At 72.3% G+C, this 56,006-nt stretch carries 54 protein-coding genes and 1 pseudogene (1 of these 55 running past the window's edge); 22 read left to right on the plus strand and 33 right to left on the minus strand.

Annotated features, from left to right (window positions below):
• Positions 1-504: 504 nt before the first annotated feature.
• The 3 genes from proC to ABZ154_RS11360 form a co-directional block, all read right to left on the minus strand.
• Complete coding sequence (proC, locus tag ABZ154_RS11350; RefSeq protein WP_356831284.1) at positions 505-1,314, minus strand: pyrroline-5-carboxylate reductase; 810 nt, start codon at positions 1,312-1,314, stop codon at positions 505-507.
• A gap of 103 nt (positions 1,315-1,417) precedes the next feature.
• Positions 1,418-2,197: an ABC transporter permease gene (locus ABZ154_RS11355; protein WP_356831286.1), complete on the minus strand. Its 780-nt coding sequence runs from the start codon at positions 2,195-2,197 to the stop codon at positions 1,418-1,420.
• Positions 2,194-2,991 (minus strand): ABC transporter ATP-binding protein, encoded by a 798-nt coding sequence (locus tag ABZ154_RS11360; protein WP_356831288.1) that lies wholly within the window; start codon positions 2,989-2,991, stop codon positions 2,194-2,196. Before ABZ154_RS11360 ends, ABZ154_RS11355 begins: the two co-directional genes overlap by 4 nt.
• A 51-nt stretch (positions 2,992-3,042) precedes the next feature.
• Between ABZ154_RS11360 and ABZ154_RS11365 the strand changes: the two are divergent.
• Positions 3,043-3,270: pseudogene (locus ABZ154_RS11365) on the plus strand (SulP family inorganic anion transporter); the annotation flags it as partial.
• 228 nt (positions 3,271-3,498) lie between these two features.
• On the opposite strand, the gene ABZ154_RS11370 reads toward ABZ154_RS11365, so the two are convergent.
• Together ABZ154_RS11370 and ABZ154_RS11375 are read right to left on the minus strand one after the other, a co-directional pair.
• Positions 3,499-4,047: a hypothetical protein gene (locus tag ABZ154_RS11370; RefSeq protein ID WP_356831290.1), complete on the minus strand. Its 549-nt coding sequence runs from the start codon at positions 4,045-4,047 to the stop codon at positions 3,499-3,501.
• Between the two features lie 68 nt (positions 4,048-4,115).
• Entirely contained in the window at positions 4,116-4,457 is a 342-nt protein-coding gene (locus ABZ154_RS11375; protein WP_356831292.1) for an SH3 domain-containing protein, read from the minus strand.
• Between the two features lie 134 nt (positions 4,458-4,591).
• Here ABZ154_RS11375 and ABZ154_RS11380 point away from each other — a divergent pair, with 134 nt between their 5' ends.
• Positions 4,592-6,757 (plus strand): protein kinase, encoded by a 2,166-nt coding sequence (locus ABZ154_RS11380; RefSeq protein WP_356831510.1) that lies wholly within the window; start codon positions 4,592-4,594, stop codon positions 6,755-6,757.
• A 125-nt stretch (positions 6,758-6,882) separates the two neighbouring features.
• Here ABZ154_RS11380 and ilvD read toward each other — a convergent pair whose 3' ends face one another.
• The 4 genes from ilvD to ABZ154_RS11400 form a co-directional block, all read right to left on the minus strand.
• Positions 6,883-8,733 (minus strand): dihydroxy-acid dehydratase, encoded by a 1,851-nt coding sequence (ilvD, locus tag ABZ154_RS11385; RefSeq protein WP_356831294.1) that lies wholly within the window; start codon positions 8,731-8,733, stop codon positions 6,883-6,885.
• Between the two features lie 145 nt (positions 8,734-8,878).
• Positions 8,879-9,496 carry a TetR family transcriptional regulator gene (locus ABZ154_RS11390; protein WP_356831296.1) on the minus strand — a complete coding sequence of 206 codons (618 nt, stop codon included), beginning with the start codon at positions 9,494-9,496 and terminating at the stop codon, positions 8,879-8,881.
• A gap of 49 nt (positions 9,497-9,545) precedes the next feature.
• Positions 9,546-10,379: a sugar phosphate isomerase/epimerase gene (locus ABZ154_RS11395; protein ID WP_356831512.1), complete on the minus strand. Its 834-nt coding sequence runs from the start codon at positions 10,377-10,379 to the stop codon at positions 9,546-9,548.
• A gap of 93 nt (positions 10,380-10,472) precedes the next feature.
• Positions 10,473-11,423 (minus strand): Ppx/GppA phosphatase family protein, encoded by a 951-nt coding sequence (locus ABZ154_RS11400; RefSeq protein WP_356831298.1) that lies wholly within the window; start codon positions 11,421-11,423, stop codon positions 10,473-10,475.
• Positions 11,424-11,462: 39 nt separating this feature from the next.
• On the opposite strand from ABZ154_RS11400, the gene ABZ154_RS11405 reads away from it, so the two are divergent.
• Positions 11,463-12,314, plus strand: a complete 852-nt coding sequence (locus ABZ154_RS11405; protein WP_356831300.1) for a hypothetical protein — start codon at positions 11,463-11,465, stop codon at positions 12,312-12,314.
• Positions 12,315-12,436: 122 nt separating this feature from the next.
• On the opposite strand, the gene ABZ154_RS11410 is transcribed toward ABZ154_RS11405, so the two are convergent.
• Positions 12,437-14,293: a hypothetical protein gene (locus ABZ154_RS11410; RefSeq protein WP_356831302.1), complete on the minus strand. Its 1,857-nt coding sequence runs from the start codon at positions 14,291-14,293 to the stop codon at positions 12,437-12,439.
• Positions 14,294-14,489: 196 nt separating this feature from the next.
• Between ABZ154_RS11410 and radA the strand changes: the two genes are divergently transcribed.
• Together radA and disA are read left to right on the plus strand one after the other, a co-directional pair.
• Complete coding sequence (radA, locus tag ABZ154_RS11415) at positions 14,490-15,902, plus strand: DNA repair protein RadA (RefSeq protein ID WP_356831304.1); 1,413 nt, start codon at positions 14,490-14,492, stop codon at positions 15,900-15,902.
• An 81-nt stretch (positions 15,903-15,983) separates the two neighbouring features.
• Positions 15,984-17,108, plus strand: a complete 1,125-nt coding sequence (disA, locus tag ABZ154_RS11420) for a DNA integrity scanning diadenylate cyclase DisA (RefSeq protein ID WP_073874337.1) — start codon at positions 15,984-15,986, stop codon at positions 17,106-17,108.
• Positions 17,109-17,224: 116 nt separating this feature from the next.
• Here the strand turns inward: disA and ABZ154_RS11425 are convergent, their stop codons facing one another.
• On the minus strand, positions 17,225-17,974 hold the full coding sequence (locus ABZ154_RS11425) for a hypothetical protein (RefSeq protein WP_356831514.1): 750 nt from the start codon (positions 17,972-17,974) through the stop codon (positions 17,225-17,227).
• Between the two features lie 325 nt (positions 17,975-18,299).
• Between ABZ154_RS11425 and ABZ154_RS11430 the strand changes: the two genes are divergently transcribed.
• From ABZ154_RS11430 to cseC, 5 genes are all read left to right on the plus strand, one after another.
• Positions 18,300-19,211, plus strand: a complete 912-nt coding sequence (locus ABZ154_RS11430) for an A/G-specific adenine glycosylase (protein ID WP_356831306.1) — start codon at positions 18,300-18,302, stop codon at positions 19,209-19,211.
• A gap of 142 nt (positions 19,212-19,353) precedes the next feature.
• Positions 19,354-20,133, plus strand: coding sequence for a SigE family RNA polymerase sigma factor (locus ABZ154_RS11435; protein WP_356831308.1), 780 nt, complete (start codon positions 19,354-19,356; stop codon positions 20,131-20,133).
• Between the two features lie 107 nt (positions 20,134-20,240).
• Positions 20,241-20,900, plus strand: a complete 660-nt coding sequence (locus tag ABZ154_RS11440; RefSeq protein ID WP_356831516.1) for a hypothetical protein — start codon at positions 20,241-20,243, stop codon at positions 20,898-20,900.
• Between the two features lie 18 nt (positions 20,901-20,918).
• Complete coding sequence (gene cseB / locus ABZ154_RS11445) at positions 20,919-21,632, plus strand: two-component system response regulator CseB (RefSeq protein ID WP_356831310.1); 714 nt, start codon at positions 20,919-20,921, stop codon at positions 21,630-21,632.
• 19 nt (positions 21,633-21,651) lie between these two features.
• Positions 21,652-22,989 (plus strand): two-component system sensor histidine kinase CseC, encoded by a 1,338-nt coding sequence (gene cseC / locus ABZ154_RS11450; protein ID WP_356831312.1) that lies wholly within the window; start codon positions 21,652-21,654, stop codon positions 22,987-22,989.
• A gap of 285 nt (positions 22,990-23,274) precedes the next feature.
• Here the strand turns inward: cseC and ABZ154_RS11455 are convergent, their stop codons facing one another.
• The 3 genes from ABZ154_RS11455 to ABZ154_RS11465 all read right to left on the minus strand — a co-directional run bounded on the left by ABZ154_RS11455 (position 23,275) and on the right by ABZ154_RS11465 (position 27,521).
• A complete protein-coding gene (locus ABZ154_RS11455) occupies positions 23,275-23,985 on the minus strand; it encodes a M23 family metallopeptidase (protein WP_356831314.1) in 711 nt (236 codons plus the stop codon).
• 798 nt (positions 23,986-24,783) lie between these two features.
• Entirely contained in the window at positions 24,784-24,909 is a 126-nt protein-coding gene (locus tag ABZ154_RS11460; protein WP_356831316.1) for a hypothetical protein, read from the minus strand.
• An 83-nt stretch (positions 24,910-24,992) separates the two neighbouring features.
• Positions 24,993-27,521 carry an ATP-dependent Clp protease ATP-binding subunit gene (locus ABZ154_RS11465; RefSeq protein WP_356831318.1) on the minus strand — a complete coding sequence of 843 codons (2,529 nt, stop codon included), beginning with the start codon at positions 27,519-27,521 and terminating at the stop codon, positions 24,993-24,995.
• 450 nt (positions 27,522-27,971) lie between these two features.
• Between ABZ154_RS11465 and ABZ154_RS11470 the strand changes: the two genes are divergently transcribed.
• Positions 27,972-28,565 (plus strand): SCO3374 family protein, encoded by a 594-nt coding sequence (locus ABZ154_RS11470; protein WP_356831320.1) that lies wholly within the window; start codon positions 27,972-27,974, stop codon positions 28,563-28,565.
• Here the strand turns inward: ABZ154_RS11470 and ABZ154_RS11475 are convergent.
• From ABZ154_RS11475 to ABZ154_RS11520, 10 genes are all read right to left on the minus strand, one after another.
• Positions 28,544-28,879: an Lsr2 family protein gene (locus ABZ154_RS11475; RefSeq protein WP_003968298.1), complete on the minus strand. Its 336-nt coding sequence runs from the start codon at positions 28,877-28,879 to the stop codon at positions 28,544-28,546. The two genes, ABZ154_RS11470 and ABZ154_RS11475, sit on opposite strands and share 22 nt — an antisense overlap.
• Positions 28,880-29,033: 154 nt before the next feature.
• Positions 29,034-29,603 (minus strand): amino-acid N-acetyltransferase, encoded by a 570-nt coding sequence (locus ABZ154_RS11480; protein WP_356831322.1) that lies wholly within the window; start codon positions 29,601-29,603, stop codon positions 29,034-29,036.
• Between the two features lie 9 nt (positions 29,604-29,612).
• Positions 29,613-30,131 carry a BlaI/MecI/CopY family transcriptional regulator gene (locus ABZ154_RS11485; RefSeq protein ID WP_356831324.1) on the minus strand — a complete coding sequence of 173 codons (519 nt, stop codon included), beginning with the start codon at positions 30,129-30,131 and terminating at the stop codon, positions 29,613-29,615.
• 112 nt (positions 30,132-30,243) lie between these two features.
• Positions 30,244-30,423 (minus strand): hypothetical protein, encoded by a 180-nt coding sequence (locus tag ABZ154_RS11490; protein ID WP_214959895.1) that lies wholly within the window; start codon positions 30,421-30,423, stop codon positions 30,244-30,246.
• Between the two features lie 117 nt (positions 30,424-30,540).
• On the minus strand, positions 30,541-31,137 hold the full coding sequence (locus ABZ154_RS11495) for a hypothetical protein (protein WP_356831518.1): 597 nt from the start codon (positions 31,135-31,137) through the stop codon (positions 30,541-30,543).
• Between the two features lie 186 nt (positions 31,138-31,323).
• Positions 31,324-32,118 (minus strand): type III pantothenate kinase, encoded by a 795-nt coding sequence (locus ABZ154_RS11500; RefSeq protein ID WP_356831326.1) that lies wholly within the window; start codon positions 32,116-32,118, stop codon positions 31,324-31,326.
• The gene (gene nadC, locus ABZ154_RS11505; RefSeq protein ID WP_356831328.1) at positions 32,118-33,179 is read right to left on the minus strand and encodes a carboxylating nicotinate-nucleotide diphosphorylase; all 1,062 of its coding nucleotides are present in this window, start codon (positions 33,177-33,179) and stop codon (positions 32,118-32,120) included. Before nadC ends, ABZ154_RS11500 begins: the two co-directional genes overlap by 1 nt.
• Before the next feature lie 68 nt (positions 33,180-33,247).
• The gene (locus ABZ154_RS11510) at positions 33,248-34,942 is read right to left on the minus strand and encodes an L-aspartate oxidase (protein WP_356831330.1); all 1,695 of its coding nucleotides are present in this window, start codon (positions 34,940-34,942) and stop codon (positions 33,248-33,250) included.
• The gene (gene panC / locus ABZ154_RS11515; protein WP_356831332.1) at positions 34,939-36,012 is read right to left on the minus strand and encodes a pantoate--beta-alanine ligase; all 1,074 of its coding nucleotides are present in this window, start codon (positions 36,010-36,012) and stop codon (positions 34,939-34,941) included. Before panC ends, ABZ154_RS11510 begins: the two co-directional genes overlap by 4 nt.
• Positions 36,009-36,959 (minus strand): DUF2520 domain-containing protein, encoded by a 951-nt coding sequence (locus ABZ154_RS11520; RefSeq protein ID WP_356831334.1) that lies wholly within the window; start codon positions 36,957-36,959, stop codon positions 36,009-36,011. Before ABZ154_RS11520 ends, panC begins: the two co-directional genes overlap by 4 nt.
• Before the next feature lie 169 nt (positions 36,960-37,128).
• Here ABZ154_RS11520 and ABZ154_RS11525 point away from each other — a divergent pair, with 169 nt between their 5' ends.
• A complete protein-coding gene (locus ABZ154_RS11525; protein ID WP_356831336.1) occupies positions 37,129-38,412 on the plus strand; it encodes a beta-eliminating lyase-related protein in 1,284 nt (427 codons plus the stop codon).
• Between the two features lie 28 nt (positions 38,413-38,440).
• On the opposite strand, the gene ABZ154_RS11530 is transcribed toward ABZ154_RS11525, so the two are convergent.
• Positions 38,441-38,620 carry a hypothetical protein gene (locus tag ABZ154_RS11530; protein ID WP_356831338.1) on the minus strand — a complete coding sequence of 60 codons (180 nt, stop codon included), beginning with the start codon at positions 38,618-38,620 and terminating at the stop codon, positions 38,441-38,443.
• Between the two features lie 105 nt (positions 38,621-38,725).
• Here ABZ154_RS11530 and ABZ154_RS11535 point away from each other — a divergent pair, with 105 nt between their 5' ends.
• Positions 38,726-39,838 (plus strand): DUF5937 family protein, encoded by a 1,113-nt coding sequence (locus ABZ154_RS11535; RefSeq protein ID WP_356831520.1) that lies wholly within the window; start codon positions 38,726-38,728, stop codon positions 39,836-39,838.
• A 12-nt stretch (positions 39,839-39,850) separates the two neighbouring features.
• On the opposite strand, the gene ABZ154_RS11540 is transcribed toward ABZ154_RS11535, so the two are convergent.
• Both ABZ154_RS11540 and ABZ154_RS11545 read right to left on the minus strand, forming a co-directional pair.
• A complete protein-coding gene (locus ABZ154_RS11540; RefSeq protein WP_356831340.1) occupies positions 39,851-40,525 on the minus strand; it encodes a response regulator transcription factor in 675 nt (224 codons plus the stop codon).
• Between the two features lie 57 nt (positions 40,526-40,582).
• Positions 40,583-41,785, minus strand: a complete 1,203-nt coding sequence (locus ABZ154_RS11545) for a sensor histidine kinase (RefSeq protein ID WP_356831342.1) — start codon at positions 41,783-41,785, stop codon at positions 40,583-40,585.
• A 96-nt stretch (positions 41,786-41,881) separates the two neighbouring features.
• Between ABZ154_RS11545 and ABZ154_RS11550 the strand changes: the two genes are divergently transcribed.
• Complete coding sequence (locus tag ABZ154_RS11550) at positions 41,882-42,874, plus strand: SAM-dependent methyltransferase (protein ID WP_356831344.1); 993 nt, start codon at positions 41,882-41,884, stop codon at positions 42,872-42,874.
• Between the two features lie 57 nt (positions 42,875-42,931).
• Positions 42,932-44,074 (plus strand): NADH-quinone oxidoreductase subunit D, encoded by a 1,143-nt coding sequence (locus ABZ154_RS11555; RefSeq protein ID WP_356831346.1) that lies wholly within the window; start codon positions 42,932-42,934, stop codon positions 44,072-44,074.
• A 43-nt stretch (positions 44,075-44,117) separates the two neighbouring features.
• Here ABZ154_RS11555 and ABZ154_RS11560 read toward each other — a convergent pair whose 3' ends face one another.
• The 4 genes from ABZ154_RS11560 to ABZ154_RS11575 form a co-directional block, all read right to left on the minus strand.
• Positions 44,118-45,263 carry a hypothetical protein gene (locus ABZ154_RS11560; RefSeq protein WP_356831522.1) on the minus strand — a complete coding sequence of 382 codons (1,146 nt, stop codon included), beginning with the start codon at positions 45,261-45,263 and terminating at the stop codon, positions 44,118-44,120.
• 207 nt (positions 45,264-45,470) lie between these two features.
• Positions 45,471-46,445: an ABC transporter substrate-binding protein gene (locus ABZ154_RS11565; protein WP_356831348.1), complete on the minus strand. Its 975-nt coding sequence runs from the start codon at positions 46,443-46,445 to the stop codon at positions 45,471-45,473.
• A gap of 64 nt (positions 46,446-46,509) precedes the next feature.
• Complete coding sequence (locus tag ABZ154_RS11570; protein WP_356831350.1) at positions 46,510-47,184, minus strand: ABC transporter permease; 675 nt, start codon at positions 47,182-47,184, stop codon at positions 46,510-46,512.
• A 3-nt stretch (positions 47,185-47,187) separates the two neighbouring features.
• A complete protein-coding gene (locus tag ABZ154_RS11575; RefSeq protein ID WP_356831351.1) occupies positions 47,188-47,988 on the minus strand; it encodes an ABC transporter permease in 801 nt (266 codons plus the stop codon).
• A gap of 141 nt (positions 47,989-48,129) precedes the next feature.
• Between ABZ154_RS11575 and ABZ154_RS11580 the strand changes: the two genes are divergently transcribed.
• Positions 48,130-49,296, plus strand: coding sequence for a betaine/proline/choline family ABC transporter ATP-binding protein (locus ABZ154_RS11580; protein ID WP_356831352.1), 1,167 nt, complete (start codon positions 48,130-48,132; stop codon positions 49,294-49,296).
• Positions 49,297-49,320: 24 nt separating this feature from the next.
• Here the strand turns inward: ABZ154_RS11580 and ABZ154_RS11585 are convergent, their stop codons facing one another.
• Positions 49,321-50,442: an alpha/beta hydrolase-fold protein gene (locus ABZ154_RS11585; RefSeq protein WP_356831354.1), complete on the minus strand. Its 1,122-nt coding sequence runs from the start codon at positions 50,440-50,442 to the stop codon at positions 49,321-49,323.
• Positions 50,443-50,628: 186 nt separating this feature from the next.
• Between ABZ154_RS11585 and ABZ154_RS11590 the strand changes: the two genes are divergently transcribed.
• The 6 genes from ABZ154_RS11590 to ABZ154_RS11615 all read left to right on the plus strand — a co-directional run bounded on the left by ABZ154_RS11590 (position 50,629) and on the right by ABZ154_RS11615 (position 55,543).
• The gene (locus ABZ154_RS11590) at positions 50,629-52,452 is read left to right on the plus strand and encodes a phosphatidylglycerol lysyltransferase domain-containing protein (RefSeq protein WP_356831356.1); all 1,824 of its coding nucleotides are present in this window, start codon (positions 50,629-50,631) and stop codon (positions 52,450-52,452) included.
• A 94-nt stretch (positions 52,453-52,546) separates the two neighbouring features.
• Positions 52,547-53,344: a dihydropteroate synthase gene (gene folP / locus ABZ154_RS11595; RefSeq protein WP_356831524.1), complete on the plus strand. Its 798-nt coding sequence runs from the start codon at positions 52,547-52,549 to the stop codon at positions 53,342-53,344.
• A complete protein-coding gene (locus ABZ154_RS11600) occupies positions 53,341-53,814 on the plus strand; it encodes a nuclear transport factor 2 family protein (protein WP_356831358.1) in 474 nt (157 codons plus the stop codon). The genes folP and ABZ154_RS11600 overlap by 4 nt, the downstream gene beginning before the upstream one ends.
• Before the next feature lie 202 nt (positions 53,815-54,016).
• Entirely contained in the window at positions 54,017-54,376 is a 360-nt protein-coding gene (folB, locus tag ABZ154_RS11605) for a dihydroneopterin aldolase (protein WP_073874397.1), read from the plus strand.
• Complete coding sequence (folK, locus tag ABZ154_RS11610) at positions 54,373-54,984, plus strand: 2-amino-4-hydroxy-6-hydroxymethyldihydropteridine diphosphokinase (protein ID WP_356831360.1); 612 nt, start codon at positions 54,373-54,375, stop codon at positions 54,982-54,984. The genes folB and folK overlap by 4 nt, the downstream gene beginning before the upstream one ends.
• 67 nt (positions 54,985-55,051) lie before the next feature.
• Positions 55,052-55,543: a DUF3180 domain-containing protein gene (locus ABZ154_RS11615; RefSeq protein WP_356831362.1), complete on the plus strand. Its 492-nt coding sequence runs from the start codon at positions 55,052-55,054 to the stop codon at positions 55,541-55,543.
• A gap of 272 nt (positions 55,544-55,815) precedes the next feature.
• Here ABZ154_RS11615 and folE read toward each other — a convergent pair whose 3' ends face one another.
• A protein-coding gene (folE, locus tag ABZ154_RS11620; protein WP_356831364.1) for a GTP cyclohydrolase I FolE crosses the window boundary here: on the minus strand, positions 55,816-56,006 show its 3' portion. It continues 415 nt past the right edge of the window; only the last 191 of its 606 coding nucleotides appear in the window; the start codon falls outside the window, past its right edge — the gene reads right to left on this strand; its stop codon occupies positions 55,816-55,818.

Raw genomic sequence — 56,006 nt, forward strand, 5'->3', positions numbered from 1 at the left:
GTCCCGTTTCACCGGGGCCCTCCGGGCGCTTCCCTTCGTTCTTGCGTTTCCGACTCTATCAGACTCTTTCGTGTCCGATTCCCGGTCGAAGCGGGTCGAGCGATCCTGCTGTTTTCGCTTTCCAGGTCCTTCGCTTTCGCGTTTTCCCTTTCCGGCGAGTCCGACTCTATCAGATCCTTTCGGGCCTGATTCCCAGTCAGCGGGGCTTGTCTTCCCGGCTGTTGGGCCGTTCCGACGAGTGAGACTTTAGCGGATTCCTGGCCCCCGACGCTAATCGGGGTGCGTCCCTTCGAACGCGGATTCCTCATTTCGCGAATGCGCACGAAAAAGCAGGCGACACGAGGTCGCTGCTGGTCGTGGTCACTGCGGGATGGCTGTCCGGGGACCGACCGGGGTCGGCACTCACGTCGGACAACTCGGAGCACATTACGGTTCCGGTCCGGGTGTGTCAACCCCCCGCCGCGGGTGCGGCGGCCGGAGGCGGGCCGGGCGCTCGGGGGCTGGTCAGCCGTTGCCGGAGGCCAGTTCGCGGCTGCGGTCGCGGGCGGCTTCGAGGGCGGCGATGAGGGCGGCCCGTACGCCGTGGTTCTCCAGCTCGCGGATGGCGCTGATCGTGGTGCCGGCGGGGCTGGTGACGGCCTCGCGGAGCTTGACCGGGTGTTCGCCGCTGTCCCGGAGCATCACGGCGGCGCCGATGGCGGCCTGGACGATGAGGTCGTGGGCCTGGGCGCGGGGCAGGCCCAGCAGGATGCCCGCGTCGGTCATGGCCTCGACCAGGAAGTAGAAGTAGGCGGGACCCGAGCCGGAGAGGGCCGTGGCCGCGTCCTGCTGGGACTCCGGGACGCGCAGGGTCTTGCCGACGCCGCCGAAGATCTCCTCGGTGGTGGTGAGGTGCGCCCCGGTGGCGTGACTGCCGGCCGAGATGACGGACATGCCCTCGTCCACGAGGACCGGGGTGTTGGGCATGACCCGGACGACCGGGGTGCCCTCCGTGAGCCGTTCCTCGATGAACGTGGTGGTGATGCCGGCGGCCGCGCTGATGACCAGGCGGTCGGCGCCGACGTGCGGGGCCAGTTCGTCGAGGAGCTTGCCCATGTCCTGCGGCTTGACGGCCAGGATGACGATGTCCGCCGCTTTTGCCGCTTCGGCGTTGCTGACCGACTCGACTCCGTACCGCGTGTGCAGTTCCTGGGCCCGCTCGCTGCGGCGCGTGGTCACCAGGAGGTCGGCCGGTCGCCAGCCGGCCCGGATCATGCCGCTGAGGAGGGCCTCGCCGATCTTGCCGGTGCCGAGGACTGCGACTGTCTGGGTCATGGGTTCGCCCTCCGGGCGGTGCTGGGGTCGGGATGCGTCGGATGCGTAACCGTCGCCTTGTCCGTCATCCTCGCACCGGGGGCTCAGGTCGTGCGGTGGCGTCTCAGGCCGTGCGGCGGCGCAGGGTGATCGCGCCCAGGCAGAGGACCAGGAGCGCGCTTCCCGCTACCACCGCGATGTCCCGGAGGAAGTCGCCGGTGAGGTCGGAGTGGTGGAGGACCTGGTTCATGCCGTCGACGGCGTACGACATGGGCAGGACGTCCGAGATCGCCTCCAGTACGGGGTGCATCTGGTCGCGGGGGATGAACAGGCCGCAGAGCAGGAGCTGGGGGAAGATCACCGCCGGCATGAACTGGACGGCCTGGAACTCGGACGCGGCGAACGCGGAGACGAAGAGGCCGAGCGCCGTGCCGAGCAGGGCGTCGAGGAGGGCGACCAGGAGCAGCAGCCACGGGGAGCCCGTCACGTCCAGGCCGAGCAGCCAGACGGAGACGGCGGTGGCCAGGGCGGACTGGACGACCGCGATCGCCCCGAACGCCAGGGCGTACCCGGCGATCAGGTCGCCCTTGCCGAGGGGGAGGGCGAGGAGGCGTTCGAGGGTGCCCGAGGTGCGTTCGCGCAGGGTGGCGATCGAGGTCACCAGAAACATCGTGATCAGCGGGAAGACGCCCAGGAGCGAGGCTCCGATCGCGTCGAACGTCTCGGGGGCGCCGTCGAAGACGTAGCGGAGCAGCGTGATCATCGCGACCGGGACGATCAGGAGGAGCGCGATCGTGCGGGGGTCGTGGCGGAGCTGGCGCAGGACCCGGGTCGCCGTGGCTGCCGTACGGGAGGGGTTCAGGGCTCGGCCGGTGGGGGCGGTGGGCGCTGTTCGCGTGGTCATGGCGTGGGCTCCTCGGGGTGGGTGCCTCGTGCAGCCGCCTCGTCGACCAGGTGGAGGAAGGCCTCCTCCACCGTCGCCGTGCCGGTGCGGGTGCGCAGTGCCTCGGGCGTGTCCTCGGCGAGGATGCGGCCCTCGCGCATCAGGAGCAGGCGGTGGCAGCGTTCGGCCTCGTCCATGACGTGGGACGAGATGAGGAGGGTGGCGCCCCGGTCGGCGGCCAGGCGGTGGAAGAGGTCCCACAGGTCCCGGCGCAGGACGGGGTCCAGGCCGACCGTCGGTTCGTCCAGGACCAGCAGATCCGGTGTGGAGAGCAGGGCGACCGCCAGGGAGACGCGGCTGCGCTGGCCGCCGGAGAGTGCGGCGGCGAGAGAGTCGGCGTGGCTGGGGAGGTCGACGTCCTCGATGGCGCGGGTGACCGCGGCTCGGCGGGTCTCCCGGTGGGAGCGGCCGGGGAGCAGGACGGCGGCGAAGTAGTCCAGGTTCTGGCGGACGGTGAGGTCCGTGTAGACGGAGGGCGCCTGGGTGACGTAGCCGATGCGGGGGCGCAGGGCCGGGGCTCCGGCGGGGTGGCCGAGGACGTCGAGTGTGCCCGTCACCTTGGCCTGCGTGCCGGCGACCGCGCGCATCAGCGTGGTCTTTCCGCAGCCGGAGGGGCCGAGGAGACCGGTGATGGTGCCGGGTTCGAGGGAGAAGTCGAGGGTGCGCAGGACCGTGCGGTCACCTCGTACGACGGTGAGGTCGCGGGCCTGCACCGCTGGGGGCGGCTGGGCCTTCCCGGGTCTGTAATTCATCATGTGATGAATTACAGACCCGGGTGCGTGCGGTCGTCAAGGGGGCGGGGAGCGCCGGGTACGGACTACGACAAGGAGCTGATCACCCGGCGCGCGGGCAACACCGTGTGCGGGGCGCTCGGTCCGCCGCCCATGACGGCTGTCATCGTGCAGAGCTCGGCCGACGTCCACCCGGGTGCCCGGACCGAGGCGTCCCGCCGGGTGCTCCATGGGCTTCGGCTGCTGCTCTTCGTGGCCGCGCTGCCGGGGGCGCTCGGGAGGATCCCGGTGGCGGCGCTCGCCTGGTGCACGCCCGGGTTGACCGGAAGGTGGAGCGGGGTCTGAGCGGGCTGCCGCACACCGGCCACGCCTGCGCGGCCGAGCTGGAGGCGCGGGCCGCGCGGCGCGGGGCCCGGCAGGCGGTGTGGCGGGGGGGGGTGGGCGCGAGTCGAGGTGAGGTGAGGTGAGGAGGACGGGCAACGGGCGAGGGAGGGTGTTGAGCCCTGCCCGTGACGTCAGGGGTTCTTCAGGTCAGCGGCGCTTCGGGCGCTTGCGGGCCGCCGGGTTGCCCGTGCGGGACGTGCGGCGCTTGTCGAACTGGGTGCGGGCGCTCTCGTACTCCGTGCGGCGCAGCTTCTCGCCCGGGGCCTCGATGAGCGAGCGGAAGAAATAGGCGAGCAGCGAGCCGATGAAGCCGATCGACTTCAGGCCGCGCAGGGTGTCCTCGCGGGCCGGGTCCTTCGGGCGGGCGCCGAAGCCCTCCCAGGTCTTGCGGAACGCGATGGCGCTGCAGATCGCGAACATCACGATCACCAGCATCCCGATGAGGCTGCCGACCTCCGCGATCTCCAGGCCCTGGAAGGCGAAGCGCAGGACGAAGCAGGCGGCCACGGCGGCGGCCAGCGAGCCGACCGCGACACCGGCGCGCCGCAGCCCGTAGCCGCCGTCGTGGTCGACCCAGGTCGTCCCGAAGAAACGGATCGGCTCGGGCTGCGGGCCGGGAGGTGCGCCCGGGGGCGTGGGGGCCCCGGGGGCGCCGGGGGCTTCGCTGGTGCCGCTGTTCTCGCTGTTCTCGCTCACGGGGTCGATTATCCCCGGACGGAGGTCGTCCCGTGAGCGAGCGGCTCGGCGGGCCGGTCGGTTCCGGGTCAGTCGCAGCGCGGAGCGACGTAGCCGTCGCTGCCCGTGTAGACGTAGGTGTCCGAGATGAACTCGCCGTTGGCGATGTTGCACCAGAGGTTCGACGTGCCGTACGGGCCGGTGACCCGCTCCCCCGGCTTCTGGCAGTAGATCGGGACCCTCATCCCGAGCGGGAGCGTCCGCACGATCCGGTAGCTGGTGCCGGGGCCGGTGCGGACGTTGACCCGGTAGCCGGGGGCGATCGGGTATCTGTGCGACGAGGCCGGTGCCACCGCCGCTGTCGTGGTGGATTCGGTGGCCTCGGCCGCCCCCTCCGCCGCCGGGTCCACAGTCTGCTCGTCAACGCCCATGAGGGCCTCCCCCGTTGAGAAACGATGTGTACGAAGCCGTACGACGCGCAGGCTAACAAGCCCCACGCCACTCGCACGCACCATCGACTAGGCTCCGTGCGTCGCGCTTGCGCATCAACACACGGGGGTGGGCGATGCCGCCGCTGCCAGGGGCCGGAGCGCATCCGGAAGCGGAGTTTCCGGACTATGCGGGTACCTACCGCCTTGAGGCATGTCTCGGCTCGGGCGGCATGGGCGTCGTCCATCTCGCGCGCTCCGCCTCCGGGCTCCAGCTCGCGGTGAAGGTGGTGCACCGGCCGTACGCGGCGGACCCCGAGTTCAGGGCCCGGTTCCGGCAGGAGGTGGCGGCCGCGCGGCGGGTCAGCGGGGCGTTCACCGCGCCTGTCGTGGACGCCGACCCGGAGGCCGAGCGGCCGTGGATGGCCACCTTGTACGTGCCCGGGCCGACCCTCGCCGAGCAGGTGAAGCGGAACGGCCCGCTGGCCCCCGCCGAGCTGCGCAGGCTGACCGCCGGGCTGGCCGAGGCGCTGCGGGACATCCACCGGGCGGGCGTCATCCACCGCGATCTGAAGCCGAGCAACGTGCTGCTCTCCGACGCGGGCCCGAAGGTCATCGACTTCGGGATCTCGCGCCCGTACGACAGCGATCTGCGCACCGAGACCGGCAAGCTGATCGGCTCGCCGCCCTATATGGCACCCGAACAGTTCCAGCGGCCGCGTGAGGTCGGGCCGGCCGCCGATGTGTTCGCGCTGGGGGCGGTGCTCGTCCACGCGGCGACGGGGCGGGGTCCGTTCGACTCGGACAGCCCGTACATCGTGGCGTACCAGGTGGTGCACGACGAGGCGGACCTCAGCGGGGTGCCGGAGGATCTCGCGGAGCTGGTCGGCCGGTGTCTGGCGAAGGACCCGGCGCAGCGGCCGACGCCGGACGAGGTGATGGCGGCGCTGCGGCCGCCGTCGTACGAGGCCGCCGCGTTCATACCGGCTCAGCGGCGGCCCGCGGCGGTCGCCGTGGAGGCCGGCGAGCGGGAGGGGGCCGAGGACGCCACGCATGTGCGCGGGGCGGCGGTCCCGGCCCGGCGGTGGCGGCCGACGCCCGGGCGGCCGGTCCTCGCGGCCGTGCTGCTCCTGCTGATGGCGGGGGCGGGCGCCGGGGGGTTCGCGCTGTGGGGTGGCGGTGGGAGCGGTCCTGCGCAGGCGCCGGAGCGGGCGGCGGAGGCCAAGGGGGCGGACGATGTCGCCTTCTCACCGTGGAGCACCGCGCTGCGGACCAGCGGCCGCGCCACCCCCGTCTGCTCCTCCGCCGGGGCGGGCGCAGCCCTGTACTGCGCGGTGGCCGGGACCGGGACCGCGCGGCTCGACCCGGCGAACGGGCGCGTGGTCTGGTCGGACCGGAACACCGCGCTCCGCGACGCCTCGGCGCCCATCGTCTCGGGCGGGGTGGTGCTCTCGGCGGGGCCGGACGGGAAGCTGCGTGCGTACGACCCGGTGAAGGGCGTCCCTGTCCGGGAGACCGGCCTCTCCGCGAGCCCCGGCTCCGCGTTTCCCGCAGGCTCGGCCCTCCTGGCCGTCGCGGACGGCGGCACGGTCACGGCGGTCGACGGCGCGAGCGGGGTGGAGCGGTGGGAGCGCCCGCTGACGGGGCACACGCGGCCCGACTTCGGGCTGTACGACGAGGCGTCCGGCCTCGCGTACGCCTTCGAGCACGCGCCGACCGGCGCCTCCACCCTGGTGACCGCCGTGGACGCGGCGAGCGGCCGGACCGCGTGGCAGCTGCGGCTGGACGGGATGCTCACGCCGGTCGCCACCGCCGGGGCGGGGGAGCTGGTCCTGACGGAGATGAACGCGGACATGCAGACGGTCGGGCTGGTGCGGTACGCGCCGGGGAAGCGGGAGGCCGCCCGGATCGCGCTGCCGTTCCGGCTGGACGAGCCGCAGGTGGTGATGGGCGGGGACGCCGCGTACCTGCTGGGGCGGGGCGGATCGCTGCTGGCGGTGGACACCGGGGCGGGCGGCGGGAAGGCCGAGCTGTGGCGGCTGGAGACCGCGGTGGGAAGGGGGTCCGCGCCGGTGCTCGGGCATGGCGGGCACCTGTACTTCTCGGCTGCGGACGGGCGGCTGCTGGCCGTCGACACGGGGCGGGGGGCGCTGGTGGGGCAGACGCGGGCGCGGCTGAGCGGCGGGAAGCTGACGTACGCGTCCGACCTGCCCGCCCCGGTGGCGGCGGGGCGGGTGGTCGTGGGGACGGCCCCCGACGGGTCGGTGTTCGCGGTGGACGGGCTGGAGCCGGGGGGCTGGTGACAGGGGCGCCGCCCTGGTCGGACCCCGAGGCGCACCCCGGTTGCCCCCGGAGTTCCGTCCCGGACCCCGCTCCTCACACGCCGGAAGGGCTGGAGGGGGAGCCGGAAGCGGCTCCCCCCGACAGGTCAGCCCAGCTTTGAGACGTCCCTGACCGCGCCCCGGTCCGCGCTCGTTGCCATCGCCGCGTAGGCGCGCAGGGCGGCCGAGACCTTGCGCTCGCGGTTCTTGGGGGCGTACACGCCGTTCAGCGCCTCGCGGCGGACGGCCAGTTCGGCGTCGTCGACCAGCAGCTCGATCGACCGGTTCGGGATGTCGATCCGGATCCGGTCGCCGTCCTCGACGAGCGCGATCGTGCCACCGGAGGCCGCCTCGGGCGAGGCGTGGCCGATGGAGAGGCCCGACGTACCGCCGGAGAAGCGGCCGTCGGTGACCAGGGCGCAGACCTTGCCCAGGCCCCGGCCCTTGAGGAAGGACGTGGGGTAGAGCATCTCCTGCATCCCGGGGCCGCCGCGCGGGCCTTCGTAGCGGATGACGACGACATCCCCCGCCTTGATCTCCTTGCGGAGGATCTTGTCGACGGCCTCCTCCTGCGACTCGCAGACGACGGCCGGGCCCTCGAAGGTCCAGATCGACTCGTCGACGCCGGCCGTCTTCACGACGCAGCCGTCCACGGCGAGGTTGCCCTTGAGGACGGCGAGGCCGCCGTCCTTGGAGTAGGCGTGCTCGACGTCGCGGATGCAGCCGCCCGCCGCGTCCAGGTCGAGGGTGTCCCACCGCTCGGACTGGGAGAAGGCGGTCGCGGAACGGACGCAGCCGGGGGCGGCGTGCCACAGCTCGACGGCGTCGGGGGACGGGGAGCCTCCGCGCACGTCCCAGTTCTTCAGCCACTCGGCGAGGGTGTCGGAGTGCACGGAGTGCACGTCCTCGTTGAGCAGCCCGCCGCGGTGCAGTTCGCCGAGGAGGGCGGGGATGCCGCCGGCGCGGTGGACGTCCTCCATGTAGTACGTGCCGCCGGGGGCGACGTTCGGGGCGACCTTGGACAGGCACGGGACGCGGCGCGAGACCTCGTTGATGTCGTCCAGGTCGTACGCCAGCTCAGCTTCCTCGGCGGCGGCCAGCAGGTGGAGGATCGTGTTGGTGGAGCCGCCCATCGCGATGTCCAGCGCCATGGCGTTGTCGAACGCGGCGCGGGTGCCGATGGCGCGGGGCAGGACCGTCTCGTCGTCCTGCTCGTAGTACCGCTTGGTGATCTCGACGACCGTGCGGCCGGCGTCCTCGTACAGCGCCTTGCGGGCGGTGTGGGTGGCGAGGACCGAGCCGTTGCCGGGGAGGGAGAGGCCGAGGACCTCGGTCAGGCAGTTCATCGAGTTGGCGGTGAACATGCCGGAACAACTGCCGCAGGTGGGGCAGGCGTTCTCCTCGATACGGAGGATGTCCTCGTCGGAGATGCTTTCGTCGACCGCGTCGCTGATCGCGTTGACCAGGTCGAGTTTGCGCACGGTGCCGTCGACGAGGGTGGCCTTGCCGGCCTCCATCGGGCCGCCGGAGACGAAGACGGTCGGGATGTTGAGGCGCATGGCGGCCATCAGCATGCCCGGGGTGATCTTGTCGCAGTTGGAGATGCAGATCAGCGCGTCCGCGCAGTGCGCCTCGACCATGTACTCGACGGAGTCGGCGATCAGGTCGCGCGAGGGCAGGCTGTAGAGCATGCCGCCGTGGCCCATCGCGATGCCGTCGTCCACGGCGATGGTGTTGAACTCGCGCGGGACCGCGCCCGCCGCCAGGATCGCCTCGGAGACGATCCGGCCGACCGGGGCGAGGTGGGTGTGGCCGGGGACGAACTCGGTGAACGAGTTGGCGACCGCGATGATCGGCTTGCCGATGTCCGCGCTCGCTACGCCCGACGCGCGCATAAGGGCGCGCGCGCCCGCCATGTTGCGTCCGTGGGTGACCGTGCGGGACCTCAGCTGGGGCATCGTCGCTCGCTCCTTCGGCAGGGGACCTGCCTCCGACAGATTAGGAAAGACTGTCTTCGAGCGTACGCCCCGAATCCAAGATCTGGACAGGCTGTCCGGAATGCGGGACACGATGGTCGCTGTGTGGGCCTTGCGCTGCGGGTCGTCAGCTCTCCGTCAAGTATCGCTGGAGCGTCGGCGCCACCATCGCGACGATGTCCTCCGGGTCGGCCGACGCGAGCGGCTCGGCGCGGATCACGTAGCGCAGCATCGCGATGCCGATCAGGTGCGAGGCGGCGAGCTCCGCGCGGAAGGTGGCGTCGGGGACGTCGAGGTCCGCCGCGATCCGTTCCAGCAGCCGCCGCAGGACGAAGCCGCGCAGCACCTTCGCCGCCGCCTCATGGGTGAGCGCCGAGCGCAGGACCGCGAGGAGGGGGGCGCGGGTGGCCGGGTTCTCCCATACGGAGAGGAAGTAGCGGGCCAGCCGCTCCCCCAGGCCCTCCGGAAGGCCGCCGAGGACCTCGGGGATGACGAGGGCCGGTTCGAAGGAGAGCTCGACGGCGGCCGCGAAGACATCGTCCTTCGTACCGAAGTAGTGGTGGACGAGGGCCGCGTCGACCCCGGCGGCCTTGGCGACCTGGCGGATCGAGGTCTTGTCGTAGCCGTGCTCGGCGAACTCGGTACGGGCCGCCCGGAGGATGCGTGTACGGGCGTCGGGGCCTTCGGCGGCGGTCCGGCGGGAGGGGCGGCCCCGGCGCCGGGGGGCGGGTGCGTCCTCGGTCACGGGCGGGCCGGGGCCGGGGAGGCGGGGAGCGGGAGCATGCGGTCCTCGGTCACGGGCGGTGGGTCCGGGGGGCCGGGTCCGTGGTGGCGGTGGCCGAGGCGAGGTGGAGGCGGGTGAAGGCCAGGGCCTCGGCGAGGTCGGCCTCGCGTTCGGCGGAGGACATCGCGCGGCGGGTGTTGACCTCGATGACGACATGACCGTCGAACGACGTACGGGCCAGGCGCTCCAGCAGCTCCGCGCACGGCTGGTCGCCCCGGCCGGGCACCAGGTGCTCGTCCTTGGCCGAGCCCTTGCCGTCGGCGAGGTGGACGTGGGCGAGCCGGTCGCCCATCCGGTCCACCATGGCGAGGCTGTCGGTGCGGGCGGTCGCGGTGTGCGAGAGGTCGACCGTGAAGTGCCGGTAGTCGTCGTTGGTGACGTCCCAGTCGGGGGCGTACGCGAGCATCTCGCGGTCCCGGTAGCGCCACGGGTACATGTTCTCGACGGCGAACCGGACGTCGCTCTCGTCGGCCATCCGCCAGATTCCGGTCACGAAGTCCTTGGCGTAGTTGCGCTGCCACCGGAACGGCGGGTGCACCACGACCGTGGAAGCGCCGAGCTTCTCCGCCGCCGCCCTGGCCCGCTGGAGTTTCACCCAGGGGTCGGTGGACCAGACGCGCTGGGTGATCAGGAGGCAGGGCGCGTGGACTGCCAGGATCGGGACCTGGTGGTAGTCGGAGAGCCGGCGCAGGGCCTCGATGTCCTGACTGACAGGATCGGTCCAGACCATGACCTCGACGCCGTCGTACCCCAGGCGCGCGGCGATCTCGAAGGCCGTCGCGGTGGACTCGGGGTAGACCGAGGCCGTTGACAGGGCGACCTTCGCATCGGGGACGCGCACCACTGGTTCTGCCACCTGGACAGCGTACGGGCACCTGTGCGCCGCGCCGAGGGGCCCTGGCGGAAAGTGATCAGGGCCATGGGCTCGCGTCGTACGTCACCCGGGCAGCGCGGCCCGCTCCACCGGGAGGTGGTCCAGGCGGCGCAGGATGACGCCCTCGCGCAGCGCCCAGGGGCAGATCTCCAGCTCCTCCACGCCGAACAGGTCCATCGCGCCCTCCGCCACCAGAGCTCCGGCCAGCAGCTGGGCGGCCCGGCCCTCGGAGACGCCGGGGAGGCGGCCGCGCTCCTCGACGGTCATCGCCGCCAGCTTGGGGACCCACTCCTCCAGGGCGCTGCGGCTGAGGCAGCGCTGCACGTAGAGGCCCTCGGTGGAGCGGGCGGCGCCGGCGATCCTGGCGAGCTGCTTGAAGGTCTTGGAGGTGGCGACCACGTGGTCCGGGCGTCCGGCGCGGCTGAACTCGCCCACCGTCCGCGCGATGCTGGCCCGCACATGCCGGCGCAACGCCCTGACCTGCTCCGGGTCGGCCGGGTCGTCCGGCAGCCAGGCGCCGGTGAGGCGGCCCGCGCCGAGCGGCAGGGAGACGGCGGTGTCCGGCTCCTCGTCGATGCCGAAGGCGATCTCCAGCGAGCCGCCCCCGATGTCGAGGACCAGCAGCTTCCCCGCCGACCAGCCGAACCAGCGGCGGGCGGCCAGGAAGGTGAGCCGGGCCTCCTCCGCGCCGCTGAGGACGGCGAGGTCGACGCCGGTCTCGACCCGTACGCGCTCCAGCACCAGGTCCGCGTTGGTCGCCTCGCGCACCGCGGAGGTGGCGAAGGCGAGCACGTCCTCGCACCCCTTGTCCTCGGCGGCCTGGACCGCCCCGGCGATCGTCGCCACCAGCCGGTCCACGCCGAGCGGACCGATCGCGCCGCCCTCGTCGAGCAGTTCGGCGAGGCGAAGCTCCGCCTTGTGCGAGTGCGCGGGCAGCGGGCGGGCGCCGGGGTGGGCGTCGACCACCAGCAGGTGCACCGTGTTCGATCCCACGTCGAGGACTCCGAGTCTCATAGGGGAACGCTACTGCGCCGCGCGACTTACTCTGGGCGCGTGCCAAAGACGAAAAAGGCTAAGCAGGACAAAGCCACGAAGAAGCCGAAGTCGAACAAGCAGACGTCACAGCCGGAGGCCAGCGGACCGGACCCGTCCGACGAGAAGGGCATCGACTTCGCGCGGGCCTGGGTGGAGTTTCCCGATCCCGGCGACGACGAGCAGGTCTTCCGCTGCGATCTGACCTGGCTGACCTCCCGCTGGACCTGCATTTTCGGCAGCGGCTGCCAGGGCATCCAGGCGGGCCGCGCCGATGACGGCTGCTGCACGCTGGGCGCGCACTTCTCCGACGAGGACGACGAGAAGCGGGTCGCCGAGAACGTGGCGCGGCTCACCCCCGACCTGTGGCAGTTCCACGACGTCGGCACGGAGACGGGCTGGGTCGGCGTCGACGAGGACGGCGAACGCCAGACGCGCCGCTGGGAGGGGTCCTGCATCTTCCAGAACCGGCCGGGATTCGCCGCCGGGGCGGGCTGCTCGCTGCACATCCTGGCGCTGCGCGAGGGCAAGGAGCCCCTGGAGACCAAGCCGGACGTGTGCTGGCAGCTGCCGGTGCGGCGTACGTACGACTGGATCGACCGGCCCGACGACACCCGGGTACTCCAGGTGACGATCGGTGAGTACGACCGCCGGGGCTGGGGCCCGGGCGGTCATGACCTGCACTGGTGGTGCACCTCGGCGACGTCCGCGCACGGGGCCGGGGACCCGGTGTACGTGACCTATCGGCCGGAGCTGATCGAGCTGATGGGCAAGGAGGCCTACGACCGGCTGGTCGAGCTGTGCGAGGAGCGGCTGGCATCGCTGCTGCCGATGGCGCCGCATCCGGCGGACCCGAAGGTGGCCGGTACGTAGTTCCTGTCACCGGTGCGTAGTTCCTGTCACCGGTGCGTAGTTCCTGTCACCGGTGCGTAGTTCCTGTCACCGGTGCGTAGTTCCTGTCAGACGTCGTTCCTGTCAGTTCCTGGAGCCCGTCGTCACTCCGTCGGCGCCGGATCCGTAGGGCCCGGGTCGGGCGGGTCCGTGGGGTCGGGGTCCGGCGGGTCCGCGGGGTCGGTCGGGGTGGGGTCGGTGGGCGCGGGGTCCGTGGGTGCGGGGTCCGTGGGACCCGGATCGGTGGGGCCGGGGCCCGGATCGGTGGGGCCGGGGCCCGGATCGGTCGGGCCTGGGTCCGTCGGGCCGGGGTCGGTGGGGCCCGGGCCCGGACCGGTCGGCCCGGGGTCCGTCGGGGCGGGGGAACCGGGGGCGGGGCGCGTCGGGCCGGGGCTGGTGCCGGTGGGCGGGGCGGTGGCACCGTGGCCGCCGATGATCACGGCGGAGCCCGACGGGTCCAGCGCGATCCGGGCGCGCCACGGGCCGCGCGGCGCCGCCGCGTGGTTCACCGCGACCGTGACGGTGGCGGACTTCCCGGCCGCGAGGGTGCCCGCCGTACGGCTGAGGTGCAGCCACCGCGCGTCCGTGGTGGCCGTCCAGTCGACCGGGCCCTGGGCGGAGGCGGTCAGCGTGATCGTGGTGAGCGTGCCGGAGGTCCGGACGGTGACCTTCAGGCGGCCCGTGCTCTCCCGGTCGCCGCCGGTGCTGACGACCTCGGCCGTGACATCCGGGATGGGGACGCCGCGCCGGTCGCCGGGGCGGGCGTTGCCCGTCTTCTCGTACGGGGTCCCGGGGTCGTCGCTCCGCTCCCCCGCGCCCTCGATCTCCGTGGCGGTGACCCTGGAGCCGTCGTGGCCCTCGCCGGTGAGCGGGGCTCCCCGGTACGCGGCCCACAGGGCGATCACCGGGGCGGCGACCACGGTGGCGACCACCGTCGTCGTCACGACCCGGGCGCGCAGCCGGTCCCGGCGGGCGGCGTGGTCCTTGGGGTCCATCGGGTAGCCGGTGCGGCCGAAGCGCGGGCCGCCCGAGCGGGAGCGCCGGGCCTGGGCCAGGGCGACGTGCACGGAGGGGCGGGGGGCCTCGACGAGCGGCAGGGGGGCGGTCGGGGCGACGGCGGCACCGGGCCAGGGGCCCGCGGCGTCGACCCGTTCGGCGGCGCGGCGGCACCGTGGGCAGTCGTCGACGTGCCCGACCAGCTCGCGGCGCAGTGCGGCGGAGAGCAGCACCTGGTGGTCACCGGTGAGCCGGGCGACGGTGGGGCAGCCTGCGGTCTCCACGACGGCGAGCGCGGCGCGGGTGCGCTCGACCTCGCAGGCAGCGGCCGCCAGCAGCTCCCGGGCGGTGACCGGTTCCAGGCCGAGCACGGAGGCGACGGCGCGAGGGGTGAGCCGGTGGCGTACGGCCAGTTCGAGCGCTTCGCGCTGCTCCGGCGTGGTGCCCGCGGCCTCGGGCCAGGCGAGCGTGGCGAGCTCCCGGCGGCGGGCCTCTGCGGCCGGGGACTCGGCGGGGGCGGGGGTGGTGGCGTCCTCCGGGGTGAGGTGCGCGCCCTCGTGGCCTTCCGCGGTGGCTGCCGGGCCCTTCACGACCGCCGAGGTGCGCTCTGCGGGGCCCGCGCCCCTCGTCGGCGCCGGGGGCCTGCGGTGGGCCTGGCGGCCGCGCCTGCGCTCGGTGAGGGTGCGCAGGCACGTCCACCGGGCCAGTGCGTAGAGCCAGGATTGACGTTCCTCCTCGGCCTCGGGGCACCGGGTGTCGTGCCGGTCCGCGATGGCCAGGACCGTACCGAGCGCCTCGGTCGCCGCGTCGTGGTCGCAGAGCACGGAGAGGCAGTAGGTGAAGAGTCCGTCGAGGTGCGGCTCGTAACGTGCGGCCGGTCGCTGGGCCGAGGCGTGAGGTGCTCGTCGGTGCGCCCGGGGTGCGCCGGTGGTGTGCGTGGGGGTCTGCAGCCTGCTGCTCGTCACCCGGCGACCGTAGGCAGGGAGTACGCGCCCTTGGCGGCCCTTGAGCACATTTAATCCTTTCGGGTGAACGTATCCCCCGAAAGGGGACGGGGATCACGGATTCCGCCCGTAGTGCTTCCGTGCGCCCTCTGTGCGCAGGGGCTCCCCGAGCCCCTGCGCGGGCGGCGCTGTCAGACCCCACCTATACGGTGACGCCATGGCTGCCCGTACGAAATCCGCGAAGGACCGGCCGTCCTACCGCTGTACCGAATGCGGCTGGACCACCGCCAAATGGCTCGGCCGTTGCCCCGAGTGCCAGGCGTGGGGGACGGTCGAGGAGTTCGGCGGCGCGCCCGCCGTGCGCACCACCGCGGCCGGCCGGGTCTCGACGCCCGCCGTGCCGATCGGCGAGGTCGACAGCCGTCAGGCCACCGCGCGCTCGACCGGCGTCGGTGAGCTGGACCGGGTGCTGGGCGGCGGGCTCGTGCCGGGGGCCGTCGTGCTGCTGGCGGGCGAGCCGGGCGTCGGCAAGTCGACGCTGCTGCTGGACGTGGCGGCCAAGGCGGCGAGCGCGGACCACCGCACGCTCTACGTGACCGCCGAGGAGTCCGCGAGCCAGGTCCGGATGCGGGCCGACCGGATCCGGGCGATCAACGACCACCTCTATCTCGCGGCGGAGACCGACCTCTCGGCGGTGCTCGGGCATCTGGACGCGGTGAAGCCCTCGCTGCTCGTCCTGGACTCGGTGCAGACGGTCGCCTCGCCCGAGATCGACGGCGCGCCCGGCGGGATGGCCCAGGTCCGGGAGGTGGCCGGGGCCCTGATCCGGGCCTCCAAGGAGCGCGGGATGGCCACGCTGCTCGTCGGCCACGTCACGAAGGACGGCGCGATCGCCGGGCCGCGGCTGCTGGAGCACCTGGTCGACGTGGTGCTCTCCTTCGAGGGCGACCGCCACGCCCGGCTGCGCCTGGTGCGCGGCGTCAAGAACCGTTACGGGGCGACCGACGAGGTCGGCTGCTTCGAGCTGCACGACGAGGGCATCACCGGCCTCGCCGACCCTTCGGGCCTCTTCCTGACCCGGCGCGACGTGGCGGTGCCGGGCACCTGCCTGACGGTGACTCTGGAGGGCAAGCGGCCCCTGGTCGCCGAGGTGCAGGCGCTCACCGTCGACTCCCAGATCCCCTCACCCCGGCGCACCACCTCCGGTCTGGAGACCTCCCGGGTCTCGATGATGCTCGCCGTGCTGGAGCAGCGCGGCCGGATCAGCGCGCTCGGCAAGCGGGACATCTACAGCGCGACGGTCGGCGGCGTGAAGCTCACCGAGCCCGCGGCGGACCTGGCGATCGCGCTCGCGCTGGCCAGTGCCGCCAGCGACACCCCGCTCCCGAAGAACCTGGTCGCGATCGGTGAGGTGGGGCTCGCGGGCGAGGTCAGAAGGGTCACCGGGGTGCAGCGGAGACTGGCCGAGGCACACCGTCTCGGCTTCACCCACGCCTTGGTACCGACCGACCCGGGGAGGGTTCCTTCGGGTATGAAGGTCACAGAAGTCGCCGACATGGGGGATGCTCTGCGGGTCCTCCCGCGCCGGTCTCGTCAGGAGGCACCGCAGGAGGACAACACGCGCCGGTAGACTTTGCCCTGGTCTCGCCCGCCCGTGGACACGGCATGGGGGACGCAAGGGCACCGCAAACCTGTCGACCGGAGGAGTGCAGTGGCAGCCAACGACCGGGCGACAGCGCCCGGAAAGTCCGGCCAAGGCACCGGTAACGAGGCGCTGATGCGCGCCTCGTTGAGCGCGGTCGCGCCCGGAATGGCCCTGCGGGACGGCCTGGAGCGCATTCTCCGGGGCAACACCGGCGGGCTGATCGTCCTGGGCATGGACAAGACCGTCGAATCGATGTGTACCGGCGGGTTCGTGCTGGACGTGGAGTTCACCGCGACCCGCCTGCGCGAGCTGTGCAAGCTCGACGGCGCTCTGATCCTCGACAAGGACATGACCAAGATCCTGCGGGCCGGGGTGCAGCTGGTCCCGGACGCCTCGATCCACACGGAGGAGACGGGGACCCGTCACCGTACGGCGGACCGGGTCTCCAAGGCGTGCGGCTTCCCCGTCGTCTCGGTCTCCCAGTCCATGCGGCTGATCGCGCTGTACGTGGACGGGGAGCGGCGGGTCCTGGAGGAGTCCTCCGCGATCCTGTCCCGGGCCAACCAGGCGCTCGCCACCCTGGAGCGGTACAAGCTCCGCCTCGACGAGGTGGCCGGCACGCTCTCCGCGCTGGAGATCGAGGACCTGGTCACCGTCCGGGACGTGACGGCGGTGGCGCAGCGGCTGGAGATGGTGCGGCGGATCGCGACCGAGATCGCGGAGTACGTGGTCGAGCTCGGCACCGACGGACGCCTCCTCTCGCTGCAGTTGGACGAGCTGATCGCGGGCGTGGAGCCGGAGCGGGAGCTGGTGGTCCGGGACTACGTTCCCGAGCCGACGGCGAAACGGTCACGCACGGTGGCCGAGGCGCTGACCGAGCTGGACGCGCTGAGCCACACGGAGCTGCTGGAACTGCCGGTGGTGGCGCGGGCGCTGGGATACAGCGGCTCGCCCGAGACGCTGGACTCGGCGGTGTCCCCGCGGGGTTTCCGTCTGCTGGCGAAGGTGCCCAGACTGCCGGGGGCGATCATCGAGCGGCTGGTGGAGCACTTCGGAGGCCTGCAGAAGCTGCTGGCGGCGAGCGTGGACGACCTCCAGACCGTGGACGGGGTCGGGGAGGCGCGGGCGCGGAGCGTGCGGGAGGGGCTCTCGCGGTTGGCGGAGTCGTCGATCCTGGAGCGGTACGTCTGAGTCTGGCCGGGGGGTCGTCCTTGTGGGCGGCCCCTTTTGCGTGCCGTCCACCGGGGCTGGGGGTTCCGCTGTCAGACGCCGGACGGGCTGGTAGTGGCTGGACGGGTTGGAACCGGCTAGTCCTTCTTCAGGACGAAGGAGGCCCGGCGGACCGGGGCGTCCGGGGCCTTGGCCTCCAGGAGGTACGTGCCCGGGCCTGCCTTCGTCGCCGGCGGGGTGGCGCAGTCGGGGGCCGAGCGGGCGCGGTTCCAGTCCACCGTGTGCACGATCGTCGCGCCGGCCGGGACCTGGAGGAAGAGCGGGCCCGGGGTCGCGGGGCAGTCCTTCGAGGACCAGATCACGTCGTCGTCGTCCGCGCTCGCCTCGGTGATCGTCAGCACCACGTTCTTCGGTCCGAGGTCGGCCTTGCACGTCGCCGACGAGGTGTTGCGGGCGATGATCTCGAACTCGGGCCGGTCGTCGGGGCCGTAACTGACCTTCGTACGCAGGGTCAACTCCAGCGCGCCGGGCTTGCATGCGGGGAGCGGGGAGTTCGCCGGGACCTGCCGGCCCGCCGTGGCGCCGCCGGAGTCCGTGCCTCCGTCGCCCGCACCGGCCTTGCCGGCGCCGCCTGTTGACGTACCGTCGGATCCCGTACCGTCACTCGCTCCGCCGGAGCCCGCGCCCGTGTCACCGCCGGAGCCGCTCCCCCCGTCCGGGCCGTCGGGGTCGTCCGACTCGTCGCGGCCGCCCGGCTGTTGGCTGATCGCCGGGCCGGAGCTGCCCGGCCCCGGGGTGATCGACTTCACCGGGTCGGAGCCGCCGGGCTTGCCGTCGTCCGTCGTTCCGTCGCCGCCGACGGTGGTGGCCGCCCAGGCGATCAGCACCGCGAGGAGCGCAACCAGAAGCCCCGCTACCGCCCTTCGGCGCCAGTAGATGCTGGAGGGAAGCGGACCGACCGGATTGCGCATAGATCCCACGGGCCAAACTGTACGAGAGATCCGGGCCGACTCAGGCCCCACCCGCCGCTCCGGACACAAGTTTTGCCGATCATCATCAAGTTTTGCCGATCATCATCACGGAGACCGGTCGCTGGACCCGGCCACAGGGGACAGAACGGGTGGCGTTCTCACCCCTCGGGGCCGCCGCGTGGGCCGACACCCCCGCACCCGTGACGCCGCTCCCGCCTTCCGTGCCAGGATCGTCAGTGCGATGACTGCCATGACTTCGACTTCCCCCCAGACGCCCTCCGCCGCCTCCCTCCACACACCCGTCATCGGGTGGTTCGAGCAGCACGCCCGCGATCTCCCCTGGCGCCGTCCCGAAGCGGGCGCCTGGGGGGTGATGGTCAGCGAGTTCATGCTGCAGCAGACCCCTGTGAGCCGGGTCCTCCCGGTGTACCAGCAGTGGCTCGCCCGCTGGCCCCGCCCCGCCGACCTGGCCGCCGAGGCGCCCGGGGAGGCGGTCCGCGCCTGGGGCCGGCTCGGCTACCCCCGCCGTGCGCTGCGGCTGCACGGGGCCGCGCAGGCGATAACGGAACGGCACGGTGGCGACGTACCGAGCGAGCACGGCCAGCTGCTTGCGCTGCCCGGGATCGGCGAGTACACGGCGGCGGCCGTGGCGTCGTTCGCGTACGGGCAGCGGCACGCGGTGCTGGATACGAACGTCCGCCGGGTGTTCGCCCGCGCCGCGAACGGCATCCAGTACCCGCCGAACGCGACCACCGCCGCCGAGCGCAGGCTCGCCCGGGCCCTGCTGCCGGACGAGGACGAGCGCGCGGCGCGGTGGGCGGCGGCCACGATGGAGCTGGGCGCGCTCGTGTGCACCGCGCGCAACGAGGACTGCGACCGCTGCCCGATCGCCTCGCAGTGCGCGTGGCGGCTGGCCGGGAAGCCCGCGCACGAGGGCCCGCCACGCAAGGGCCAGACGTACGCGGGGACCGACCGGCAGGTGCGCGGCCGGCTGCTCGCGGTGTTGCGCGATGCGCTCAACCCCGTACCGCAGGCGGCCCTGGACGCGGTGTGGGAGGAGCCGGTGCAGCGGGCCCGGGCGCTGGACGGGCTGGTGGCCGACGGGCTCGTCGAACCGCTGGCGGACGGCCGGTACCGGCTCCCGCTGACCTGATGCGGTCCTGAACCGGCGCTGTTACACAACCGATGGGCAGCCGTGCGTCGGCGTACGGCTGCTCCGCACAACCTCGTGACAACGCCTCCGTAGCGTCTCCGACAGCAGTACACGGGGATTCACGGGGACGGAGGCGGTTGTCATGGCGCAGGGCGAGGTGCTCGCATTCGAGGACTACGTACGCACACGGCAGGAGGCGCTGCTGCGCAGCGCACGACGTCTGGTCCCCGACCCCGTCGACGCACAGGACCTGCTGCAGACCGCGCTGGTGCGGACGTACGGCCGCTGGGACGGCATCGCCGACAAGTCCCTCGCCGACGCCTACCTGCGCCGCGTCATGATCAACACCCGTACGGAGTGGTGGCGGGCGCGCAAGCTCGACGAGGTGCCCACCGAGCAGCTGCCCGACGCGAGCGTCGACGACGGCAGTGAGCAGCGCGCGGACCGTGCCCTGCTGATGGACATCCTCGGGATCCTGGCTCCGAAGCAGCGCAGCGTCGTCGTGCTGCGACACTGGGAGCAGATGAGCACGGAGGAGACGGCCGCGGCGCTCGGTATGTCGGCCGGTACGGTCAAGAGCACCCTGCACCGGGCGCTGGCGCGGCTGCGGCAGGAGCTGGAGAGCCGGGAGCTGACGAGCCGCGAGGCGGTCGCCCGGGAGACCGGGGGACGGCGGGGGGCCGGGAGCGCCCGCGAGACCGGGAACCACCGGCAGGCCGGGGGCGTCCCGGAGACCGGGAGCCCGCAGTCGGCCGGAAGCGTCCGGAGTGCGGCGCCCACCGCCACCGGCCGGGTCCCGGCCCAGCGGACGAGGGCCGCCGCCACGGCGAAGGTCACCTCCGTCACGGCGGCGCGGGGACACACGCCGGTGCGGCACGACGGGCGTCACGACGAGCGGGGGCGGGAGCGGTGCGCGGCCTGACAGCCAGCAGCGACGGCAGCGAGAACGGCGGCGGGAGCGGCGGGAGCGGCACCGACGACGGGGCCCCCTCCGGGAGACCCCGCCGGACCCGCGGATTCCGGGCAGGTATGGCGGCGAGTGGTACGGCCCTGGCCGGACTCGCCGCCTTCGGGCTGTTCTGCGTCGGCTGCGCCACCGGCGGCACCGGTACCCGCGACGAGGGCCCCGCGGGCACGCAGCCGGTCGTCCAGGTCTCCCCCCGCCCCACCCCCTCCGGCACGGCCCCGCCCACCAAGCGGGTCGACGCCGTGGCCCTCCTCAAGGGCGACCCCACCGTGAGCGAGCGGGTCCGGGAGGGACTCCGGCCCTGCGCCGGCAAGGCCTACCCGGTCGACACCTCCTACGGCTCGATGACCGGCGGACCGGCCGCCGATGTCGTGGTCAACGTGATGAGCTGCGCCGATTCGGTGGGGATGGGGACGTACGTCTACCGCGCCCGCGAGGACGGCTCGTACGAGAACGTCTTCATGGCCGAGGTCCCGGCCGTCTACGGAACCATCGACCGGGGCGACCTCGTGGTGACGACCCAGGTCTACGGATCGAAGGACCCGCTGGCCTACCCGTCCGGCTCCGAGGTGGTCACCTACCGTTGGGCCGACGAGCGCTTCACCGAGCACGACCGGGTGCACAACGACTTCAGCCGTGCCGTCGACGGCGGCGACATCGAGACGCCCACCCAGGCGGAACCGGTGGAACCGGTGGAACCGGCCGACCCGAGCGGGAACTGAAAGCGAGATACGACCTCCATGGCCGAGACCCACGTCCTCTTCGTCGAGGACGACGACGTCATCCGTGAGGCCACCCAGCTCGCCCTGGAGCGGGTCGGCTTCACCGTCACCGCGATGCCCGACGGGCTCTTGGGCCTGGAGGCCTTCCGGGCCGACCGGCCGGACATCGCGCTGCTCGACGTGATGGTGCCGGGGCTCGACGGGGTGAGCCTGTGCCGCCGCATCCGGGACGAGTCGACCGTGCCCGTGATCATGCTCTCCGCACGGGCCGACTCGATCGACGTGGTGCTCGGCCTGGAGGCCGGCGCGGACGACTACGTCACCAAGCCCTTCGACGGCGCGGTCCTGGTCGCCCGCATCCGGGCCGTGCTGCGCCGCTTCGGTCACGCGGCCGGGCCGGAGGGAGCGGGCCAGGGCGGTGCGGAAGGGGAGGCCGAGGGGCTCGGCGGGGTGCTGGCCTTCGGCGACCTGGAGGTCGACACGGACGGCATGGAGGTGCGGCGCGGCGGTGAGCAGGTGGCGCTGACGCCCACCGAGATGCGGCTGCTGCTGGAGTTCTCCTCCGCGCCCGGCACCGTGCTCTCCCGCGACAAGCTCCTGGAGCGGGTCTGGGACTACGGCTGGGGCGGCGACACCCGGGTCGTGGACGTGCACGTCCAGCGGCTGCGCACCAAGATCGGCCAGGACCGGATCGAGACGGTCCGCGGCTTCGGCTACAAGCTGCGCGGATGAGGCGGCCGGGGACAGGCGGATGAAACGACTGGCGCTGCGGACCGGTGTCCGCTGGAAGATCAGCATCGCCATCGCCGCGGTCGGCGCGCTCATCGCCGTGGCGCTGAGCCTCGTCGTGCACAACGCGGCCCGGGTCTCGATGATCGAGAACGCCCGCGAGGTGCAGCTGGAGCGGCTGCTGGGAGCGCAGCGGTTCTACGAGGCGACGAGCATGCAGAAGGGCGGACCGAAGTTCGGGGCGAAGCTCAACGACCCGGCGATCCCGCCGAGCCTGCGCGACGAGGTCCGCAAGAACCGGCGGGCCACGCATGTGACGCAGACCTCCGACGGGGTGCCCGATGTCTGGGCGGCCGTACCGCTGGCCAACGGGGACGTGCTCTCGCTGCACACCCGGTTCGCGGACCGCTCCGCCACGATCATGGACGACCTGGACCGGGCGCTGATCATCGGCTCGGTCTCCGTCGTCTTCGGCGGCTGCGCCCTCGGCGTCCTCATCGGCGGCCAGCTCTCGAGGCGACTGCGCAAGGCGGCGGCCGCGGCCGGCCGGGTCGCCGAGGGCCACACCGACGTACGGGTGCGGGAGGCCGTCGGCGGGGTCGTCCGTGACGAGACGGACGAGCTGGCGCGGGCGGTCGACGCGCTGACCGACGCGCTGCACGAGCGGATCGAGGCGGAGCGCCGGGTCACCGCCGACATCGCGCACGAGCTGCGTACGCCGGTGACCGGGCTGCTCACGGCGGCCGAGCTGCTGCCGCCGGGCCGCCCGACCGAGCTGGTACGGGACCGGGCCCAGGCGATGCGGACGCTGGTCGAGGACGTGCTGGAGGTGGCCCGCCTGGACAGCGCCTCGGAGCGGGCGGAACTCCAGGAGCTGCCGCTCGGGGAGTTCGTCAGCCGGCGGATCGGGCTGCTGGACCCGGACGTGACCGTGCAGGTGGTGCACGAGTCCTGGGTCTCCACCGACCCGCGCCGCCTGGAGCGCATCCTCGGCAACCTCCTCGGCAACGCCGCCAGGCACGGCTCCACCCCGGTGGAGGTCACGGTGGAGGGCCGGGTGGTACGGGTCCGGGACCACGGGCCGGGGTTCCCGGAGGAGCTGCTGCGGGACGGGCCGAGCCGGTTCCGTACGGGCTCCGTGGACCGGGCCGGACACGGGCACGGGCTGGGGCTGACGATCGCGGCGGGCCAGGCCAGGGTGCTGGGGGCCCGGCTGACCTTCCGGAACGCGGCGCCCTCGGGCGCGGCGGAGGGCACGGGCGGGGCGATCGCGGTGCTGTGGCTGCCGGAACACGCGCCGACGGCGACGGGGAGCTTCCCGATGCTGCGGACGGCGGGCGAGCGGCAGCCGCAGGGGTGAGGCAGCTTGTCGGCCTTCCGGGGGTTGTCGGCCTTCGGCAGGGGGACCCGGTCATGCCGGGCCCGGAGGCCAGCGACCCCATTGCGGGACCGCGAAAGACAGGACGGGGAACGCCGACGGCGACCCCGAGGAGCGAGCCATGAGGCTGTCCTCGACGTCGCCGTCGATCGGGTGACCGGGCGCACGCCCCGGGTACCGGGGTGTAACGGGTCCACTGACTCTGTTCGGTTGTGCTGCGCGGCCGCCGGGTCTCCCTGGCAGGTCCGCGCGGTTACGCCGGCCGGATCAGATGGAGACGTGCACCGAGCGGAGGAACGCGGCGGGGTTCAGCGCCGAGCCGTAGTTCGGGCTGGTGCGGATCTCGAAGTGCAGGTGCGGGCCGCTGGAGTTTCCGGTGTTGCCGGACAGGGCGATCTTCTGACCCGTCTTGACCTGCTGGCCGATCTTCACGTTGATCTTCGACAGGTGCGCGTACTGCGAGAACTTGCCGTTGGAGTGCTTGATCACGACGGCGTTGCCGTACGCGGGGCCGTCGCCGCCGCCGTTCGGGCCGGCCTTCACGATGGTGCCGGTGTGGACGGCGCTGACCGGGGTGCCGATCGGCACGGCGAAGTCCTGGCCGGAGTGCTTGGCGGCCCAGCGGGCACCACCGGTGCCGTAGCTGGCGCTCAGCGTGTACTTCTTGACCGGGGTCTTCCAGGAGGCGGCGTTCTTCTTGGTCGCCTTCTTCTTGTCCTCGGCCTTCTTCCTCGCGTCGGAGGCCTTCTGCGCCGCCGTCTTCTTGGCCGTCTCGGCGGCCTTGCTCTGCGCGGTCGCCTGCTGGGCGACCGACTGGGCGGTGCCCGCGGCGAGGGGAGCGGCGGCGTCGGCGTTGCCGGCCGCGAACGCCGAGCCTGCACCCAGCACCACGGACGCTCCCAGGCCGGCGGCCAGAACGGCGCCACGGATGCGGGAGGCGGACGGGCGGATGGTGTGCTGGTTCGTTGCGCGCTTCATACGGTGAAGTCCTCCGAAGGTGAGTGGACCCGGCGTGCTGTCCGGGCTTGCTCCACCTTGGTAACCCGCACCCCCGCCGGTACTCAAACACCCCATCTACGAAGAAAAGCCGTAGAAGGGGGGCCGGGAATTCATCGCGGTTGCCCCGCTTCGGAGGCCCGGGCCGAGCGACGAGACCCCTCACCCACAAGGCGTTTAAACGCAGCTCCAGGGGCACTTTTCCGGACATGGCACCGCGAACGGGCCGTATTGCCCGCCGCATGGGTGGGACCTCCCCCTGCCGGGTCGAAGGTCCCTCCACCGCCCCTGGCACCCTCTCCTAGCGCGGGTAGTAGGCCTGTTTCGGCCTGTGCGCCTTGTCACCGCCGGTGGGACCCAAGTCCTTCCGATTCGGGACCTTGAGCCTGCTGCATCACCGCGGTGACGGGAAACCCGGCAGGCGACCCCGGGGGCGAGATCAGCGGCTTCCCTCGCGAGCAGCGCTACGGCCCCGACCAGCGGCTGGCGGCGGACCAGTACACGGCGACGGGCCTGCCCATGGCGGGCCGGGTGCGTGACCCGCTGGTCTGCGAGTCGGACAGCGCGCCACCCGCCCGCCCTGACGGCAGGCCCACGGCACCGTTCGGGCTCTCGGTGGGCCGGTCTTCGCCGGGGGCGTACTCCTGGGCATCGCCCGGCAGGTTCAGCAGCGGCGTGAGGGCCGCCGGATCGAGTGCGTCCCGCTCTCCCAGGTCCTCGCGTCGGAGCTCTGCGCACCGGCCCTGGGCAGGGCCTGCGTCGAGCTGCGCCCGAACGTATTCACGGCAGCGTCCCCGACGATCCGTCCTGGCCGACCTCGGCGCGAGCGTCTCCGCGCCCGCCACCCCGCCCCTCGTCGGCGCCGGAGAAGTAGGCGACCGGCTGGAGACCGGCATCTCCTGACATGGCAGAGGGGCTGCCCCGGAACCGGTACGGATACCGGTCCGGGACAGCCCCTTCACCACAAGCTCACGCCATAGGCGCGGGCGTCACGCTTCCTTCGACAGGTTCGGGCCGGCGCCGCCTGCCGCCTGCTCGATCGGGGGGACGTCGGGCAGAGCCGACTTCTCCTCGCCGCGGAACGAGAACTTCTTCTCGTCACCCTCACCCTCGACGCCGACGACCACGATGTGACCGGGGCGCAGCTCACCGAAGAGGATCTTCTCGGAGAGGATGTCCTCGATCTCACGCTGGATCGTCCGGCGCAGCGGCCGGGCGCCCATCACGGGGTCGTAGCCCTTCTTCGCCAGGAGCGACTTGGCCTCGGAACTGAGCTCGATGCCCATGTCCCGGTCCTTGAGCCGCTCGTCCACCTTGGCGAGCATGAGGTCGACGATCTGGATGATGTCTTCCTCGGTCAGCTGGTGGAAGACGACCGTGTCGTCGACACGGTTGAGGAATTCCGGCCGGAAGTGCTGCTTGAGCTCTTCGTTGACCTTGGTCTTCATCCGCTCGTAGTTCGTCTTGACGTCGCCCTGGGCGGCGAAGCCCAGGTTGAAGCCCTTGGAGATGTCCCGGGTCCCGAGGTTGGTCGTCATGATGATGACCGTGTTCTTGAAGTCCACGACCCGGCCCTGGGAGTCGGTCAGACGACCGTCCTCCAGGATCTGGAGCAGGGAATTGAAGATATCGGGGTGGGCCTTCTCGACCTCGTCGAAGAGGACGACGGAGAACGGCTTGCGGCGCACCTTCTCGGTGAGCTGGCCGCCCTCTTCGTAGCCCACGTAACCGGGGGGCGAACCGAAGAGACGGGAAACCGTGTGCTTCTCGCTGAACTCCGACATGTCGAGGGAGATCAGCGCGTCCTCGTCGCCGAAGAGGAATTCGGCGAGCGTCTTGGAGAGCTCCGTCTTACCGACACCGGACGGACCGGCGAAGATGAACGAGCCACCAGGGCGCTTGGGGTCCTTCAGGCCGGCTCGCGTACGGCGGATCGCCTGCGAGAGGGCCTTGATGGCGTCCTTCTGCCCGATGACGCGCTTGTGGAGCTCGTCCTCCATGCGCAGCAGACGCGAGGACTCCTCCTCCGTCAGCTTGAAGACCGGGATACCGGTCGCCGTGGCCAGGACTTCGGCGATGAGCTCGCCGTCGACCTCGGCGACGACGTCCATGTCGCCGGCCTTCCACTCCTTCTCCCGCTTGGCCTTCGCCGCCAGCAGCTGCTTCTCCTTGTCGCGGAGGGAAGCCGCCTTCTCGAAGTCCTGGGAGTCGATGGCCGACTCCTTGTCACGGCGGACGCCCGCGATCTTCTCGTCGAACTCGCGGAGGTCCGGCGGCGCGGTCATCCGGCGGATGCGCATCCGGGAGCCGGCCTCGTCGATCAGGTCGATCGCCTTGTCCGGCAGGAAGCGGTCCGAGATGTACCGGTCCGCCAGGGTCGCGGCCTGGACGAGGGCCTCGTCCGTGATGGAGACCCGGTGGTGGGCCTCGTAACGGTCGCGCAGACCCTTCAGGATCTCGATGGTGTGCGGCAGCGACGGCTCCGCGACCTGGATGGGCTGGAAGCGGCGCTCGAGCGCGGCGTCCTTCTCCAGGTGCTTGCGGTACTCGTCGAGCGTGGTGGCACCGATGGTCTGGAGCTCGCCCCGCGCCAGCATGGGCTTCAGGATCGAAGCCGCGTCGATGGCGCCCTCGGCGGCACCCGCACCCACGAGCGTGTGGAGCTCGTCGATGAACAGGATGATGTCGCCGCGGGTGCGGATCTCCTTGAGGACCTTCTTGAGGCGCTCCTCGAAGTCACCCCGGTACCGCGAACCGGCGACCAGGGCACCGAGGTCCAGGGTGTAGAGGTGCTTGTCCTTGAGGGTCTCGGGCACCTCGCCCTTGACGATCGCCTGGGCCAGGCCCTCGACGACCGCCGTCTTGCCGACGCCGGGCTCGCCGATGAGGACAGGGTTGTTCTTGGTCCGGCGGGACAGCACCTGCATGACCCGCTCGATCTCCTTCTCGCGCCCGATGACCGGGTCGAGCTTGGATTCACGAGCGGCCTGGGTGAGGTTCCGGCCGAACTGGTCGAGCACCAGGGAGGTGGAGGGCGTGCCCTCCGCGGGGCCGCCCGCGGCCGCCGTCTCCTTGCCGCCCGAGTATCCGGAAAGCAGCTGGATGACCTGCTGCCGGACCCGGTTCAGGTCGGCGCCCAGCTTCACGAGGACCTGGGCGGCGACGCCCTCGCCCTCGCGGATCAGGCCGAGCAGGATGTGCTCGGTGCCGATGTAGTTGTGGCCCAGCTGAAGGGCCTCGCGGAGCGAGAGCTCCAGGACCTTCTTGGCTCGCGGGGTGAAGGGGATGTGCCCGGAAGGAGCCTGCTGCCCCTGCCCGATGATCTCCTCCACCTGCTGGCGGACCGCCTCGAGCGAAATCCCGAGGCTCTCCAGGGCCTTAGCGGCGACACCCTCACCCTCATGGATCAGGCCCAGGAGGATGTGCTCGGTGCCGATGTAGTTGTGGTTGAGCATCCGGGCTTCTTCCTGAGCCAGGACGACAACCCGCCGCGCGCGGTCGGTGAACCTCTCGAACATCGTTAATCGCTCCTCAGAGCGGTCGGTCAGTGAGGGGTCGGTCCCCTCCCAGTCCTTCCGCATGCTAGTCCCGCAGGACGGGACAGCTCATTCCAACTGCCGACATCCGTCCGGATCACCCCGCACCGGGCGGGGATTCTTACTGCCGAACAGCTGACAACTGCTCCAACCCGATGGTGCGAGACGATGTTCCCGCAGGCCAGGCAGATACCCCTTTCGCCAGTACGCCGATGGCGAACGCGAGACGTCTCGGCCAGCGTGTCGCCCCTTCCCACTAGGAAAGTCTTACCCGCAATCACTGACAGTCCATGCGGCGCACCCCGGTTCCCTCCGCTACGGGCGAACAACCTTGCGCTGCTGCACGCTCCCGCGCGCCCTCAAGAACCGGACACCACGTGATCGCATGGAAACTCTGCGTAACTTCACCGTCGGTTCAGCGGTTCATCGGACATGGCCTTCATCGTTCCGCCGCGCCGATCGTCGCCCGACACCTTTCCGGGTCCCGCCGACGTCGCGCGGTGGTACGAGCGGAAGCTCGGCTGGGCGACCGAGGGGCGCGCTCCGGTGCGGCTGCTCACCGGGGTCCGCTTCGACGTGCTGGAGCTTCCCGCCGAGGCCGGTCACTCCCTGCTGCGCCGCCCCGTGCGGACCGGTCCGGTGCTGCTGAGCGGCGGACGGATGGGGCTGCTGGTCGCCGCGGGCGGCGCCGATGAGCTGCCGGGGCTGCTCGACTGGCTGGAGTGGGGCCCGATCGCACTCGATCTGACCGCCGTGGGGGCGGGGGGCCGGATCCCTGCTCCGTCACCCCGGGGTGGTGCGGGCTCGCCGGGGGCCGCCGTGTGGCTGCGGCCCCCCGAGCCGAGGCGTGTGCCCGGACCGGCGCTTCCCGCTCTCGCGGGCTTCGGGAGCAGCGGTGGGGATGCCCCCGATCTCGTACGCCTGGTGGACGCCGCGGCGACCGAATGCCATCGGGTCCGGTTGTCGCGTGCCCGGGCCGGGCTGCGTAAGGGCAGTCCGGCAGATCAGCCGTTGGCCTTCTCGTAAGCCTCGCGGATCTCGGCGGGAACGCGGCCACGGTCATTCACGTTGTGGCCGTTCTCCCGGGCCCACCGGCGGATTTCCGCGGTGTCCTTGTTGCCACCGGCCACGGCGCGGCCCTTGCCACGGCCCGTCGCGGCACGGCCACCGGTGCGGCGGCCACCCTTGGTGTAGGGCTCGAGAAGACCGCGAAGCTTGTCCGCATTGGCCGTGGTGAGGTCGATCTCGTACGTCTTGCCGTCAAGCGCGAACGTCACGGTCTCGTCCGCCTCGACACCGTCGAGGTCATCGACAAGAAGGACCTGAACCTTCTGTGCCACGGGATTTCCTTTCATCGAAAATGGAGTACGCGGAAAGGAAACCGCTTTTCTCGGGAAAACACAAACCCCCGGGAGAGGTTCAGGAGCGCGAGAACACGGGAAACATGCGCGATTCGGACATAGGGATGCAGGGCTTCCGCACATCATCCGCGCATCACAGGTGCAGAAGCATCCGGCTGTTGCCCAAGGTGTTCGGCTTCACTCGTTCGAGACCGAGGAACTCGGCGACGCCCTCGTCGTAGGAACGCAGCAGCTCACTGTAGACATCGGTGTCGACCGGAGTCTCGCCGATCTCGACGAACCCGTGCTTCGCGAAGAAGTCCACTTCGAAGGTGAGGCAGAAAACCCTGCGCACCCCGAGCCGGCGGGCGGTCTGCAGAAGCTTCTCCAACACGTGATGCCCCACCCCTGCCCCCTTGATGCGGGGGTCGACGGCGAGGGTCCGGACTTCCGCGAGGTCTTCCCACATCACGTGGAGAGCGCCGCAGCCGATGACCCGGGCATCCTCGTCGCGTTCCGCGATCCAGAACTCCTGGATGTCCTCATAAAGGGTGACGGTGGCTTTGTCGAGCAGGATGCCGCCGGACACGTACCCGTCGAGGAGCCGGCGTACGGATGGCACATCACTTGTCCTGGCCCGGCGGACGGTGATGGCAGGCTTATTTACCGACGGGTCGGTATGAAAGTCGGTATCCGGTTCGGTTTGCGGCTGCTCTGGGGACATGCCCCGACGCTATCGCCCGCTCCCGGGCTCCGCGCCATCGGCCGGGGCGGAGCCTTCGGGGGCTCCGGCGGTCGGTTCCGGTGGGCCGCCTGCCGGATTGCCCGCCGGACCGCCTGCCGCATTGCCCGCCGAGCCGCCCGCCGGATTGCCCGCGGAGTTGTCCGCCGGGTTCGGGGAAACCATGCGCACAGCGTCCTGGAGTGCTTCGCGCTGCTCCGGCGACATCATGCCGAAGAACGCGACGAGGGCGGCGGCCGGGTTGTCGCTCTGCGACCAGGCTTCGTTCATCAGTGCGGCCGAGTAGGCGGCCCTGGTGGAGACGGCCGTATATCGATATGCCCGGCCGTCCACTTCCCTGCGGACCCAGCCCTTCTGATGGAGATTGTCCATTACCGTCATCACCGTCGTGTAGGCGATGGACCGTTCCTGCTGGAGGTCCTCAAGGACTTCCCGCACAGTGACCGGACGGTTCCATTGCCAGACGCGTGTCATCACGGCGTCTTCCAGCTCTCCCAATTGGCGGGGCACAGGATCACTTTAGTGCCAGATGTCCTGAATGACTGGTTATTTGCAGAGCCAAAAGAGCGCACGGCTCTCATGAGCCGTGCGCTCCAGGGGTGGGAGGGGGCGGACCGTGCGGTCAGGCATTCTCCGGACGAGCGGTCTGCTTTACGGATTCCGCACGGGCGATCGCCGCGTCCACGGCGCCGTCCTCCTTGGCCTTGTTCGGGCCGCCCTGGCTCTTGACGATCGTCACGACCAGGCCGATGAAGAAGATGGCCATCACCACGGGGGGCACGAGCGCGGATACGTAGTCCATGCCGTCCAGAGTAGCGAGCCCCGCACGAAGGGACGCGGCGACCTCCCGGTAGAGGCCGCGGCGTTCCGTCGTGCGGGGCGTACGTGCGGGCGTGCGGGCGGGCGTGCGGGCGGCGGGTCAGCCCGCGGCGCGCTCCTCCTCCGCCGGGGGCGGCGGCGTGGGGCGGCGCCGGGGCGGGAAGACCTCGGAGGGCTTGGGCGCCGGGCGGGGACCGGGGGCCGGTGTGCGGCCCGGGACGGGGGCGGCCGGGGCCTTGGGGCGGTCCGGCTCCCGCCCTGCCGCCCTGCCGCCCGGCAGGGCGAGCAGTCGGCTGCGGGGGCCGGGGGCCGCCAGGGCGGCGGAGCGGCCGGCGAGCCGGGCGCGCACGGAGCGCTCGGCAAGGATCTGGCAGCGCTCCAGGAGGGCCGCGGCCAGGGGTTGCCCGCGTAGCGCGCGCAGCGCCGCCAGATCGTCCGGGCGGGGGTCGTAACCGGCCGCCAGGGCGTCCTGGAGGAGCTCCAGGTAGCTGGTGACGGAGCCGGGGAGGGCGGCGCGGTAGCGGGCGAGGTCGGCGAGGAGGAACGCTCGCAGCCGGCCCGCCTCCCCGACCGCCTCGTCCACGGAGCCCGCGAGCCGCAGGCAGTCCTGGACATCCTCGTCGGACAGGGGCATGGGGTGGAGGGCGATGGCAAGGGCACGTCGGAGCACCCGCAGCTCGTCCGCGCTGAACGCCATGCCGCCTCGTGAACCGTAGGGCGTGGGCATAGCGCGACAATACGTGCTAAAGGGATAAAATCCGTTTAACTGGTCGTCGGTGGCGCGGCGCCCGCGAACGGTGGCCGGAGCCCCTCCGGCACTCCGCCGACAGCCGTTCCCGCTGGTACGCCGCGCCCGTGCGGCCGGATCGTGCCGGATCGTCTCCTACCGGGACACGTTCCGCTCGTAGACCAGACGCAGCCCGATGAGCGTCAGCCACGGCTCGTGCTCGTCGATCACGGAGGACTCCCCCAACACCATCGGAGCAAGGCCGCCGGTCGCGATGACCGTGACCTCGTCCGGGTCGGCGGTCAGCTCCTTCTTCATCCGGGCCACCACGCCGTCGACCTGGCCCGCGAAGCCGTAGATGATGCCGGACTGCATGGCCTCGACGGTGTTCTTCCCGATCACGCTGCGCGGCCGGGCCAGCTCGATCTTGCGGAGCTGGGCGCCCTTGACGCCGAGCGCCTCGACGGAGATCTCGATGCCGGGGGCGATGACCCCGCCCGTGTACTCCCCGCGTGCGGAGACCGCGTCGAAGGTGGTGGCGGTGCCGAAGTCGACGACGATCGCCGGGCCCCCGTACAGCTCGACGGCGGCGACCGCGTTGATGATGCGGTCGGCGCCGACCTCCTTGGGGTTGTCCATCAGGACCGGGACGCCGGTCTTGACCCCGGGCTCCACCAGGACGGCGGGGACGTCACCGTAATAGCGGCGGGTGACCTCGCGCAGCTCGTGCAGGACGGAGGGCACGGTCGCGCAGATCGCGATGCCCTCGATGCCGTCGCCCAGCTCCATGCCGAGCAGCGGGTGCATACCCATCAGGCCCTGCAGCAGGACCGCCAGCTCGTCGGCGGTGCGGCGGGCGTCGGTGGAGATCCGCCAGTGCTCGACGATCTCCTCGCCGTCGAAGAGGCCGAGGACCGTGTGCGTGTTGCCGACGTCGATGGTGAGCAGCATCAGGCGTCGGCCCCGTCGCTGGTGGCGGACGCGTCGCGGAAGTCCAGGCCGATGTCGAGGATCGGCGAGGAGTGGGTGAGCGCCCCGACGGCCAGGTAGTCCACGCCCGCGTCCGCGTAGGCGCGGGCCGAGTCGAGGGTGAGGCGGCCGGAGGATTCGAGGATCGCGCGGCCGTCGACCAGGGCCACCGCCTCGGCCGTCTCCGCCGGGGTGAAGTTGTCCAGCAGGATCAGGTCGACGCCCGCGTCCAGCACCTCGCGGACCTGCTCCAGCGTGTCGACCTCGACCTCGATGGGCAGGTCGGGGAACTCGGCGCGGACGCGCAGAAACGCCTCCGCGACCCCGCCCGCCGCGATGACGTGGTTGTCCTTGACCAGGGCCGCGTCGGAGAGCGACATCCGGTGGTTGACGCCGCCGCCGCAGCGCACGGCGTACTTCTCCAGCGCGCGCAGGCCCGCCGTCGTCTTGCGGGTGTCGCGTACCTGGGCCTTGGAGCCCTCCAGCACGTCCGTCCAGGCGCGGGTGGCGGTCGCGATGCCGGAGAGGCGGCAGAGCAGGTTGAGCGCGCTGCGCTCGCCGGTCAGCAGGTCGCGGGTGCGGGTGGTGACGGTGAGCAGCTTCTGGCCGGGGGCGACGCGCTCGCCGTCCTCGACGTGCCGCTCGACCTCGAACTCCTCGGTGCAGACGATCGACAGGACCGCCTCGGCGACCCGGAGACCTGCCACGACCCCCGCCTCGCGGGCGGTGAAGTCACCGGTGATCACGGCGTCCTCGGGGACGGTCGCCACGGTCGTGACGTCCACCCCGCCGTCGAGGTCCTCCTCGATCGCCACATGGGCGACGTCCTCGACCTGGACGGGGTCGAGACCCGCCTCCGCCAGGAGCAGGGCGAGCGCGGGGTCCAGGCCGCACTCCAGGGCTTCGGGGTCGAATCCCTCGTCACCGCCACAGCCGCAGTCGTCGCCGCAGCCCCCGGAGGGCGCGGAAGGTGCGGGCGCGCCGACCCGGATCAGCGGTACGTCCACAGGTGTGGGGCGCGGATTCTCTTCGGGCGTGGACACGGTTGCGGCTCCTCGGGGCGTGGCGGGTGGTGCGGGTGCGGCTCGCGCCGCTGCTCTCAGCAGTCTGGTCAATCCGCCACGCGTACGGGCGGGAATGCGGCGGTCTCCGTACGGTGGACGACCGGGGTGCGGTCCGCGGCGATGCGCACGACCAGGTGGGCGCACCAGTGCGCGTCGTCGCGGTCGGGCCGGTCCTCGCGCCAGTGGCAGCCGCGGGTCTCCTCGCGCTCCCGGGCGGCGGCGACCAGGACCCGGGAGACCAGCAGCAGGTTGGTGACCTCCCAGGCGTCGACCCCGGGGACCGCGTCCTTCGGGTCGGCGGCGTCCACGTCGGCGGCGGCGCCGCGGTGCAGGGCCTCCAGCTCCTCGGCGGCGGCGGCCAGGGACCCGGCGGAGCGGAGGACTCCGGCGCCCCGGGTCATGATGCGCTGGATCGACGCGCGGGTCTCGGGGGCGAGCAGCGGGACGGGGGCGTCGGTGTCGTCCGGAACGCCCTCCGCCGGCTCCGTGCGGGGCGGGCGGGTCTCCGCGATGTCGGCGGCGATGCGCTCGGCGAAGACCAGGCCCTCCAGGAGGGAGTTCGACGCCAGCCTGTTCGCGCCGTGCACCCCGGTACAGGCGACCTCGCCGCAGGCGTACAGGCCGGGGACGGTCGTCCGGCCGCGCAGGTCGGTGCGGATGCCGCCGGAGGCGTAGTGCGCGGCCGGGGCGACCGGGATCGGCTCGGTGACCGGGTCGATGCCGTGGGCACGGCAGGCGGCCAGGATGGTGGGGAAGCGCTGCTCCCACATCTGCGCGCCGAAGTGCCGGGCGTCCAGATACATGTGTTCGGTGCCGTGCTCGTGCATCTGCCGGGTGATGGCCTTGGCGACGATGTCGCGGGGGGCCAGCTCGGCCAGCTCGTGCTGCCCGAGCATGAAGCGGGTGCCGGTGGCGTCGACGAGGTGGGCGCCCTCGCCCCGTACCGCCTCGGAGACCAGTGGCTGCTGGCCCTCGGAGTCGGCGCCGAGGAAGAGGACGGTGGGGTGGAACTGGACGAACTCCAGGTCGGAGACCTCCGCCCCGGCCCGCAGCGCCAGCGCCACGCCGTCCCCGGTGGAGACCGAGGGGTTGGTGGTGGCGGAGAAGACCTGGCCCATGCCGCCGGTGGCGAGGACGACCGAGGGGGCCCGGACCGCGCCGACGCCGTCGTGCTGGCCCTCGCCCATGACGTGCAGCGAGACCCCAGCCGTACGGCCTCCGGCGTCGGTGAGCAGGTCCAGGACGAGCGCGTTCTCGATGGTGTGCAGGGCGGCCGAGCGGACCGCCTCGACCAGGGCCCGGGAGATCTCCGCGCCCGTCGCGTCACCGCCCGCGTGGGCGATGCGGCGGCGGTGGTGGCCGCCCTCGCGGGTGAGCGCTATGGCGCCGCTGTCGGTGGTGTCGAACGTGGCGCCGGTGGTGATCAGGCGGCGTACGGCGTCGGGGCCCTCGGTGACCAGGGTCCGTACGGCCTCCTCGTCGCAGAGGCCCGCGCCCGCGACCAGGGTGTCGTCCAGGTGCTGCTCGGGGGTGTCGCCCTCGCCGAGGGCCGCGGCGATGCCGCCCTGGGCCCAGCGGGTCGAGCCGTCGTCGAGCCGGGCCTTGGTGACGACCACGGTGTCCAGGCCGGCGGCCGCGCAGCGCAGGGCCGTGGTGAGCCCGGCGACCCCGGAGCCCACCACCACGACGTCCGCGTCGATGGCCCAGCCGGGGGCGGGGGCGGTCAGCCGTATTCCGGTCACGTCAGGGCTCCGAAGATGAGGGGGATGTTGTCGATGAGGCGGGTGTCCCCGACCCGGGCGGCGACGGCGAGGATCGCCTCCCCGCTCTCGCGGTCGTCGGGGATCTCGGTGAAGTCCGCCGGGTCGACCAGGGCCAGGTAGTCCAGGACGAGCGGGTGCCTGCCCCGGGTGGCCGCCTCCTCCAGGATCGCGCGCGCGGTGGCCCGTACGGCGGCGGGCGCCCCGTTCGGCCGGGCCAGCGCCACGGCCTGGGCGTCGGCGGCGGCCCGGGCCTCGCCGAGCCGGTTGAGCCCGGCGGCCCGGTCGCTGCCGGGGGCGGTGGCCCTGGCGCGCTCGTGCAGGGCCTGCTGCGCGGCGAGCCGGTCCTGGGCCGCGAACAGGGCGCGGGGCAGGGCCAGGGCGGTGTGCCGCTCCTGCGGGGACAGGAACCGGTTGCGGCTGGAGAGTGCGAGGCCGTCGGGGTCGCGGACGGTGGGGACGCCGGTGATCCGGACGGGGAAGTTCAGGTCGCGGACCATGCGGGTGATCAGGGCGAGCTGCTGGGCGTCCTTCTGCCCGTAGAACGCCTCGTCGGGGCGGGTGAGGTGGAGGAGCTTGGCGACGACGGTGAGCATGCCGTCGAAGTGGCCGGGGCGGGAGGCTCCTTCCAGGCGCTCGCCCATGGGGCCCGCGGTGATCCGGACCTGGGGTTCGCCGCCGGGGTAGACCTCGTCCACGCCGGGGGCGAAGACCGCGTCGGCACCGGCCGCGGCGGCGGTCGCCAGGTCGGCGTCCAGGGTGCGCGGGTAGCGGTCGAGGTCGGCGGCCTCGCCGAACTGGAGCGGGTTCACGAAGACGGTGACCACGACCTGGCCGTCCGGTCCTGCGGCCGCGCGGGCGGTGCGGATCAGGGTCGCGTGGCCCTCGTGGAGGGCGCCCATCGTCATGACGACGGCCCGTTCGGCCCCGGCGGGGCGGGGGAGCGCGTCGAGCTCGGCGGCTGTGCGGAGGAGGGCGGGGGCGGCTCCTCGAGGGCCTGTGCCCTGGGGGTCGCTGGTGCCCGCGTTTCCCGTACGGCTGCTGGTCGTCATCGGGTCTCCCCCGGTCCGGTGCCGCCCGGGCGGCTTTCCTGGTCGGCCAGGGCGACGAGCAGGTCCTCCGCCAGCTCCGGCTTGAGGAGGCCGTGGGCCAGCGCCCGGTCAGCGGTGGCACGGGCCATCGCGAGGTAGCCCCCGACCATCTGGGGGGCGTGCGCGCGCAACTCGCCCACGTGGGCGGCGACCGTGCCCGCGTCGCCCCGGGCCACCGGTCCGGTCAGCGCGGCGTCGCCGGCGCGCAGGGCGTTGTCCAGGGCGGCGCCGAGGAGCGGGCCGAGCATCCGGTCCGGGGCGGTGACCCCGGCCTTGGCCAGCAGCTCCATCGACTCGGCGACCAGCGTGACCAGGTGGTTCGCGCCGAGGGCGAGGGCCGCGTGGTAGAGCGGGCGGGACTCCTCGGCGATCCACTCCGGCTCGCCGCCCATCTCGATGACCAACGCCTCGGCGGCCAGCCGCAGCTCCTCGGGGGCGGTGACCCCGAACGAGCAGCCCGCGAGCCGCTGGACGTCGACGGATGAGCCGGTGAACGTCATGGCGGGGTGCAGCGCGAGCGGCAGGGCCCCGGCCCGCAGCGCGGGGTCCAGGACCCGGGCCCCGTACCTCCCGGAGGTGTGGACGAGCAGCTGTCCCGGCCGTACGGCACCGGTCTCGGCGAGTCCCTCGACCAGGCCGGGCAGCGCGTCGTCGGGGACGGTCAGCAGCACCAGCTCTGCGCGGGCGAGCACCTCGGCGGGCGTCACCACGGGGACGTCGGGGAGCAGGGTGGCCGCGCGGCGCCGGGAGGCGTCGGAGACGCCCGAGACGGCCACCGGGCGGTGGCCGGCTAGCTGGAGCGCGGCGGCGAGTGCGGGGCCGACGCGGCCCGCTCCCACGACGCCGACGGTGAGGCGGGCGGGGCGGTCCCTCGCGTCGAGGGGTTCCTTCGGAACTGTCGTATTCACGCGGCGATGGCCTTCCGTTCCAGTCCGCGGGGGGTACCGGACGATTTCTCTGCATGCTACGCCAGCGTTTCGGCGAAGCCCGCCCGCCGCCCACAGCCTGTGGATAACTCCGCGGGGCGGGTGGGAATCGTGGGGGCGTGCCGGCAGTGGTCCGGGGGATGATCGTCCCATGACAGCCATGGATGAGCAGGAGCAGCGGCGGCGCCGACTGGCCGCCTGGCGGGGATCCCACCGGGTGCTGGCGCGCCGGTCCACGGACGGCACGGTGGGCGAGGGGCTCGCGGCGCTGGTGGCCGGGATCGGGGCCGGTTCCGGGGCCGGTTCCGGAACCGGTTCCGGTTCTGGGGCCGGTTCCGGTTCTGGGGCCGGTTCCGGTTCTGGGGCCGGTTCCGGTTCTGGGGCCGGTTCCGGTTCTGGGGCCGGTTCCGGTTTCGTACATGATCCGGACGACGCGGTGGATGTGTACGGGGGCGGGGTCGTCGCGGATCTGGAGCGGCGGGTGGCCGGGCTGCTGGGGACGGAGGAGGCGGCGTTCTTCCCGACCGGGACCATGGCCCAGCAGGTCGCGCTGCGGTGCTGGGCGGGGCGTACGGGCAACGCGACGGTGGCGCTGCACCCGCTGGCCCACCCGGAGCTGCACGAGGAGGGGTCGCTGGGGGCGGTGAGCGGGCTGCGTACGGTGCACCTCACATCGGCGCCCCGGATGCCGAGCGCGGACGAGGTACGGGACCACCCCGAGCCGTTCGGGACGCTGATGCTGGAGCTGCCCCTGCGGGACGCCGGGTTCGTGCTGCCCACGTGGGACGAGCTGGAGGCCGTCGTGGCGGCGGCCCGGGAACGGGACGCGGTGGTCCACCTGGACGGGGCGCGGCTCTGGGAGTGCGGTCCGCACTTCGGGCGGGGCCTTCAGGAGATCGCGGCGCTCGCGGACAGCGTGTACGTGTCCTTCTACAAGTCGCTGGACGGGCTGTCGGGGGCGGTGCTGGCGGGGCCTTCGGTGCTGGTGGAGGAGGCGCGGGTGTGGCGCCACCGGTACGGGGGCCAGCTCTTCCAGCAGTACCCGGCGGCGCTCTCCGCCCTGATCGGGCTGGACCGGGAGTTGCCTCGGCTGCCGTCGTACGTGGCGCACGCGAAGGTGGTGGCGTCGGCGATGGCGGAGGGGTTCGCGGCGGCCGGGGTGCCGTGGTTCCGGGTGCATCCGGAGCCGCCGCACACGCACCAGTTCCAGGTCTGGCTGCCGTACGGGGCCGAGGCGCTGGACGAGGCGTCGCTGCGGCAGGCGGAGGAGACGGGCGTGACGTTGTTCCGGCGGTGGGGGCCCGGGGCGGCGGGGGTGGCCGGGTTGCCGCCGGGGGTGTCGGTCACCGAGGTGACGGTGGCGGGGGCCGGGCTCGAGTGGTCGGCGGAGGATGTCCGGGAGGCGGTGGCCGGGTTCGTGGGGCTCCTGGAGTAGGGCGCTGTCGGGGGCCGGCCCGCCGGCGTCAGGGTTCCGTCCGCAACCGCCGGACGAGCTGGTCCGGCGGCGTCGGCGGGTGCGTCAGCCAGTGGTGGTAGAGGTCGCGCAGGGTTCTGCGGTCGTGCCGGCCCGGCGGGGGTGGCGGCGGTTCGCCCAGGCGGGCCGCGCGGTAGGTGTCGAGCATGTGCTGCTGGATGGCGTCCATGTATCCAGCGTCCGCCCGTCACCGCAGGTCCGCGCGTTGATTGACGGCCGCCGTCAAATGGGGCGACGCCCCGTACCCGTACCCCGCACCATGGGACGCGTGAGCGTGAACATAGACATCGACGGCCTGCCATCCGACCGCATCGTTTTCGCGGTCTCCCCGCTCACCGAGCTGGGGGACGCGCTGCACGCGCTCTCCGAGCCCGGCCACCACCCCGGCGTGCACGGCTGGGCCACCGCGACCTCGGCGGCGCTGGAGCCCGATCTCGCCGACCGGCTGCTGGAGGCGGAGTTCCTCTGGCGGAACACCTTCTCCGACATCTTCATGCCGTTCGCCGGAGTCCGCGGCGGCGACGGCAGGCCCGGGGCGACCCTCGCCGAGGACCTGGACATCCTCGACCGGCTGGACGACGAACGGTTCGTCTCCTCGGCGCTGGAGTTCACCTGCGCCAACCTGTACGCGGCGAACTCCGCCTCACCGCTCACGGACGCCGCGATGCGGGCCCGCGCCCTGGACATGGCGGCGGCGCGCGGCCCGCGACAGGTGAAGTTCACCGAGCGGCTCCTGGCCGACCCCGTCCGTGTACGGGGCTGGATCCGACGGCTCTTCGAGGACTGCGACCAGGCATTCTTCGCGGACACATGGCGCCGGGTCTCCGTCCAGCTGGTCGCCGACGCACGGCACAAGACGGAGGTGCTGCGGCGCAAGGGCGTCAAGGAGGCGATGGGCGCGGTCTCCGCCGCACTGACCCTGGACGAGGAGGCGGGCCGGCTCTCCGTCGACAAGCTGGCCGAGGCCCGGACCACCGCTGTCGACCCGGACATCGGCACCGGCCTCACCCTGATGCCCAGCAGCTTCGGCTGGCCGCACCTGATGGTGCTGTACGCCCCGGGCTGGCGGCCGGTGATCCAGTACCCGGTCCGCCTCCCCGACCTGCCGGCCCCCGCGTCCGTGGAGCTGCTCCAGCTCCGGATGGAGGCCCTGGCCCATCCGATGCGGATGCGCCTGTGCCGCAACCTGGCCCGCTCGGCGTACACCACCGGCGAACTGGCCGACTCCCACCGGATCACCGCACCCGAGGTCTCCCGGCATCTGTCGGTGCTCAAGAAGGCGGGCCTGATCACGACGCGGCGGCGCGGACGCTACGTACTGCACCAGCTGGACCTGACGGTCGTCGCCCGCATCGGCAGCGACTTCCTGGAGGGTGTGCTGCGGTAGGCGCCGCCCCGCTCAGCCCGCTCCCCCGCCCGCGCGCACCAGCCCCGTCTCGTAGGCGAGGACGACGACCTGGACCCGGTCGCGCAGGCTCAGCTTGGTGAGGATGCGGCCGACGTGGGTCTTCACCGTCGCCTCGGAGAGGACGAGCCGGGCGGCGATCTCGCCGTTCGAGAGGCCCTGGGCGACCAGGAGCATCACCTCGCGTTCGCGTTCGGTGAGCTTCTGGATGTGCTTGTTCTTCGGCTCCTTCTCGCTGCTGGGCAGCATCGGGGAGAAGCGGTCGAGCAGGCGGCGGGTGGTCGACGGGGCGACGACGGCGTCGCCGCTGTGCACCGAGCGGATCGCGGAGAGCAGTTCGGCCGGCGGCACGTCCTTGAGCATGAAGCCGCTGGCTCCCGCCTTCAGCCCGGAGAAGGCGTACTCGTCCAGGTCGAACGTGGTCAGGATCAGCACCTTCGGCGGATCCGGCTGGGCGCAGATGCGGCGGGTCGCCTCCACGCCGTCAAGGCGGGGCATACGGACGTCCATCAGGACCACGTCGACCGCCGTGGCGCGCAGGATGTCGATCGCCTCGGCGCCGTCCCCGGCCTCCGCCACCACCTCCATGTCCGGCTGGGCGGCCAGGACCATCCGGAAGCCCGTACGCAGCAGCACCTGGTCGTCGACGAGCATCACGCGGATGGCCATGGGGTCTGTCCTGTCCTGTATGGATGGTGGTGAGGGCTTGCTCTGTGGACGGGGGTTTCAGTCGGCCGGTTTGAGCGGCAGCAGCGCGCTGATCCGGAAGCCGCCGCCGGGCCGTGGCCCGGCGTCCAGGGTGCCGCCGACCATGCCGACCCGCTCCCGCATCCCGATCATCCCGTGCCCGGCGCCGTCCGCGCCGCCGTCCTCGTACAGCTCGTGCGCCGCGCCCCGGCCGTCGTCCTCGACCAGCAGCCCGAGGCCGTCGTCGAAGTAGACCAGCCGGACACTGGCCCCGGCGTCGGGGCCGCCGTGCTTGCGGGTGTTGGTGAGGGCCTCCTGCACGATGCGGTACGCGGTCAGCTCCACGCCGCTCGGCAGCGGGCGGGCGGTGCCCTCCACCTTGAAGTCCACCGCCAGACCGGTCCGGCGGACCTGCTCGACCAGGTCCTCGATCTGCTCCACGTCGGGCTGCGGGACGTACTCCCCGCTCTCCGGGGTGTCGCCGGTCCTCAGCACGCCAAGCAGCCGCCGCATCTCGGCCAGCGCCTGCCGGCCGGTGGAGGAGATCGTCTCCAGCGCCTGGCGGGCCTGGTCGGGCGCCGCGTCCATCACGTACGCGGCGCCGTCGGCCTGAACCACCATCACGGACACGTTGTGCGCGACGACGTCGTGCAGTTCCCGGGCGATCCGGGCCCGCTCGGCGGCGACCGCGACCTTGGACTGGGCCTCGCGCTCCCGCTCCAGCCGGGCGGCGCGCTCCTCCAGCTGGCTGAAGTAGGCCCGCCGGGTCCGCAGCGAGTCGCCCATCACCCAGGCCAGCACGAACGGCACCGTCATGATGACCGTCACGAAGATCAGCTGGGGCCAGGAGGCGCCCGGCTCGGGGTCCCAGCGCAGCTGCGAGAGACCGGCCGCGCTCAGGCTGCAGATCAGGGCGAGGCGGGAGGCCCAGCGCTCCCCGATCGTGGCCACCGTGAAGGTGATCACCAGCATCGCGAAGTCGGCGATGCCCGGCCGGACGTCGCCGACCAGCTGGAGCACACCCACCGCGATGGCGAGCAGCAGCATCTTCTCGGGGACGCGTCGGCGCAGCGCCACGACCGTGGAGAGGCCGAGCGCAACCGGAATCGCGAGGAGCTCCTCCCGCCCGGCGTCGTACATGCCCGACGCCATCGACATGCCGGAGAGCCCGAGGAGGACGACCGCCCAGAAGACGTCGACGCCCGTCGGGTGTCTGCGGAGAAAATCGTAGAGGCGCTGCACGTAGCCCAGCGTAAGGACAGCGGATAGGTGCCCGGGTCAACCGGAGGGTCGATCCAGATCCTGGGACCGTACTCCCCAAGGTGGAGACTGGCCCACATGACGGAGGAGTGGCAGGGATGGCGGGAGGCGGCTGAGACCGCTTTGTACGGGGACGGGGGCTTCTACCGGAGTCCGGTCCGGAGCCCGGCGGGGCCGGCGGGCCACTTCCGTACGTCGGTCCACGCGTCGCCCCTGTTCGCGCGGGCCGTGGCCGGGCTGCTGGCCCGGACCGCGGGGGAGCTGGGCGTCGGCGCGGTCGCCCTGGTGGATGTCGGGGCGGGGCGCGGTGAGCTGCTGACCGGGGTGCTCGCCGCGATCCCGGAGGGGCTGGAGGTGGTCCCGTACGGTGTGGAGGTCGCCGCCCGCCCGCCGGGACTGGATCCCCGGATCGTCTGGTGCGCCGAGCCGCCCCGGGGCGTCAGCGGGCTGCTGTTCGCCAACGAGTGGCTGGACAACGTGCCGGTGGATGTGGCGGAGGTGGACGGGGACGGCGTCGCCCGGTACGTACAGGTGCGGGTCCCGGACGGCGGCGAGCGCCTCGGGCCGCCGGTGACCGGGGCGGACGCCGCGTGGCTGGAGCACTGGTGGCCACTGTCCGCGCCGGGGGAGCGGGCCGAGATCGGGCTGCCCCGGGATCTCGCCTGGGCGCGGGCGGTGGGTTCGCTGGACGCCGGGCTCGCGGTGGCGGTGGACTACGCGCACGTACGGGGTGCCCGGCCGCCCTTCGGGACGCTGACCGGGTTCCGGGGCGGGCGGGAGGTGCTCCCGGTGCCGGACGGGTCCTGCGACCTGACCGCGCATGTGGCGCTGGACGCGTGTGCGGAGGCGGGGGGCCGGGGGGCCGCGGAGCTCACCGATCAGCGGACGGCGCTCGGGCGGCTGGGGGTTTCCGGGGAGCGGCCGCCGCTGAGCCTGGCCGCCACCGATCCGGCCGCGTACGTCACCGCGCTGGCGGCGGCGGGCGAGGCGGCGGAGCTGACCGCGCGCGGTGGGCTCGGCGACTTCGGGTGGCTGCTGCACCGGGTGGGCCCGTCGCCGGAGCACGGGTAACCGCCGGAGCGCGGGTAAGCCCGGTGCAGCGGGGCGGGTCAGGGAATACTGGCCCACATGACCCAGACGACCATCGGCATCGGCGGCGCGGCGGAGAGCACCGACATGGTGCTGAACATCGGCCCGCAGCATCCCTCCACCCACGGGGTGCTCCGGTTGCGGATCGTCCTGGACGGTGAACGCGTCCAACACGCCGAACCGGTCATCGGCTATATGCACCGGGGCGCGGAGAAACTGTTCGAGGCGCGCGACTACCGGCAGATCATCATGCTCGCCAACCGCCACGACTGGCTCTCCGCCTTCTCGAACGAGCTGGGCGTCGTGATGGCCGTCGAGCGCATGCTCGGCATGGAGGTCCCCGAGCGCGCGGTCTGGACGCGGACGCTGCTCGCCGAGCTGAACCGGATCCTCAACCATCTGATGTTCCTCGGCTCCTACCCGCTCGAACTGGGCGGCATCACCCCGGTCTTCCACGCCTTCCGGGAACGCGAGGAGCTCCAGGCGGTGATGGAGGAGGTCTCCGGCGGCCGGATGCACTACATGTTCAACCGGGTGGGCGGGCTCAAGGAAGACGTCCCGGCGGGCTGGTCGGGCCGGGTCCGGGATGCCGTCGCCTCGGTCCGGTCCCGCATGGACGTGTACGAGAACCTGGTCCTCGGCAACGAGATCTTCCGGGCCCGTACGCGCGATGTGGGCGTGCTCTCGGCCGCGGCGGTGCACGCGTACGGGGTGTCGGGGCCGATCGCGCGCGCCTCGGGCGTCGACTTCGATCTGCGGCGTGACGAGCCGTACCTCGCGTACGGGGAGCTGCAGGACACCCTGGAGGTCGTCACCCGGACCGAGGGAGACTGCCTGGCCCGCTTCGAGTGCCTGCTGGAGCAGAGCCTCAACTCCCTGGACCTGGCCGACGCGTGCCTGGACCGGATGGCCGGCCTGGAGCCCGGGCCGGTCAACCAGCGGCTGCCCAAGGTGCTGAAGGCGCCCGAGGGACACACGTACGCCTGGACGGAGAACCCGCTCGGCCTCAACGGCTACTACCTGGTCTCCAAGGGTGAGAAGACCCCGTACCGGCTGAAGCTGCGCTCCGCCTCCTTCAACAACATCCAGGCGCTCACCGAGCTGCTGCCGGGGACGCTGGTCTCCGACATGGTGGCGATCCTGGGGTCGCTCTTCTTCGTCGTCGGGGACATCGACAAGTAGCGGACCCGGCGCCTCCACCGGCTCGCCCCGGGCCTCTCCCGGCTCAGGAGACCGCGCCGCGCAGTTCCGCCACGTCGATCTGCTCGGTCTCGTCGTGCGCGGTGAGGTCGATGACCTTGCCCACGGCCCGGTTCTGCACCGCTCCCGTGCGGTGGGCGGCGAGCGCCTCCTCGCCGACGACGTCCGCGAGGTCCTCGTTCTGCACGGACTCGATCGCGGCGTTCGCCTGCTGGGCGTTCTGGGTTCCGAAGAAGTCGAAGCCGCCCTGGGGGGCCAGGTGGCGGCGGGCCGCGGCGTACGGCACGACGGCCGAGGCGGCCGGGACCGTACGCGGTGCGTGCACGGGCGCGGCGGAGGCCGGGGGCCGGGCGGCGAGAGCCTGGGGCCGGGGCCGGGCGCCGAGGGCCTGGGGCTTGGCCTGGAAGGGCTGCGTGGCCGGGGCCGGGGCGGCGGGGGCCGTGGGCTTCAGGGCCGGTACGCCGGTGGCCTCGGGACCGGCCGCGGGGGCGTCCGGGGCCGGGGCGTCCGGGGACTTCGCGGCCGGGGACTTCGCGGCCGGGGCGGGCGGGATGGTCGACGCGCGGCGGTGCTGATCGTGCTCGCCCGCCCCGGTGGCCGCCGCGTCCTTCCCCTGCGGGCCTTCCCCGTCCGCGCCCTGCTCCGCACTCCGCTCCGCGGCAGCGGTGCGGCGGGCTTCCTGGAGTGCGGCGTTGCGGGCGAGGCTCCGCAGGGCCTCGTCCGCGCGGCGGTAGGCGTCCGGGGTCGGCGTCGACCGTCCGGCGGGCAGCTCGGGGGACGGGGCGGCCGCCTCGATGGCGAGCTGCCGACGGCCCTCCAGCGCACTGGCCCGCTCGGTCTCGGCGTTGGCGTACCGGCGCAGCAGGCCCGCGTGCTCGCCGCGCAGCCCGGCGAGCTCCACACGCTTGCGGCGGAGCTTGGTCTCCAGGCGGGTGCGCAGCTCGCGCGACTCCTCCAGATCCTGCTCCAGCTCGGCTATCCGCTCCTCGGCCCGCCACTCGTCACGGAGGCGTGCCCGCGTCAGCTCGGCGACCTGCAACCCCGCGGCCCGGTCCCAGCTGCGCATCAGATACGCGCCGGTCAGGGCCGCCGCGGCCACGGCGGCGACCAGGCCGCGCAGGGCCAGGGGTTCGGCGAGGAGCCAGGCGCCGGCAGCACCGACGACCGACACTCCCGCCACCACGGAGGGCGGCAGGATTCTGTGAAGGGGTGGCGAATGGCGGTGGCGTCCACGTGGCATGGCCTGAAATTTACCGTGTGTACGCGTCACTTGGGGGGCCGCCCGGCAATCTTTCCCCGCCGGTTACCTGACGGCCCCCCGAACTCCTGCTTTTTGATCAAGAACAGTCCTCGATCAGGCGCTGATTCCTGATCAGGCCTACTTCTTGAGGAGGCCCTTGGACTCCAGATACTCCTTGGCCACGTCGGTGGGCTTCGCCCGCTCGGCGTCGACCTTGCGGTTCAGCTCGGCGAGATCTTCCGTGGTGAGGGTGTCGGTGAGCTTTCCGAGCGCGGCGGCGATCTCCGGGGCGCCCGCGTCCTTGGCATTGAGGACCGGCAGGACGTTGTCGGCGTTCTGGAGCTTCTTGTCGTCCTCCAGGAACACCAGGCCGTCCAGCACCGCGTCCGTGGTCGTCGTCAGGACCAGCTCGACCTTGCCGTCGCGGACGGCCTGCTTGGACTGCGGAGTGCCGACACCCTTGGGGTCGATCCCCGTGACGTCGATGCCGTACGTCTTCTTCAGGCCCGGTGCGCAGAACGGCCGCACCTCGCACTCGTCACCCGCCGCGATCTTGACCTTGAGCTTCGACTTTCCGAGATCGGAAAGGGTCTTGAGGTCGTTCTTCCCGGCGAATTCCTTGGAGACCGCGAAGGCGTTCTGGTCGACGGCCTTCCCGGCCGGAAGCACCTTGAGGCCCAGCGGTCCCGCGAGCTTCTCCAGGGCGGCGACCGTGGCGGTGACGTCTCCGGAGGCGAGGGGGGCGTTCTGGGCCTTCTCCGCCCCGTTCACCTTGGCGTTGAGGAATTCGGTGATCGTGGCGGCGTATTCGGGTACGACGTCGATCTCACCCTTCTCCAGCGAGGGCTCGTACAGCTCACGGTTCTTCACCGTGGTGATCGAGGTGCTGTACCCGGCGTCGCCCAGGATCTGCGCGTACAGCTCGGCGAGCACCTTGGACTCGGTGAAGGCGGCCGAGCCGACGACGAGCGAGCCCTTCTTGCTGTCGCCGCCCGAGGAGCCGGAGCCGCCCCCCTTCTCCTTCTCCAGGCTGTCGCCGCCGCAGGCCGCGAGCGACCCTGTCAGCGCCACGATGCCGATGACCGCTCCGGCTATCCGTGAGGTCCTGCTCATGTCTGTTCTCCGTCCGAGCTGAAAAGGTGACCGAAAAAGGAAGGTGAGGGGGCCGCCGGGTACCTCACGCGGTGCGGCGGCGGCGCAGCGGTGACAACACCCGGTCCAGCGCCACCAGCACCCCCTCCACCAGCAGCGCCAGGGCGGCGACCAGGATGGCGCCCGCGAAGACCTGTGCGGTGTCGTAGGTGTTGAACCCGGCGGTGATGATCCGGCCGAGGCCGCCGAGACCGACCATGGCGGCGATCGAGGCGGTGGCCACGACCTGGACGGCGGCGGAGCGCAGCCCGGTCATGATCATCGGGTAGGCGAGCGGCAGCTCGACCCGGACGAAGAGCTGCCCGCCGGACATCCCCATACCCCGGGCGGCCTCCACCACGGACCGGTCCACCTCCCGCATGCCGACATAGGCGTTGGTCAGCAGCGGCGGTACGGCGAACAGCACCAGCGCGATGATCGTGGGCCAGTAGCCGGAGTTGCGCAGGGGCGTGACCATGAACAGGGCCAGCACCGCGAAGACCGGAATCGCCCGCCCCACGTTGGAGATGTTGACCGCGAGCGCGCCGCCCCTGCCGATGTGGCCCAGCCACAGGGCGAGCGGCAGGGCGATGGCGCAGGCCACCGCGAGGGCGACCCCGCTCACGTACAGGTGCTCGCCGAGCCGGTGCGCGGCTCCGCCGTCGCCCGACCAGTTGGCCCCGGTGGTCAGCCAGGTCCAGGCTTCGCCGATGACTCCCACGGGTCAGCCCGCCTCCACCTTCGCCGGGGCGGGTATGCCCGCCGGACCGCCGGAGCCGCCGGAACCGTCCGCCTCACGGCCCGGGCCACCGGAACCCTCTCCGCCGCCCGCACCCGTACGCGTATCCCCCGCCGCCGCCGGTATACGCGTCCACGGCGTCAACAGCCGCTGGAGGCCGAGGAGCAGCAGGTCGGCGGTGACCGCGAGCAGCACGCACAGGACGGAGGCGGCGAGCACCTGGGCCTTGAAGAAGCTCGGCAGCGCGTCCTCGATGAGATTGCCGAGGCCGCCCTTGCCGACGAGCGAGCCGACCGTGGTCAGCGCGACCGTCGACACGGTGGCTATCCGCAGCCCCGCCATCAGCGCGGGCAGCGCGAGCGGGAGCTCCACCTCCCACAGCAGCCGCCCCGGCCCGTACCCCATGCCCCGGGCGGCCTCCTTGGCCTCCTGGGGCACCGCTTCGAGGCCGGCCAGGATGTTCCGCACGAGGATGGTGAGCGAATAGAGCACCAGGCCCGTGACGACGAGTGCGGCGGAGAGCCCGAACAAGGGCAGCAGCAGCGAGAACATCGCCAGCGAGGGCACGGTGTAGAGAATCGTCGTCAGCCCGAGCACCGGACCGGCGAAGCCACGGCCCCGGCGGGCGAGCAGCGCCAGCGGGAAAGCGACCGCGAGCCCGATGAGCACCGAGATCACCGTGATCCCGATGTGCTGCACGGTGGCGTCCGTCAGCTCCTGGCTGCGGGAGCGCAGATACTCGCCGCAGATCCAGTCGTTCGTCACCAGGCAGTTCGCTCCGGCCATCCGGCCCCCACCCCCCGTTTCCCTTGCCGCGCCCGTGTCGAACGGATGTCTGGCGAGCCTATCCTCGACCACTGACAATCACGGACGCTGTCGCATTCCGGCAGCACGCCCTTCACAGAACGCCCTCCACAATGGGGAATCATGATCCGTTTCGAGCACGTCACCAAGCGGTACGCGGACGGCACCACCGCCGTCGACGACCTTTCGTTCGAGGTCGCCGAGGGTGAACTGGTCACGCTCGTCGGACCTTCCGGCTGCGGCAAGACGACCACCATGAAGATGGTGAACCGGCTGATCGAACCGACCGAGGGCACGATATTCCTCGACGGGGAGGACATATCCGCCGTCGACCCCGTCGAACTCCGCCGCCGCATCGGCTATGTGATCCAGCAGGTGGGCCTCTTCCCGCACAAGACGGTGCTGGAGAACACCGCGACCGTCCCTCATCTCCTGGGCTGGAAGCGCGGAAAGGGGCGCGAACGCGCCGCCGAACTGCTCGACCTCGTCGGACTCGAGCCTTCCGTCTACGGCGACCGCTATCCGGAGCAGCTCTCCGGCGGACAGCGCCAACGCGTCGGTGTGGCCCGCGCCCTGGCCGCCGACCCGCCCGTCCTGCTGATGGACGAGCCTTTCGGCGCGGTCGACCCGGTCGTCCGCGAACGGCTCCAGAACGAATTCCTGAAACTCCAGGCCCAGGTCCGTAAAACCGTCCTCTTCGTCACCCACGACATCGAGGAGGCCGTCCGCCTCGGCGACCGGATCGCCGTCTACGGACACGGCCGCATCGAGCAGTTCGATTCCCCCGCCACCGTCCTCGGCGCCCCCGCGACCCCGTACGTGGCCGACTTCGTCGGCGCCGACCGGGGGCTCAAGCGGCTCTCGGTGACCCCCGTCGAGGAGAGCGACCTCGACCAGCCCCCGGTCGTCCACCTCGACGACTCCCTGGCCGAGGCCACCGAACGCCTCCGGTCCGAGGGCGCGCGCTGGGCCGTCGTCCTGGACGGCCGGGACAACCTGCACGGCTGGATCCCGGCCGAGGCGACCACCGCCGCGAAGGGCACCGTCCGCGAGCACGCCCGCCGGATGGAGGCCTGGCTCCCGCTCGGCGCCCCGCTCAAGCAGGCGTTCGCCACCATGCTCCAGCACGACGCGGGCTGGATCGCGGTCATCGACGAGAAGAGCGAGGGCCGCTTCCTCGGCGTGCTGACCCCAGCCCGGCTGCACGAGGCGCTGCGCCGCTCGATCGACGCCGACGCCCAGGCGCTGCCGCGCGCGGAGGTCGCGGTGGAGACCGTCGCTACGGCGTGAGCCCCCGCCCCCGAAGGCGCCCCCTCACTGCGCGCTGAGGCGCCCGCTCAGCCACTCCAGCGCCGGCGGGATCTCCCGCCGCCAGGTCGTGAAGTTGTGCCCGCCGCTGTCCAGCACGATCGAGGACACCCGGGCGGGCGCCTTCACCTTGTCGATGAACTTCATCGTGCTCCTCAGGTTCCCCTCGCCCTGCCGTGACGTCGTCACCAGGAACGAACCGCCGGACGGCGGCCGGTTCTCCAGCGTCCACATCAGGTCCGCACGGTCGCGCAGCTCCTGCCTCCCGTGGAACAGGTCCCCGGTCGTCGGGTCCTCGGCGGCCTTGTAGTACGCGGAGAGCCCGGCGCTCGCCGCGTACCGGTCCGGGTGGTGCAGCCCGATCTTCAGCGCGCAGTAGCCGCCGGTCGAGTTGCCGATGATGCCCCAGTTACGGGCCTGCTTCCCGACCCGGTACGACTGCGTGATCGCCTCCGGGAGGTCCTTCGCGAAGAACGTCTCCGTCTGCGGCCCCTTCGGTACGTCCACGCACTCGGTGTCCCGGGGCGGCGCCACCGTCGGCCGCAGCATCACCAGGATCATCGGCTGCGCCTTGCCCGCCTTCACACGCTCGTGCGCCGTCTGGGGATAGCGCAGGCCCTTGAGAAGGTTCTCCGCCGTGCCCGGGTAGCCGGTCAGCACCACCACCGCCGGGAACGTCCGCTCGGCGTAGGCGCTCCGGAAGTACTCCGGCGGCAGATAGACGTACGCCGGGGACTCGATCCCCGAGAGCCGCCCGGAGACCACCACCTTGTCGACCCGCCCGCCCGCCGTCGGCACTCCGCCGCCCGGCACGTCCGGTCGCTGGGTGCCGATCCGCGTGACGTTCCGTGGGCCGGGCCCCTTGTCCGTGTGGTCGCTGACCACGCCCAGCTCCTGCTCCTGACCGAAGAGGTCGGCCCAGGAGCCGTAGAAGAGGAACGCGTTGTTCGCCGCCAGGCCCACCGAGGCGAACAAGGTCAGCTGGGTCGCCAGCAGCAGCCCGACCCGGCCCGTCACGGCGGCGGCGCTCCGCCGGGCCAGGCGTGGCCAGAGCCAGACCGTGGCGGCGAACAGTGCCACGGCCCCGGCCGCCACGACCGCCAGAACTACCTTGCTGGTGAGACCCATGAGTGAGCTTTCTCCGCGCTTTCTCTGCTTGTTCTCTGCGTGTTCTCCGCGCTTCCGAGCGGAAATTCCCGGAATGTGGATGAACCCTCGCCACCTGACCCCCGTCCTAGAGGGAGCACATCGTCCGGAACGGCCACGACCGACGGACCCAAGGAATCTGCGATCTCACCTGGAGCCACGGAAGCGATGTCTGTCACGGTAGATGGGGATAAAACGGTGTCGGTTCCGCAACGTGTGCGGCGGCTGCTCCGCGGCCCCCGCCCCGAAGCCGTACCGGTCGTCGTCGGAGCCGCCTGCACCGTCGTCGGGCTGATCGACATCGCGGCCGGAGTCTTCCCCCGCTTCCGGCACAGCCGGATGCACAGCCTCGCCGAGGTGCTCCCCGGGGCGCTCGGCCCGTTCGCCGCCGCGCTCTCGCTGAGCGCCGGCGTGCTGCTGCTCCTGCTAGCGCACGGGCTGAAACGGCACAAGCGGCGGGCCTGGCGGGCGGCGGTGGTGCTGCTTCCGGCGGGGGCCGTGGCGCAGTTCGCGTACCGGCACTCCGTCGTCGGCGTCCTGGTCTCCCTGACGCTCTGCTGTCTGCTCGTCCGCCACCGGGACCAGTTCCGCGCGCTGCCCGACCCGCGCAGCCGCTGGCGGGCACTGGCCAACTTCATCCTGCTCGGGGCCTCTTCGCTGGCGCTCGGGCTGGTCATCGTCTCCGTCCACCCCGGCCGCGTCGTCGGCGACCCGTCCATCGCGGACCGGCTCCAGCACGTGCTGTACGGCCTGTTCGGCGTCGAGGGCCCGGTCGACTACGCCGGGCGGACCAGCTGGACCGTCGCCTACTCGCTCGGCGCACTCGGCCTGCTGACCGCCGTCACCACGATCTACCTCGCCTTCCGCCCCGAACACCCCGCCGCCCGCCTCACCGAGGACGACGAGAGCCGGCTGCGGGCGCTGCTGGCGACGCACGGCGGGCGCGACTCGCTCGGCCACTTCGCGCTCCGCCGCGACAAGGCCGTCGTCTTCTCCCCCAGCGGCAAGGCCGCCGTCTGCTACCGGGTCGTCTCCGGGGTGATGCTGGCCGGCGGCGACCCCATCGGCGACGTGGAGGCCTGGCCGGGTGCCATCGAACGCTTCATGGACGAGGCGAAGGCGCACTCCTGGACACCGGCCGTGATGGGGTGCAGCGAACGCGGCGGCGAGGTCTGGACCCGCGAGACCGGGCTCACCGCCCTGGAGCTGGGCGACGAGGCGGTGGTCGACGTCGCGGATTTCTCCCTCGCCGGGCGGGCCATGCGGAACGTACGCCAGATGGTGGGGCGCATCGAACGCAACGGCTACGAGACCCGGGTCCGGCGAGCACGTGACATCGGCGCCACCGAGCTGGAGCGCATCCGCGGGGCCGCCGCCGACTGGCGCGGCACCGACACCGAGCGCGGCTTCTCCATGGCGCTCGGCCGGATCGGCGACCCCGCCGACGGCGACTGCGTGATCGCCACCGCCCACCTGCCCGGCTCCGGGGACGGGCCGCACGGCGACTTGAAGGCCGTCCTCCACTTCGTCCCCTGGGGGCGCGACGGGATGTCCCTGGAGCTGATGCGCCGCGACCGCTCGGCCGACCCCGGCATGAACGAGCTGCTGATCGTCGCGTCGCTCCAGGCCGCCGGGAAGCTCGGCATCGCCCGGGTCTCGCTGAACTTCGCGATGTTCCGCTCGGCCCTGGCCCGCGGCGAGCGACTCGGCGCGGGACCGGTGCTGCGCTGCTGGCGGGGACTGCTGATCTTCCTCTCCCGCTGGTTCCAGATCGAGTCGCTGTACAAGTTCAACGCCAAGTTCAAGCCCCGCTGGGAGCCCCGCTTCGTGGTCTTCCGCACCAGCCGCGACCTGCCCCGCATCGGGATCGCGGCGATGCAGGCGGAGGGGTTCGTGAACTTCTCCCTGCCCCGCCCGTTCCGCTCCCGCTCCCCCCGCCCGTGCGGCCACACGCTGCGCGGCGCCCCGGAGCGCGAGGTGAGCGCGGCGTAGGGGGCGGGCCCGCGGGGCCTAGGCTGGTCGTATGAGTACGACACGCACGCGGGGCACGGTACGAGGGCTGCCGGAGTGGGACCGCTGTGCGGTCATGGGGGTCGTCAACGTGACGCCGGACTCCTTCTCCGACGGGGGCCGCTGGTTCGACACCACGGCCGCGGTCAAGCACGGCCTCGACCTGGTGTCCGAGGGCGCCGACCTGGTCGACGTCGGCGGCGAGTCGACCCGCCCCGGCGCCAGCCGGGTGGACGAGTCGGAGGAGCTGCGGCGGGTCGTCCCGGTCGTCAAGGGGCTGGCCTCCGAAGGCGTCACCGTCTCCGTGGACACCATGCGCGCCCGCGTCGCCGAGAAGGCCGTCGCCGCCGGGGCCGTCCTGGTCAACGACGTGAGTGGCGGCCTCGCGGACCCGGACATGATCCCGGCCGTCGCCGCCGCCGGGGTCCCGTTCGTGGTGATGCACTGGCGCGGCTTCAGCGCATCCATGAGCAGCCGGGCGGTGTACGAGGACGTGGTCGCCGAGGTCCTGGACGAGCTGCGGCAGCGGATGGACGCGGTGGTGGCGGGCGGGGTGGCCCCCGAACGCCTCGTGATCGACCCCGGCCTCGGCTTCGCGAAGATGGCCCCCCACGACCTGGCCCTCGTCGCGCACCTGGACGAGCTGCACGCGCTGGGCCGCCCGCTGCTGGTGGCCGCCTCCCGCAAACGCTTCCTCGGCCACGTGCTGGCCGGCCCCGGCGCCACCCTGCCGCCCGCCCGCGAACGTGACGCGGCGACCGCGGCGGTCTCCGCCCTGGCCGCCCGGGCCGGGGCCTGGGCGGTCCGCGTCCACGAGGTGGGGGCCACCGCCGACGCCGTACGGGTCGCCCGCGCCGTCGAGGGAGCCGCGTGAACGAGGACCACGCGTCGGCCGCCGCCGACATCGCGGAGGTCGAGACGGCCAACACCGCCTTCTACGAAGCCCTGGAACGCGGCGACCACGAAGGGCTCTCCGGCCTCTGGCTGCCGGGCGAGGACCTCACCGTCTCCTGTGTCCATCCGGGGTGGCCGGTGCTCACGGGGCGGGGCGACGTGCTGCGCAGCTACGCCCTGATCATGGCGAACACCGAGTACATCCAGTTCTTCCTGACGGACGTCAACGTCGCGATGACCGGCGACACCGCCCTGGTCACCTGCACCGAGAACATCCTCAGCGGCGGCCCGGCCGAGGAGGGCAACGCCCTGGGGCCGCTGGTGGGCCAGCTGGTCGTCGCCACGAATGTGTTCCGGCGCACGCCCGAGGGCTGGAAGCTCTGGTCGCACCACGGCTCGCCCGTCCTGGCGGACACCGACGAGGACGACGACGGGGAACCGTCCCCCTGAGGACGGGAAGCAAGCCTCACGCGTGGCCAGAGGTTGGAATCCACGACTGCGGGGTATGGGCGGCTACCAGCCCTGTGAGGCGCTGTCCATAGCCCCCACGGGCGAGCACTGTCGGTGCTCGCAGGTAGATTCGAAAGAAGGCACCTCGCCGCCCGCACGCGGCCGGGTGCCTCTTGGACCAACGACAGCAGGAGTGATTCGCGTGGATCGTGTCGCGCTGCGCGGCCTCAAGGCCCGTGGGCACCACGGCGTCTTCCCCCGGGAGCGGGAAGAGGGCCAGACCTTCATCGTCGACCTGGTGCTCGGCCTCGACACCCGCCCCGCGGCAGCCACCGACGACCTGGCCCGCACCGTGCACTACGGCGTCGTGGCCGAGGAGGTCGTCGAGGTGGTGACGGGCGAGCCGGTCGACCTGATCGAGACGCTCGCCGAGCGCATCGCCCAGCAGTGCCTGAAGCACGAAGGCGTCCAGGAGGTCGAGGTCGTGGTGCACAAGCCGGACGCGCCGATCACCGTTCCCTTCGACGACGTGACCATCACCATCATTCGGAGCCGAGCATGACTGCGTTTTCCACCGAGGGGCAGAGCGACCCGACCGTACAGCCGGTGCCCGCCGCCGTCGTCAAGCAGGTGGACGCCGCCGACACCACCCTCTCCAACCCCAAGATGGCCGTGATCGCCCTCGGCTCCAACCTGGGCAACCGGCTGGAGACCCTCCAGGGCGCCGTCGACGCGCTGGAGGACACCCCGGGTCTGCGGGTCAAGGCCGTCTCCCCGGTGTACGAGACGGAGCCCTGGGGCGTCGCGGCGGACAGCCAGCCGTCGTACTTCAACGCGGTCATCCTCGTGAAGACGACGCTGCCGCCGGCCTCCCTGCTGGAGCGCGGCCAGGCCGTCGAGGAGGCCTTCGACCGGGTCCGCGAGGAGCGGTGGGGCCCGCGCACCATCGACGTCGACATCGTGGCGTACGCGGATGTCCTCTCCGACGACCCGGTGCTCACCCTCCCCCACCCCCGCGCCCACGAGCGGGCCTTCGTCCTCGCCCCCTGGCACGACGTGGACCCCGAGGCCCAGCTGCCCGGCGCCGGACGGGTCGCGGAGCTGCTCGCCGGGGTCGGCCGCGAAGGCGTCCTGCCCCGCGCCGACCTGGAACTGCGTCTGCCGGAGTAATCGTTAGGCTCGACGGGCACGAGCTGAAGCAACAGCTGGGTACAGGCGACGAAGGGCGGCTCACGCGGTGAAGCAACTACGGCTCGGGGTACTGGCGGGCCTCTTCGCCGCCGCCGGCGTCCTCTCCTGGGGCGGCGCCCGCCTCTGGGACTCCCTCGGCACACTCCCGAGCGTCCCGCTGGCCGCCTCGATCGTGCTCGCCGTGATCGCGGTGATCCTCCTGGCCACCGCGCTCTCCCTGCGCACCCGCCTCCGCGCCCAGCGCGAGCGCCGCCCCGGCGCCAAGGGCGTCGAGCCCCTGATGGCCGCCCGGGCGGTCGTCTTCGGCCAGGCGAGCGCCCTGGTCACCGCCCTGGTCGCCGGGATGTACGGCGGCACGGGCGTCTTCCTGCTCGGCTTCCTCGACGTCCCGCCCCGCCGCGACCAGGCCATCTACGCGGGCGCGGCGGTGGTGGCGGGCATCGCGGTCATCGCGGCCGCCTTCTTCCTGGAACGCGTCTGCCGCCTCCCCGAGGACGGCGAGAACAACCCCGACGGCACGGGTACGGCGACCGCCTAGCGGGGCGGACCGGGCCCGTCTCCCCCTGGCTCCCGCGCACCATGTGCCCGTCGACCAGGAACGCGGGGTGCGGTCGGAGCCGGTAGCTGTACAGGGTGACCGCTCGCCCGGCGCGGCGCGACGGCGCACGGCCTCGGTGGTCTGAGCCGTACGGAGGCCGTCCAGCGTCCACAGCTCGGTGTAACCCATGGCCCATACGGCGCTCCTCGGCCTGCTCACCAACTCAGGCCGAGAAGCGTATCGGGCACCCCCGGACAAGGCGGGCCGACGGACTAGCGGGCCAGTATCAGGCTCATCGCCTCGGCACGGGTGGAGGCGTCACGCAGCTGCCCCCGCACGGCCGATGTGGTCGTCTTCGCGCCCGGCTTGCGGATGCCCCGCACCGACATGCACATGTGCTCCGCCTCGATCACCACGATCGCGCCTCGCGCCTCCAGGATGCGCATGAGCGAGTCCGCCACCT

It is taken from the genome of Streptomyces sp. NPDC006261 (genome assembly GCF_040613515.1).
Taxonomy (GTDB): domain Bacteria; phylum Actinomycetota; class Actinomycetes; order Streptomycetales; family Streptomycetaceae; genus Streptomyces.

Bases quoted from the DNA above. Each gene is read 5' to 3' on its own strand.
- proC (WP_356831284.1), bottom strand. From the start codon at position 1,314: ATGACCCAGACAGTCGCAGTCCTCGGCACCGGCAAGATCGGCGAGGCC.
- ABZ154_RS11355 (WP_356831286.1), bottom strand. From the start codon at position 2,197: ATGACCACGCGAACAGCGCCCACCGCCCCCACCGGCCGAGCCCTGAAC.
- ABZ154_RS11360 (WP_356831288.1), bottom strand. From the start codon at position 2,991: ATGATGAATTACAGACCCGGGAAGGCCCAGCCGCCCCCAGCGGTGCAG.
- ABZ154_RS11375 (WP_356831292.1), bottom strand. From the start codon at position 4,457: ATGGGCGTTGACGAGCAGACTGTGGACCCGGCGGCGGAGGGGGCGGCC.
- ABZ154_RS11380 (WP_356831510.1), top strand. From the start codon at position 4,592: ATGCCGCCGCTGCCAGGGGCCGGAGCGCATCCGGAAGCGGAGTTTCCG.
- ilvD (WP_356831294.1), bottom strand. From the start codon at position 8,733: ATGCCCCAGCTGAGGTCCCGCACGGTCACCCACGGACGCAACATGGCG.
- ABZ154_RS11400 (WP_356831298.1), bottom strand. From the start codon at position 11,423: ATGAGACTCGGAGTCCTCGACGTGGGATCGAACACGGTGCACCTGCTG.
- radA (WP_356831304.1), top strand. From the start codon at position 14,490: ATGGCTGCCCGTACGAAATCCGCGAAGGACCGGCCGTCCTACCGCTGT.
- ABZ154_RS11430 (WP_356831306.1), top strand. From the start codon at position 18,300: ATGACTGCCATGACTTCGACTTCCCCCCAGACGCCCTCCGCCGCCTCC.
- ABZ154_RS11435 (WP_356831308.1), top strand. From the start codon at position 19,354: ATGGCGCAGGGCGAGGTGCTCGCATTCGAGGACTACGTACGCACACGG.
- ABZ154_RS11440 (WP_356831516.1), top strand. From the start codon at position 20,241: ATGGCGGCGAGTGGTACGGCCCTGGCCGGACTCGCCGCCTTCGGGCTG.
- cseB (WP_356831310.1), top strand. From the start codon at position 20,919: ATGGCCGAGACCCACGTCCTCTTCGTCGAGGACGACGACGTCATCCGT.
- cseC (WP_356831312.1), top strand. From the start codon at position 21,652: ATGAAACGACTGGCGCTGCGGACCGGTGTCCGCTGGAAGATCAGCATC.
- ABZ154_RS11455 (WP_356831314.1), bottom strand. From the start codon at position 23,985: ATGAAGCGCGCAACGAACCAGCACACCATCCGCCCGTCCGCCTCCCGC.
- ABZ154_RS11460 (WP_356831316.1), bottom strand. From the start codon at position 24,909: ATGTCAGGAGATGCCGGTCTCCAGCCGGTCGCCTACTTCTCCGGCGCC.
- ABZ154_RS11465 (WP_356831318.1), bottom strand. From the start codon at position 27,521: ATGTTCGAGAGGTTCACCGACCGCGCGCGGCGGGTTGTCGTCCTGGCT.
- ABZ154_RS11470 (WP_356831320.1), top strand. From the start codon at position 27,972: ATGGCCTTCATCGTTCCGCCGCGCCGATCGTCGCCCGACACCTTTCCG.
- ABZ154_RS11480 (WP_356831322.1), bottom strand. From the start codon at position 29,603: ATGTCCCCAGAGCAGCCGCAAACCGAACCGGATACCGACTTTCATACC.
- ABZ154_RS11490 (WP_214959895.1), bottom strand. From the start codon at position 30,423: ATGGACTACGTATCCGCGCTCGTGCCCCCCGTGGTGATGGCCATCTTC.
- ABZ154_RS11495 (WP_356831518.1), bottom strand. From the start codon at position 31,137: ATGGCGTTCAGCGCGGACGAGCTGCGGGTGCTCCGACGTGCCCTTGCC.
- ABZ154_RS11500 (WP_356831326.1), bottom strand. From the start codon at position 32,118: ATGCTGCTCACCATCGACGTCGGCAACACGCACACGGTCCTCGGCCTC.
- panC (WP_356831332.1), bottom strand. From the start codon at position 36,012: ATGACGACCAGCAGCCGTACGGGAAACGCGGGCACCAGCGACCCCCAG.
- ABZ154_RS11525 (WP_356831336.1), top strand. From the start codon at position 37,129: ATGACAGCCATGGATGAGCAGGAGCAGCGGCGGCGCCGACTGGCCGCC.
- ABZ154_RS11530 (WP_356831338.1), bottom strand. From the start codon at position 38,620: ATGGACGCCATCCAGCAGCACATGCTCGACACCTACCGCGCGGCCCGC.
- ABZ154_RS11540 (WP_356831340.1), bottom strand. From the start codon at position 40,525: ATGGCCATCCGCGTGATGCTCGTCGACGACCAGGTGCTGCTGCGTACG.
- ABZ154_RS11550 (WP_356831344.1), top strand. From the start codon at position 41,882: ATGACGGAGGAGTGGCAGGGATGGCGGGAGGCGGCTGAGACCGCTTTG.
- ABZ154_RS11555 (WP_356831346.1), top strand. From the start codon at position 42,932: ATGACCCAGACGACCATCGGCATCGGCGGCGCGGCGGAGAGCACCGAC.
- ABZ154_RS11565 (WP_356831348.1), bottom strand. From the start codon at position 46,445: ATGAGCAGGACCTCACGGATAGCCGGAGCGGTCATCGGCATCGTGGCG.
- ABZ154_RS11575 (WP_356831351.1), bottom strand. From the start codon at position 47,988: ATGGCCGGAGCGAACTGCCTGGTGACGAACGACTGGATCTGCGGCGAG.
- ABZ154_RS11580 (WP_356831352.1), top strand. From the start codon at position 48,130: ATGATCCGTTTCGAGCACGTCACCAAGCGGTACGCGGACGGCACCACC.
- ABZ154_RS11585 (WP_356831354.1), bottom strand. From the start codon at position 50,442: ATGGGTCTCACCAGCAAGGTAGTTCTGGCGGTCGTGGCGGCCGGGGCC.
- ABZ154_RS11590 (WP_356831356.1), top strand. From the start codon at position 50,629: ATGTCTGTCACGGTAGATGGGGATAAAACGGTGTCGGTTCCGCAACGT.
- folP (WP_356831524.1), top strand. From the start codon at position 52,547: ATGGGGGTCGTCAACGTGACGCCGGACTCCTTCTCCGACGGGGGCCGC.
- folK (WP_356831360.1), top strand. From the start codon at position 54,373: ATGACTGCGTTTTCCACCGAGGGGCAGAGCGACCCGACCGTACAGCCG.